Origin of the sequence: uncultured Microbacterium sp. (assembly GCF_964244775.1) — a bacterium.
GTDB lineage: Bacteria > Actinomycetota > Actinomycetes > Actinomycetales > Microbacteriaceae > Microbacterium.
In genome coordinates, this window is the sequence record NZ_CAXTJR010000001.1 from 686162 (window position 1) to 742315 (window position 56154).

The following is a 56154-nucleotide window of genomic DNA, read 5'->3' on the forward strand; positions in this document are numbered from 1 at the left end:
CGACGTGCTGCATCGTAGACGCGATCAGCTCAACGAATGGGGTGTGCGGGTCCGGTGGGCCGGTCGCAAGCCGCGGCTCTGGGGCTCGGTGATCAAAGAGCTCCAGCTCGCGGAGCGGATGACCGCCGACAACGACGTGCTGACCCTCACCATGTGCGTGAACTACGGCGGACGCATCGAACTCGTCGACGCGATGCGGTCGATCGGCGATGACATCGCCGCGGGGCGCCTGAAGCCCTCGGCCGTGAGCGAGAAGCTCATCCAGAAGCGCCTGTATCTGCCCGACATGCCCGACGTCGATCTGTTCGTGCGCTCCAGCGGCGAGCAGCGCACCTCGAACTTCCTGCTCTGGGAGTCGGCGTACGCGGAATTCGTCTTCCTCGACACGCTCTGGCCCGACTTCACGCGCGCGGACCTGTGGCACGCGATCGAGCTCTACCTCGACCGCGACCGGCGTTTCGGCGGCGCAGTGGACGCGCCCGCCGTCTGATCTGGAATATGCAGGCGCATACGCGCGGTTGCATCACACATGACGGATGCCATCAAGATCGACGTGTGGAGTGACATCGCCTGCCCCTGGTGCTACATCGGCAAGCGCAATCTCGAGAGCGGGCTGGCTGCAGCATCCGCCGACCAAGACGCACCCGTCGTGGAGGTGACCTTCCACTCGTTCGAGCTGTCGCCCGACACGCCCGTCGATTTCGACGGCGACGAACTCGACTTCCTCGCCACGCACAAGGGAATGGGTCGCGATGACGTCGCGGCGATGCTCGCCAATGTGACCGGCGTCGCGAGTAAGGCGGGCCTGGAGTACCGCTTCGATCTCCTCAAGCACACGAACACCGTGAAGGCGCACGAGCTCCTGCACTTCGCCCACGCGAACGGGCGGCAGGCCGAGCTCGCCGAACGACTGATGTCGGCCTATTTCACCGAGGGCCGCCACCTGGGCCGCGAAGACGAGCTGGTGGCTCTCGCGGCCGAGGTCGGGCTCGATGCGGATGCCGCACGCGACGCGCTCCGGACCGAGCGCTACCTGCCCGACGTCCGCGCCGACCAGGCACAGGCGGCCGCGTACGGGATCAACGGCGTACCGTTCTTCGTGATCGACGGCAAATACGGCGTCAGCGGCGCACAGCCAGCAGAGGCGTTCGCGCAGATCACCCGTCAGGTGTGGGCCGAGCGCAAGGGCGAAGGCGCCGTCGTCGACGCCTGAGCGTCTCGCATCAGCGCGGGAGGTTCGCCTCGATGAGCGACACGATGGCCGGGTCGTCGGGCAGCGTCCTCGGGCGGAACCGGCTGACCTCGCCGCTCGGCAGCACCACGAACTTCTCGAAGTTCCACGTGACCCGACCGGCCGAGCCGTCGGCATCCGCTGCCTTCTTCAACTCTTTGTAGATCGGGGCGGCGTTCTTGCCGTTGACGCGCACCTTGTCGGCGATGGGGAACGTGATGCCCCACGTCGTCGAGCAGTACTCGAGGATGTCATCCATCTTCGACAGCTCCTGCAGGAACTGGTTACTCGGGAAGCCGACGACGGTGAAGCCGCGGTCACCGTACTCCTTCTGCATCTTCTCGAGCGTCTCGTACTGCGGAGCGAGGCCGCAGCGCGACGCGACGTTCACGACGAGCACGACGTCGTCGCCGAAATCGGCGAGCGTGCCTTCACCCCCGTCTGCTTTCGTGAAGGGGATGTCGCGGATCGAAGTCTGCACCGGGCTCGTCATGGTCTGATTCTAGATCTCGCGCCGTGTGAAAGATCCGCACGCGCCTCCGCGGCCTACGCCCTGATGATCACGCCCAGAGCGCGAAGGGCGATTTCCGAATATTCGTCGGCGACGTCTTCCGCGCTCAACGGCCCGGTGGCATCGAACCACTGAGAGACGCCTGTGCACATCGTGATCAGCGCTCGGGCCGTTCCTTTCGCCGACCGAACGGAGAAGCTTCCCTGCTGAATTCCTCGCGAGATGATCTGCTCCAAGATCGCCTGCTGGCGATCGCGAGCCTCGATGTGTCGCGACCGCGCGGCCGGCTCGAGACTTCGGATCTCGCTGGATGCCAGAAATGCGAGGTCGCCACGGTGAGCGTGAAAGAGGACGAGGCACTCGATGTGGAGCGCGGCCTGCCGAAGGGCAGCGTCTCCCGCCTCCTTCATCGCCTGCACGCTGCGTTCATGCAACTCCTGCATCGCAGTCTGCATGATGGCGATCATGATGGTCTGTTTCGACGGGTAGTGGTGATAGAGCCCGGCCACCGACAGATCGGCCCTAGACGCGAGGGTCCGCATGGTTGTTCCGTGGTATCCCTCCAGGAGGAACGCCTCCGCCGCAGTGTGAAGAAGCGGGGTGAGCGCGGGCGCTGAGAAATCTCTCCATCCGCGATCGATCGGCGGACTCGTTGTCGTGGGCATGCATGACCTTTCTGCCATCCCCGGTCGGCGGAACGCACGGACGTCTTCTTGACATCAATGAATACACCGTCGACAATATAGTAATACCGACCGAACGTTCGGTCGGTATCTTTTATCGATGGGTGAACTATGACTGTCCAAGATTTCGACGCCCTCCGTACCCGTACGCGCGAATTCATAAGGCAGGTTGTCGTTCCTTCTGAACCCCGACCCGGGCAGCGCCTCGATTCAGATACGCGCCGGCAGCTTCAGACCGCGGCCAAGGAGGCACACGTCTTCGCGCCGCATGCAGCGGAAGAATTCGGCGGTCAGGGGGTGCCCATCTCGCACTGGTCGCCCGTGTTTCAAGAAGCAGGGTATTCCCCCATCGGGGCGAGCGCCCTGAACTGCATGGCACCCGACGAAGGCAATATGCATCTGCTGAATCTGATCGCCTCCGCCGCTCAGAAAGACAAGTACCTCGTCCCTCTCGTAGCCGGCGACATTCGCTCATGCTTCGCGATGACCGAACCTCATCCGGGAGCGGGATCCGACCCGGATGCGCTTCTGTCGTCAGCCGAGAAGGTTGCGGGAGGGTGGAGGATCAACGGTCACAAGCGCTTCATCAGTGGGGCGGACGGCGCTGCGTTCGTCATCGTAATCGTTCGGAATGCCGCGAGCCCCAATATTCCTGCCGGAGCGACCATGTTCCTCGTAGACATGATCAACCCGGGCGTAAGCCTCGGCGAGCACGTACACACGATCGATCGGGCGATCGAAGGCGGGCACCCGCATGTTCACTTCGAGGACTGTTTCGTGCCAGACGAGGCCGTGCTGGGCGAGCCGGGATCGGGCTTTCGGTACGCACAGGTCCGGCTGGGCCCCGCGAGACTGACGCATTGTATGCGGTGGTTGGGTCTAGCTCGTCGTTCGCTCGATCTGGCACTCGATCGGACTGAAAATCGACGTCTGTTCGGTGCATCGATGAAAGACCTCGGCATCGTCCAAGAGATGATCGCGCAGTCCGTCATCGACATCGAAACCTCTGATGCGATCATCACGAAGGTCGCTGAACAGTTGGAGTCTGATCCGAAAAGGGGATCGGCGCTGTCATCGGTTGCGAAGGTCCACTGCTCGGAGGCCATCTACCGGGTCATCGATCGATCTATGCAGATCTGCGGAGGCGACGGGGTTTCCGACGAGCTTCCGTTGGCTTCCTACCTCAACGAAGTGCGACCGTTTCGGATCTACGACGGTTCCAACGAGACGCATAAGTGGGCGATCTCTCGTCGGGCCTCCCGCGCCCGGAGGGTCGAGATCGAGGGTGGCGAGCAACGACTCGACAGGGTGCTGAGCTCGGTGGGGGAGGGATGATGCAGTCCGAACCCGATGGCGTCGAAGTGGTGGCGACCCGTGCGCACGCCGCTCGACTGCCGGCGCCGCCGCTTCTCGTGGTCGACGCGATAGAGACCTATCTGGACGAGTTGGAAATCGGTTCCGGGCACATGATGTGGTCTCGAATCGGAGACGGACAGTCGAACGTCACCTACTTGATCTCGCGCGGAGGCACCGAGGTCGTTCTGCGTCGAGGCCCGCGCCCGCCTCTGCCCCGATCCACCCATGACATGGTGCGGGAAGCGCGGATTCAACATCTTCTCCACGCAGAGGGAATCCCTGTTCCACAGGTCCTGGCGGTCTGCGAGGACGACGCCAGGCTGGGCGTGCCCTTCTACCTGATGGAGTACGTTCTGGGCGACGTCATCACGGATAGCATCCCGCCTCATCTGAACTCCCTCGAGCAGCGCCGCGCTACGGCGATCCAACTTGTCGACACACTCGTACAGTTGCACGACGTCGACATCGGGCGGGGGGAGTTGGCCGGATTCGGGCGGCCGGACGGCTATCTGAAGCGCCAGGTCGAGCGATTCTCGTCACTGTGGCTGCCTAATACCCAGCGCGCCTTGCCCCAAGTGGCGGCGATCGGCCATTGGTTGATCGAACACCTTCCGAAGACCCAAAAGTCTGCGATCGTGCACGGGGACTACCGTCTCGGGAACCTCATGTTCGGCGACGAGGCACCCGCCACCGTCCGGGCTGTTCTAGATTGGGAGATGGCCGCCCTGGGCGATCCTCTCGCGGATCTGGGCTACCTCACGGCGACGTACGCAGCGGACGATCATGTGCCGACACTGATGGAACTATCTCCTGTTACTCGAGAAGCCGGCTTCCTGACCAGTGCCGAGATCATCGAGCGATATCAGTCGCGTTCAGGCCTGGATGTCAGCGGTCTCGGCTGGTATCAGACCCTTGCGCTATGGAAATCGGCGATATTCTGCGAAGCCATCTACACGCGCTGGCTACAGCGTGAGCGGCCGGACGACGCAACCTTTGCGCCGACGCTGCTCGAAGGGGTTCCTGCCCTTTTGCGCCAGGCCGCGGTGTTCGCAGACATGCACTAGGCGGACCCTCCGGCGTTCAGCAGGCCGCCATCCAGAGTGAGGATCTGCCCCGTGACCCACGAGGCTGCGGGCGAGGCGAGGAATGCGACGGCCTCCGCGACATCGTGAGGAGTACCGAGTCTCTTCAGAGGGTAGGCCGCGGAGACATCCTCCTCGCGGCCCTCGTAGAGCGCGCGCGCGAATTCGGTCTTCACGACCGCGGGCGCCACCGCGTTCACCCGAATATCGGGCGCCAGCTCGACTGACAGCGTTCGCGTGAGATGCGCATTGGCGGCCTTGCTCACTCCATACCAACCGATGCCGGAACTCGGCACGATGCCCGCGGTGGACGACAGGATGACGATGTTGCCGCCGCGCTCGCGGAACTGGAGACGGGAATCGCGATGAACCGCCTGAACCCACGCCAGGGTGCTCAGAAGGTTCACTTCGAGAATCTTACGGGCGCTGTCCAACGTCAGATCCAAGAGCGACCCGAAGACGGGATTGATGCCAGCATTCGCCACCAGGATGTCGAGCCCTCCAAATTCCGAGACCACGGCATCGATAGTTTCGAGCAGATGGTGCTCATCGTCGGCCCGTCCGGCCACGAAGCTGGCTGTTCCGGGTGGGAAGGTAGCGACCGCAGCTTCCAGCGCGTCGACGCCTCGCGCGGTGAGAACAACACGCGCACCTCCCGCGACCAGGCGGCGAGCTATGGCCAGACCAATGCCGCGACTCGCTCCCGTGACGATGGCGACCTTGCCGGCGAAGGGAGCAGCATCCGAAGTCATAGAACATTCCTGACCAGTGTTCGTGTCCGTATTCGCCGACAGTCTGCGCGAAGTGAGGATCGTTCGATACGATGTGCCTACCGACCAGTCGGTCGGTATCCAAGAGGATTCTGACAGCTGCGCGGCTATTCGTCAAGCGGATCCGCGAGCGATAGCATCGATGTCTAGTCCGCCGTTGCGGTCCGACCGGTCGGTCATCAGGGTCGACCGGCGCACCGCATCGTGGCGCGGATTTCGGCGGGTAACAGCGAGGAGATCCATGCGGTCCACCAACCCTGGAGTGCGAGCGGCGCGCCGCTCGATGAGCTCTGACGAACGGCGAGCTCAGATTGTCTTGACGGCCGCGAACCTCTTCGACCAATCGACATACTCGGCAACGACGATGGATGACATCGCCGCCGAGATCGGGTTGGCGAAGACGACGTTGTACCACTACTTCTCGAGCAAAGAGGAGATACTCCGGGAGATCCACGAAGAGTTCATCAATCTCCTTCTGGCCGGCCACGCTGCTCGGGTCCACAGCGGACTTCGTCCCGAGCAAATGCTCCTGGAGGCCATGGCGGACATCCTCGAACTCATGCAGACGCATCGCGGGCATGTGCGAGTCTTCTTCGAAAGTCATCGCGAACTACTCGCTCCGGCTCGCGCGGCTGTCCGCGCGAGCCGGGATGAATACGAGGACATTATTCGGTCGCTCGTAGAGAGCTGCATCACCCTGGGGATCTTCCGTGCCGCCGACCCACGGCTGGTTACTCTCGGAATTTTCGGTATGTGCAATTGGGCCTATCAGTGGTATCCGCTGTCCTCAAACTCACGTGTGAATAGGCCCCGCGAAATCGCGTATTCGTTCTGGAATTACCTCGTCTTCGGATTGGCCTCCGAGGAGTTGCGCGCCGACTCGCGATCGTGGGCGGCGGACAGCCGGCGCGCACCCGCGCGAGTCGACGTGGAGGAATCGTGAGAAGCGGAGTCAGACGGCAGGCTTGACTTCCGCGGCGATCTCTACGAGTGAGCGATTGCGGGTGCGAGGTCCGAATCTGACGATGATCGCGCTCACAAGAAGTAGGCCGCTGATCGTCGCGCCGGCCGCAACGGGGCCGCCCGCAACGAGAACTGGCAGTATCACGTAGCCCGCCACAGCCCCGCCGAGGTGACCGACGCCGTCGCCGATAGATGCAGCGGTCCCGCGAACGGCGGTGGGAAACAATTCCGCGGTATACGCATATGCCGGTGTGATGAGCACGGCGATCCCTGCCTGAGCAATGAGCGTTCCCACGATAGCGAACGCGTCTCCGAGGCCGGAGATGATGCACAGCATCCCTACAGCGAATGTCACCGTTCCGACGATGACGAGAGTGCGCCTCTCGATCCGCTCGATGAGAAACACGACAGCAAGCGCTCCGAGGATGGGAAGCACGCGGCTGAACACTGTGATCGAGAGTGCGTTCGAGGTGTTGATCCCGATGGCTTCGAGGATCAGCGGGAGATAGCTGTTGAAGCCGTAAAACGCGATGTAGAAGATGAACCAGAAGCCCAGCACGACGAGAAGGCGTCCGATGAGCCCACGGCGAAGGAGGGTTCTCAGTGGATGCGGCTGTCCGGACTCAGCCGGTGTCGTAGCGGCTCTTTCGAAGCTCACGTCATCGAGCGTGGGTTCTCCGGCGTTAAGCAAAAGAATCCTCACGTTATCCGCGGCTTGGGGGGTTCTCCCCCTGATGACGAGCCAGCGAGGGGACTCGATGAGTGACCTCTTGTTGATGAAGAAGAGCAGAACGATCGCAAACGCACCGAACCCATAGAGGATTCGCCACCCGATTTCAGGTAACCCAGCCAGCACGGCCAGAGACGGGAATCCAAGCGCGGTGACGAGAACTGCGGCGACGAAGGTCATCTTGGACAGGTACTTGCCTCGCTGGTTACTCGGTGCCATCTCGCCGACATATCCTGCGCAGAGGGACAACACAGAACCCATCCCGGCGCCGGCGAGAAATCGGAAGATTCCGAGCGAGACGATGTCCCAGGCGAATGCAGAGAGAAACGCTCCGACAGCTAGCAACGCGAAGGTTAGGAAGAGACCGAGCTGTCGACCGCGTCGGTCGGATAACTGACCGAATATATACGCACCGACGGCGTAGCCAAGAAGGTTCAGCGCCACAGGCAGCGCGAGTTCGGTCGGAAGAATTCCGAATTGGCGAATGACTGACGGCACAGTGAGCGCGAACACGACGATGTCATAGCTCGCGAACATGAATGCCAGCATGAGAGCAACCCACGCGCCGCGCGTCAGGCCCACCCGCTTCATGTTGTCGATGGTTTCGTCGATCGTTCGATGAGTCTGAGGAGGCGGGCTCACGGCCGGCACATAGTGAGACATCTTTGTCCTATCCGTTTGATTGGTTGAAACACGATCGGTTCTCGTGGAGTGAAACCCGACCGACTAGTCAGTCGGTTGGGCGACCCGGTCAGTCTGCGCCGCAAAGGTCGCAGAAACAAGAGCGAACGTAGAATTGATCCCAGCTACCGACGCATCGGTCAAGCTCTCTCGCGGCAGACAGAGTCGCGTCGACAACTACCGGTCTGCCGTCTAGCGGGTATGCACCGAAGTTAGGAAGCGTAGGAGAAGGGCGGATAGCTCTGCTGGCTGCTCCTGTTGCAGCCAGTGTCCCGCGCCCTCGATGCCTTCCACGATTCGCAGGTCGAGGCACATTTCCTCGAGATCGGTGCTGGGCATGAAGGACGAAATGGAGTCGAGTTCTCCAGTCGCAAACATCGCCGGAGCGGGGATGGGGTCCAGGCTCTTCCAAAGCTCCCAGTTGCGGTCGATGTTCCGATACCAGTTGAGGCCACCGGTGAAGCCGCTGCGCTCGAACGCCTCAACTTCCGCATCGAATTGCTCCGAACTGAGCCAAGCGGGGGGCTGGTCAAACCCTGCGGCCAAGTCGATGCCACCCATGCCGTCCAGAGCGCCCGAGTATGAGGTCGCGAGGCTGACCCTGGGGTCGGCGTTAAGCACTCGATCTGGTTCACTGCTGTCCTGAATCCGCACCCAGTAGAAGTCATCGCCGAACCGGCGTCGCATGATCGATAGCGGAGCCACCGGAGCGGGTCTCATGACGGGAACGCTGAGACCCGCCACCGAATTCACTCGATCTCGATGGGCCGCAGCGACATACCAGACGACGGACGCTCCCCAGTCGTGTCCGACGAAACTCGCAGTGTCGATTCCCAGTGCGTCCAAGATCCCCAAGAGATCTTGGGCCAGAGTTTCCACGTCATAGTCGTCGACCGAATCTGGAGCGTCGCTGTTCCCGTAACCCCTCATGTCAGGCACGATCACGCGGTAGCCCGCATCGACGAGTCCCGGAACAACGTCTCGCCATGAGGAACCGAGTTCCGGAAATCCGTGCACGAGAACCACAGCCGGGCCATCTCCGGTCACTGTCACGCTGAGGGTGATGTCGTTCGCGTGAATCGAGTGGACGCCGTTTCCCAGCAGGCCGGGCGTAACTTCGTTGCTCATGAAATCCTCAATCGTGATGTCGGGTCCACCAAGGCGCGGAAGCGGAATGGCATATACCGACTGACTGGTCGGTATATGCCACATCATCGCAACGCCTTCGCGGGCTGTCAAGATCCCACGTTCCACTGGGATTGACAATGCCCCGATCGTCTGAGAACCTCAAGTAGTCATCTCGACCGTCCAGTCGGTCGGTAGCGAGACAAGTGAGCAACGGGGCACATCATGAACGAGCGCGTGGGCATCATCGGCGGTGGCGCGATGGGAGCCGGTATCGCGGAAGTATGCCTGCGAGGTGGAAGCCGTGTTCTCGTCACGGAGCCGAACGCCCCAGCTTGGGCGCGCCTCAAGGATCGGCTGGAACAGTCGCTTACCAAGCAGCCTGTGGCGGCAGGCCGGGATCAGGTGATGTCATCCCTCGAGCGGGTGGACGGACTGCAGGATCTTCGCGACTGCGGCCTGGTGATCGAGGCGCTTCCCGAAGACCGCGAACTCAAGCGACGCGTTCTGCACGAGGTCAGTTCGGTTATCGACCCATCCGCTGTTCTGGCTTCCAACACATCCTCGATCCCGCTTGCGGATCTCGCGGAATCGGTCGCGCGACCTGACCGGTTCCTGGGCATCCACTTCTTCAATCCAGCGCCCGTCATGGGGCTCGTTGAGTTGATTCCGACGCTGCTCACGGCGGCTAGCTGCGTGGAGGCTGTCGCGAAATTCGTCAGAGATACGCTCGGCAAAGAGCCCGTCACCGCACCGGACCAGTCCGGTTTCATCGTCAACGCACTTCTTGTGCCGTACCTTCTTTCCGCTGCGCGGATGCGCGACGCGGGCCTGGCCTCCGCCGCGGACATCGATTCAGCGATGGAGAAGGGGTGCAACCATCCCATGGGCCCCCTCCGTCTGATGGACATGATCGGGCTCGACGTCATCGTCGGAGTCGCTGATTCCCTTCACGCGGAGTTCGCGACCGCGTCCACCGTCGCGCCCCCTGCACTGCGGCGGATGGTGCAGGCCGGATTTCTCGGTCGAAAGTCTGGGCGCGGCTTTTACGACTACTAACTCGAGCGGGCCGCTCAGCGCGGCTCCGCGACCCCAAACCCGAGCAACATGACCCGTGAAGGATCGATGACGATGCCCATCACCCTGGCTGAGGCGCAATACAAGATCACCGGACCCGGCGGACTATTCGAGCTGACGGAACAGAACGTGCTCGGAACGACACTGAGGACCTACTCCGCACCTCCTCACACGTTGCGTGACGTTTTGCTCATGACTCGTGACCACGGCGCGAAGGACTATCTGATTTACGAGGATGAGCGTTACACGTTCGCCGAATTCTTTGAAGTGGTCGCTCAGCTGGCCGATTGGCTCGTAAGAGAGAACAACGTCTCGCAAGGGGAGCGCGTTGCAATCTCGATGCGCAACTATCCGGAGTTCGTCATCTTTTTCTGGGCGTGTCAGGCCATCGGAGCGATCGTCGTCCCCTTGAACGCTTGGTGGACAGCGAGTGAGCTGGCGTTCGCTCTGGAGGATTGCGGCGCGGTCGTCCTGGTGGCAGACGGAGAGAGAATCGAACGTCTAGAGGCTGCGATCGGCGAGTCCACGCAGTTGCGGACGGCGGTCTCGGTCAGAACAGATCGGCGATTCGACCGAGTGACACCATGGGAGACAGTGAAGGCCGCTCTCAAGACAGTGGTGGATCTTCCTGAGGTCGAACTGTCATCCGATGACCTTGCCACCATCGTCTACACCTCAGGTACCACGAGTCGTGCGAGAGGTGTCATGCATTCGCATCGCAACCATTGCACGAATGTGGTCAACGCCTTGGCGCTCACGGCAGTCACCCAATTGCTGGCCGAGGACTCCGAATCGTCGGAGAGCGGCGACAAACCCCAAGGGGGCGTTCTCGCCCAGATGCCGCTGTTTCATATCACTCAACTCGCCACGTTGTATATGAACGCCGTTGCCGGCGCGAAAGTCGCTTTGATGACCAAGTGGGATGTCGAGAAGGCACTCGATCTGATCGAACGAGAGCGACTCACCGCATTCGTCGGGGTTCCGCTCCAAGCCCAAGACATCTTCGACTCGCCGGGGCTGGTGAGGCGTGACTTGTCGAGTCTGGAGCGGTTCGCCCTCGCGGCGACAACCATTCCGCCCGAGCAGGTTCGTCGAGTCGAGCAAATCTTCCACGGTAAGGTCATCCCGATTTCCGCATACGGCATGACCGAGGCCACGACCGGCGTCACATTCATCGGTGGCGCTGAGTACTTGCTCCACCCCCACAGCGTCGGTCGCCCACTCGCGGTCGTCGATGTCAAGATCGTCGACGAACATGGCAACCGCGTGCGCATGGGAGATGCCGGCGAGTTGTGGGTGCGCGGCCCGAATGTATCCCGCGGGTACTGGAACCTCCCCGCCGAGACGGCAGCGGCATTCACTGACGGCTGGCACCATAGTGGGGATGTGGCTCATTTCGATGATGCCGGGCTCCTGTACATCGTGGATCGCATCAAAGACGTCGTCATCCGGGCTGGTGAGAACATTCACACCGGCGAAGTCGAGCATGTCCTCTACGAGGCTCCCTCTGTCCACACCGCCGTGGTGTTCGGGATCCCGCATCCGCGGTTCGATGAAGAGCTGGTCGCCGTGGTCCGGTTGAGTAAGGGATACGAGAGCACGAGTGCCGAGCAACTCCAGCAACACGTCGCTTGCCACCTCGCTCACTTCAAAGTACCGAGCCGCATCTTCTTCATCGACGGCGACATGCCTCGAACCGAAACCGGCAAGGTGGTCAAGCGGTTCGTCCGAAGGCAACTCTTGGAGGAGATCGACAATGGGTCGAGGTAATCCCATGTGGTCGAGCGAGCAGTTCAGGAAGGAGGGACGACGGTGAGCATAGACCCATATTCGAAAGCATACGATTTTCTCGTCCTCGACAGAGTCGGCACGAACGGGCGGATAGGTCGTGTCACTTTGAATCGTCCCGATAAGTTGAATGCGCTCAACTCCGAGATGCTGTATGAACTTAGCGATGCGCTGCATCGATTGGAAGCGGATTTCGATACGCGAGTGATAATTCTCCGAGGCGCGGGGAGAGCGTTCAGCGCCGGGTACGACCTCGCCCCGCCGCGTGATGAAGGCGCGGACGCGATTGTCACGGGGTACAAGGCGAACGACGATCAAGGGCGAAGGCTGGTGATGGGCGTCCGGACCGGGATGCAACAAGTAGTGGACATCCAGATGTACTTCTGGAACATGGCGAAAGTCACGATCGCGCAGGTTCATGGCTACGCTCTGGCCGGCGGCCTCGAACTGGCAATGATGGCTGATCTCGTCGTCGCGAGCACGGACGCGCAACTCGGCCACCCCGGCGTCCGGTTCGGAACTTCTCGCAACGGCGCGATCTGGCCGCTGGTGATCGGAATGAGAAAGGCCAAAGAGCTTTACTACACGGGCGCATCAGTCTCGGGGACCGAGGCTGCGGAGATGGGAATGATCAACCACGCCTGGGACCTCGCTGACCTGGAGGAGAGTGCCATCGCGTTCGCTGACAACATCGGAAATCTCACCTCTGATCACTTGGCGATGCTGAAGCAGAATATGAACCGGTTCTACGAGAACATGGGTATCTATTCCTCGATCCGAAGCTCGACCGACTTCGACGCCATGAGTCAGTTCACCGACCAGGCGTACAAGTTCCACGACAAGATCGACGAGGCCCGTGACAGCGGCGAAGGGATCGGCCCCGCTCTTGACTGGCGTGACGGCCCCTACTCGGATTATCGAGCTTCCCAGAAGCTGCCGGACAATCCTTGAACTCATCGGAGACGATTCCGGGCGGACCGATGACGGCCAGCAGTCTGATTCAGTTCGACGCAACGCGGCACGGACAGGTCCCCTCCATAGAACCGGTGAGAGACGGTATCTGGGCGCTCGGGAGTCACATGCCGGGCCACCCTGCCTATTCACTCGCCTACGTCATATGCGACGCAGACGACGGAATCCATCTCATTGATCCCGGGTGGGACTCGGAGCGAAACTGGACGCGATTGCTGAAAGTGCTCGGGGAGATCGGCTCACACCCGTCGGCGGTGCGTTCTGTAACTTCAACGCACCTCCATCCTGACCACATCGGCATGGCCCAGCGGTTGCGCGAGCACACGGGTGCTCAGTTGCAAGTACATCGACTCGAACGAGATGATGTCGAGTCGGCTGGCTACGGCAGACGGGAATCGGTAGCTCTCGAGACGCGGATTCAGAGCTGGAAGGTCCCGTCCGAACCGCAACGAGAGCTTTCGCGGTTGTTGAAGGACGTCCCTCCACAACCACGCACCGTCGTGGATCGAACACTCGAAGATGGCGAGCGTCTGGATGTGTCAGGACGCGATCTCATCGTCATGCTGACCCCGGGACATACCCGAGGCAGCATCTGCATCCGCGATGACGCGAACCAGGTGCTCTTCAGTGGGGACACGATACTCCCGGCGGTGCATCCGGCTTTGGGGCTAGGGCTGAAGGACCGAGTGGACCACAATCCCTTGACCGCATATCTGTCGTCTTTGGAGCGGTTATCGGCGTATCCGGAGTACGAAGTGCTTCCCGGGCACGGCTTCCGGTTCGAAGGACTCGTCGACCGGTCTAGGCAGCATGCGGGACGCCACCTGAGCCGGGCCCGTGAAGTCGAGCAGTCGCTTCTGCGAAGACCCTCCGATTCGGTCTGGGAGCTGGCCTCGAGGGTGACCTGGAGTGCCGGATGGGCGAACTTGAGTGGTGTGTTTCTGTACTCCGCCTTGGCGCAGACGGCGTTGTACAAGGATTTCCTTGAGTCGGGAGGCGCATCGACAGCTGAAGAGAAGGCCGACGAACGCTGACCCAACGGTCGCGAATGTCGCCCATTCACAACAAGTCGAGGAAGTACACCTAGGCGTCATGCCCTGTGGGATGCGGTCTCGCCGGTCGTCGGTCTGGGACAATGAAGGGGTGTCATCCGTCATCGCTCCCGCCCCCGCGCTGCGCATCGGGCCCATCGCCCTCGACGCGCCGGTCGTGCTCGCGCCGATGGCGGGCATCACCAACACCGCCTTCCGTCGGCTGTGCCGCGAGTACGGCGCCGGCCTCTACGTGAGCGAGATGATCACCTCACGCGCGCTCGTCGAGCGCAACGCGACCACGATGCGGCTCATCCGCCATCACGAGTCCGAGACTCCGCGCTCCATCCAGCTGTACGGCGTCGATCCGAAGACGGTGTCCGAAGCCGTCCGGATCCTGGTCGCCGAAGACCACGCCGATCACATCGACCTGAATTTCGGATGCCCCGTTCCCAAGGTCACTCGCAAAGGTGGCGGCGCCGCACTGCCGTGGAAGCTCGGGCTGTTCCGCGAGATCGTCGAGGGTGCCGTTCACGCTGCCGGAGACATTCCGCTCACCGTGAAGATGCGCAAGGGAATCGACGCCGACCATCTCACCTATCTCGATGCGGGCCGGATTGCAGAAGACGCCGGCGTCGCCTCGATCGCTCTGCATGCCCGCACCGCGTCGGAGTTCTATTCGGGCACGGCGGACTGGTCTGCGATCGCCGCGCTCAAGGACGCCGTGACGAGCGTGCCCGTGCTGGGCAACGGCGACATCTGGGGGGCCGACGACGCCGTCCGGATGATGGCGGAGACCGGCTGCGACGGTGTCGTGGTGGGAAGAGGATGCCTCGGGCGACCCTGGCTGTTCGGCGACCTCGCTCGCGCGCTCGGGGGCCCGAATGCGACGACCGCCGAGCCGGTCGATGCGACCCTCGGCTTCGTCGCCCGCGCGTTCCGCCGGCATGCCGAGCTGCTCGTCGAGTTCTTCGAAGATGAAGGACGCGGATGCCGCGACATCCGCAAGCACGTCGCCTGGTACTTCAAGGGCTATCCGGTGGGCGGCGACACGCGCGCAGCCCTCGCCACCGTCTCCACACTCGACGAGATCGACGTGCTCCTTGCGACGCTCGACCTGGACGCGCCCTACCCCGGCGCCGCCGCCGAGGGCCAGCGCGGGCGCGCGGGAACCCCCAAGCGCCCCGCCCTGCCGGACGGCTGGCTGGCGTCGCGCGACCTCGGGGCCGAGGCATCCGTCGCCCTTGCCGATGCCGAACTGGACCACAGTGGCGGTTGAGTCCTTCGCGGCGGTCGGCCTCTCACAGGGCCGGCCGTCCGGCTACGACGACCTCGACGCCGCCCGCTTCCACCCCGAACGCCACCGCTCCCAGCGCGACGACTTCGCGCGCGACCGCGCACGCGTGCTCCACTCCGCGGCCCTGCGCCGGCTCGCCGCCAAGACGCAGGTGCTGAGCCCGGCGAGCCCCGCCGACTTCGCGCGCAATCGTTTGACGCACTCGCTCGAGGTCGCCCAGGTCGGACGAGAGCTCGCGACCGCGCTGCACCTCTCGCCCGACGTCGTCGACACGGCCTGCCTCAGCCACGACCTCGGGCATCCTCCCTTCGGTCACAACGGCGAGCGGGCCATGAACGAATGGGCCGAAGACATCGGGGGATTCGAAGGCAACGCGCAGACGCTGCGGATCCTGACCCGCCTCGAACCCAAGGTGGTCGATGGCGACGGACGCACGTTCGGCCTGAATCTGACCAGGGCCAGCCTCGATGCCACGTGCAAGTATCCGTGGACGGCGGATCACCCGCTGCCGGATGCGAGCGGGCGGCTGAAGTTCGGTGTCTATCCCGACGACGAGCCGGTCTTCCTGTGGATGCGCGATGGGGCGCCGGGGCGAGTGCGCTGCATCGAGGCCGAGGTCATGGACCTCTCGGACGACATCGCCTATTCCGTTCACGACTTCGAGGATGCCGTGGTCAACGGCTATCTCGATCCGGCACGCCTCGCCGACGCGGCCGAACACCAGGCGCTGCTCACCGCGATCCAGGTGTGGGTCGGCTACGACTTCGCCCGTGACGAGCTCGCCGACGCACTGTTCCGCCTGATGCGGATGCCGGAATGGATCCGTTCGTTCGATGGCACCCGGGCCGCGCTGGCTCGACTGAAGAACCTCACGTCGGACCTGATCGGGCGCTTCGCGCGCGCGTCGACCACCGCGACCCGTGACGCGTACCCCGCGGCCGTGCTGACGCGCTACCGCGCCCACGTGGTCGTACCGCGTGTCATCGAGGCCGAGATGGCTGTGCTCAAGGGAATCATCGGGGCGTTCGTGGTCTCGATCGACGGGCGCAAGGCGCTCTACAAGGAGCAGCGGCACGTCCTCAAGCGCTTGGCCACCGCGCTGTGGGATGCTCCCGAGGCTCTGGACGCGCTGCACGGGGCGGATTTCGCCGCAGCAGCGACGGAGGCTGCTCGCCGCCGCGTGGTGGTCGACCAGGTCGCGAGCCTCACCGACCAGCACGCGATCGCCTGGCACGGGCGGCTGATCGCCGAAGTGGATGCCGCCTCCCTCGGCGTGTGGGCTCCCGGCTCGCGCCCGCCGCATCGCGGAGGGCAGACCTGATGCCGCGCATTCTGCAGGCCGACGTCGACGAAGTGAAGGCGCGAACGAACATCGCCGATGTCATCGGCGAGCGGGTCGCTCTCAAAGGTGCCGGCGTCGGCTCGCTCAAGGGATTGTGCCCCTTCCACGACGAGCGCAGCCCGAGTTTCACGGTCCGGCCGCAGGTCGGCTTCTATCACTGCTTCGGCTGCGGCGAATCGGGTGACGTCTACTCGTTCCTGCGGAATCTCGACCATCTCTCCTTCACCGAGGCAGTCGAGCGGCTTGCCGCACGCGCCGGGATCACCCTGCACTACGAAGACGGGGGGCCGGCGCCGGAGACGGCGGGACGCACGAGGCTCTACGCGGCCAACGCCGCAGCCGCAGAGCACTACCGCGCACAGCTGCTGACGCCCGAGGCCGAGACGGGACGCCGGTTCCTGGGGGAGCGGGGGTTCGATGCGGGCGCGGCGGCGCATTTCGGCGTCGGCTACGCGCCGAAAGGCTGGTCGGGGCTCATGGACGCACTGACCGCACAGGGCTTCACCCGTGAGGAGCTGATCGCCGCCGGTCTCGTCTCGCAGGGGCAGCGGGGCGTCTACGACCGATTCCGCGGACGGCTCGTGTGGCCGATCCGCGACGTCACGGGCCAGGTGTTGGGGTTCGGCGCGCGCCGGCTCTACGACGACGACAACGGTCCGAAGTATCTCAACACTCCCGAGACGCCCATCTACAAGAAGGCGCAGGTGCTCTACGGCCTCGACCTCGCCAAGCGCGAGATCTCACGCGAGCACCGGGTGGTCGTCGTCGAGGGCTACACCGACGTGATGGCCTGCCACCTCGCCGGCGTGACCACCGCGATCGCGACATGCGGCACGGCGTTCGGCTCCGACCACATCACGGTGCTGCGCCGGGTGATGGGGGATGACTCGGCGGCGGGCGAGGTCATCTTCACGTTCGACCCGGATGCCGCCGGGCAGAAGGCGGCGCTGCGCGCATTCGCCGACGAGAAGCGTTTCGCGGCCCAGACCTACGTCGCCGTCGCGCCGGGCGGGCTCGATCCGTGCGACCTGCGCCTCCACCGAGGCGACGGCGCTGTGCGCGCGCTGATGGACGCGAAAGCGCCCATGTTCGAATTCGTGATCGACCAGCGTCTCGGCGGCTTCGATCTGGCCACCGTGGAAGGGCGCGCGGGTGCGCTGCGCGCCGCCGCCCCGATCGTCGCCGAGATCCGCGATCCGGCGCTGCGCCCCGGGTACACGCGCGTGCTCGCCCGACGGCTGGGCCTGGAGCTCGCGGAGGTCGAGCGCGCCGTCGAGCGCGCCGCCCGGACCGGGTCGGCGACGACATCGCGCCCTCCGGCCGGCGCGCAGAGCGCTCCCGCGTCGCAGACGACCGCCGAGCCCGCGCTGCGCGTCACAATCGCATCGCTGCCGCGTTCGGCCGACATCGAGCGACAGGCGCTCATGGGCTTCCTGCAGTTCGGCCACCGGCTCGATGCCGAGCTCGTCGCACGAGCGGTATCGCTGCCGCTCCAGCATCCCGCGCTCGAGGCCGTCCGTCAGAGTCTGGTCGGAGCGGACATGTCGCGGTCGGGGTGGTCGGTGGAGGCCGTCGCCTCGGTGCGAGAGCCCTACCGGAGGCTCGCGGAAGAGCTCCTCACGGGAGATTTCCCCGCCCGCGACGACGCTCACGCCGTCGCCTCCACCACCGACCTCGCCCGACGGATCGTCGCGCGCGCGCTCGACCGCGAGAAGGTCGAGCTGCGCGGGGCGATCCAGCGCGTGTCGCCGAATTCCGAAGAGGGACGCGCGCTCAACGTCCGCCTGCGCGACCTCGAGACCGAGCGCCGGCGGTTCCTCGGCGACCAATAGGCGAGGTGGCGCCGGGCACTCGCAGACGGCAGGATGAGGGCATGCCGAACCGTCCGGACGCTGCCGTCGCCATCCACTGTGTGGATCTGTCCATCGCGCGTGCGTCCACGCGATCCGGCGGCAACGCCCGCGTCGTCGACGGAGTCTCGTTCGATCTTCCTCGCGCCGCGACCCTGACCGTCATGGGCGCCACCGGTGCGGGCAAATCGAGTCTCGCCGCAGTGCTGGCCGGCGCCGACGAACAAGGGCTCGCGGTGGTCGGCGGGAGCGCCGAGGTGGAGGGCATCCCCGTGCGCCGCCCTGGCCGGGCGCACCGGACTCTGACGTACGTGGTGGGCTATCTGCCGCAGGGGGCCGGCGCGCGGCTCCCCGCACGCCTCACCGTCTCGGAGGTGATCGCCGAGCCGATCACGAGCCGCGATCGGCGAGTCAATCCGCGGGCGCTCGCTGTCCGTGTCGCGACCCTCCTCGACGAACTGCAGCTGCCGCTCGGGGCGTCGGCGAAGTACCCCTACGAGCTCAGCGCCGGTATGCGCCAGCGGGTCGCGCTGGCCCGCGCGCTGGTGCTGCAGCCGCGCATCCTGATCGCCGACGAGCCGTTCGCGAACCTCGACGTCGAGGTGCGACAGGCGGCTCGGGGTGCGATCGTCCGGCGCCGCGATGCGCACGCGATGTCGTCTCTCGTGGTGACGAACGAGCCGGAGGTGGCGACCGATCTCGGCGCCGCCGTGCTCGTGCTGCGGAGCGGGCACGCGATCGCGTACGGTGCGCGGCCGGAGGATCTGCTGTGGACGCCGAGCGTCGCGCCGGAGCATCGCATGGTGGCGTCGTGATGGGCGCGCAATCGATGAGCACACCGGCGTCCTGATTCACGAGCACGCCCACCGGTTTGCTAAGCTATTCGAGTTGCCCGCGCAGGCGGGCATATTCCTCGGTAGCTCAATTGGCAGAGCAGCCGGCTGTTAACCGGCAGGTTCTTGGTTCGAGTCCAAGCCGGGGAGCGAACGGCCCCGGACTCCACTCCGGGGCCGTTCTTCGTTCCCAGGCGCACCCGGCGATCTCAGGCGTCGATGTCGTCGACGCCCGGCGTCCAGGATGAGCCCGGCCGACCCCAGCCGCGCTTGCGGGCGATCTTCTGCACGGTCTTCCAGTCGCCGTCGCCGAGGCGGTCGATGTAGATCACGCCGTCGAGGTGATCGAACTCGTGCTGGACGATCCGTGCGCGCCAGCCGTCGACCTCGATGCGGACGGCCGCACCGTCCAGATCCGTTCCTGTGACGACCGCGCGCTCCGAACGGCGCAGCGGAAAGCGTTCGCCGGGAAACGACAGGCATCCTTCGGACTCGTCGTCCGGGTCGGGGGCGCCGGGGACGAGCGGGTGGATCCAGAGCTCGGGGTTGATGACGACGCCGCGCCAGGGCAGTCCTTCGTCGTCGGCGTAGTTGTACGTGAAGATGCGCAGGCCCACTCCCACCTGCGGGGCGGCGAGCCCCACGCCGGGCGCAGCATCCATCGTCTCGAACATGTCGGCGACAAGCTGACGGATCTCGTCCGTCACTTCACCGACCGCCGCGGCGGGGGCATGCAGGACGGGGTCACCAACGATGCGAATCGACAGAACGGCCACGCCTTGAGCCTACCGAGGCACCCGTGCGATTAGTGTCGAGGGGTGCCCCTTGCCGGAGCTTCACTGAACGACGTCACCGACCACCTGGTGGGTGTGTTCCGCGACCCTGCGATCCTCATCGGCATCCCGCTCGCCCTTCTGGGCGCGGTTTTCATGTCGTTCGGGGCGCAGTACCAGCATCGCGGCGTGACGAAGGTCGAGCGACTGTCGAAGCAGGCGGGCACCTCCGGTCTCACCGGTGGGCAGCTCCTCGCGCTGCTCAAACGTCCGTCCTGGGTGATCGGGACGGTGCTGCTGGGGCTCGCGATCCTCTGCCAGCTCGGCGCGCTCGCCTTCGCCCCGCTCATCTTGGTGCAGCCCCTGGGAGCGATCGCGCTGGTCATCACCACGCTGCTGAACGCCCGCGTCTCGGGCGTCAAGCCGACGCGACAGTCGATCATGGCGATCGCAGCGTGTGTCGGCGGCATCTTCATCTTCGTCACGATCGCCGCGTTCTTCGCTGAGGAACACCCGATAACCCAGCAGCAGCTGATCCTCATCCTGGTGATCCTGGCTGTCGTCATCGTCGTCTTCGCCGTCCTGTGGATCTGGCTCCGCAAGCGCATGCAGGCGCTTTTCTACATCATGGCCGCCGGCGTGATCTACGGCTTCGTCGCCACCCTCGCCAAGGTCGTCATCAAGCGCATCCAGGACGCCGACTTCGAGTGGCTCACCCTCACGTGTCTCATCGCGCTGCTCGCGGCGGTCGCGGTGGGGGCCTACTTCGTGCAGACCGCCTACTCGGTCGGCCCCCCCGACCTCGTGATCGCCGGACTCACCGTCGTCGATCCGATGGTGGCGGTACTTATCGGTCTGATCGTGCTGGGCGAGGCATCGGGCGCCCCGCTGTGGGCGTATATCGGGTTCCTGGCCGCAGGCGCGCTGGCGGTCTGGGGCGTCGTGCAGCTCGCCCGGTTCCACCCTCAGGTCGTGATCAGTCACAGCCAGGAGGTGCCGATCGCGCGCGGCAGCGACGCGGAGCCCGGGCCGAAGGCCGCGGCGATCCGGGTCAACGAGGTCGTCACCAAGGTCTGGCGGGGCCCGGAAGCCGACGACGTCGAGCGCAAGCCCTGAATCAGCCGACGGGACGGATGCTGATCCGTCCGTGATCGATGTCACCACCGTTGCGTGCATCGTCGCGGGGTGATGGCGCCGGTGCGGCGGCCACGCACGGGAGGGATGCTGTGACCACGGTCGTCTCGTGTGTCATATCTCCTCCCCGAATCGTCGAGCGGTGGCGCGTGCCCCCGCGTTTGCGCGCAGCCCTCGTCGCTTCGTGCTGGTCGAGGCGGAGTTGTGGCACACCCCACGCGCCGGCGCATCCATCGACCGAGTGTCCCGTCGCCCGATACGGGTGATCTGAGCCAGTAGGCTCGAGAGTCGAGGGGCGGTGGCCAAGCTGGTTAAGGCAGCGGGCTCATAACCCGACGATCGTGGGTTCAAGTCCCACCCGCCCTACGAGAACTCTGCTCTTCAAACGGGCGGGCAATCTGGCTCGTGCGGTTCGTTCCGAGAAACGACCTCTGCTTTGCGGCGGAGGTCGTTTCGCGTTGCGTCACCGGCAAGGAGCGGCTCAACGGTTTGGCGAGAGCACCCGGTCCATCACCCGCGTCGGGAGGATGCGGTTGAGCGGGATGACCCAAGCGGCATCCATCCCGAGGGTGTAGCGGGGGCGAGGTCGTGCCGTCGTGGCCACCTTTGCGATCTTGATGGCCGCCTTCTCCGCGGAAAGGGCACGTGTGAGGAACGCCGTCTGTGACGCGACTGCTGATGAGATCAGGTCGCCGTAGAGCCGAGTGTGTTCGGGACTCATCTTCTCCGCGAGCTCGAGCGAGAGCGGTCCACTGCGGTCGGCCATGACGGTCTTCACGCCGCCGACCTGGACGACGACGACCTGTATCCCTTGTGCGGAGACCTCTCTTCGCAATGCGTCACTGGCTGCTTCGAAAGCGAATTTCGTCCCGGCATAGGCGCCGTAGTTGGGGAGTGCGACTTCGCCGCCGACGGAGCTGATATTGACGATCCGGCCACGGCTTTTCCTGAGGATGGGCAGGAGCGCTTGGATGACAGCGACGTGACCGAACAAGTTGACCTCGAATTGTGAACGCCATAGGTCGAGCGGCAGCACCTCGACGGGGAGGTTGACTTCGATGCCGGCGTTGTTTATCAGAGCGCGCAACGGGCGTTTCTCAGGGTCGGCGGCGATACGAGCAGCAAGGTCGTCGATGTGTTGCGAGATGGTGATGTCCAGCATTATCGGTTCGATGCCGCCGGCGCGGATCGCGTCGGCATCACGGGATGTGCGCACACCGGCGAGGACATGGAAGCCCATCGAGGCAAGCTGGCGCGCTGTCGCGGCACCGATACCGGTGGAGGCACCGGAGACGACTACCAGTTCATGCTCGGAGTGGTTCGCGGTCTCATGTGTCAGTGTCATATGAACAACTGTGCGGTGTTCATATGACATTGTCAATTAGAATTGCCTGTATGGGAACGCGCACTGAAGCCGCGGCAGAGACTCGGAGCGCCCTCGTGCGTGCCGCGTCCGAACTCATCGACGAGGGGGGGCCCGACGCGGTGACGCTTCGCGCCGTCGGCGCCCGTGCCGGGGTGTCCCGTGGCGCGCCGTACGGTCACTTCCAGAGCAAGGAGCACCTACTGACCCAACTCGCGATCAACGCCTGGAACGCATTGGCCGACGACGTAGACGCGTTGCGGGCTGATCCCGGCGCCAGCCCGAGCGTGCGACTCGAGCAAGCCCTCCTCACGCTCATCGAGCTCGGCCGCCGGCAACCGCATCGATACGCTCTGATGTTCAGCACACCAGTAGGCGACCCGGAAGCGGCGGCGGCGGCGAGCCGCCTGCAGGACGCGTTCCTCGCCATTGTCGCCGACCTGGTCGGCGAAGAAGACGTCCTGCGCTATGGAGCACTTCTCATGTCGAGCGCACACGGAATCGCGGGACTCGAGGTCAGCGGCCAGCTGGGCAAAGAGAAGTGGGGCGTGAGCGGAGAACAAGTGGTGCGGACGCTGGTCGACGCAATTCGATCCAATCTCCAAAACCCTGGCGATGCGAGTGAATGACCAGGTGTTCGCGCAGCGCACCTACCGCGCGATCACATCGCGGCGCCGATATACGAATACTTGACGAACACCTCCGGCGCGATGCCGGCTTCGTCGAGCACCCCCTGCACGGCGGTCAGCATGTACTTCGAGTCCCAGCCCATGTAGAGGAAGTGCTGGTCGTCGATCACGTCCCACTGGCCGCCCCACGCCTGCGCGGGGAAGATGGGTCCGCCGTGCCGCGCACTGAAGGAGACCACGGCGCCGCGCGAATCGGCCCAGAGCCGCTTGAAGATGCGGTTGAAAAGGTACCTGACGTCGTGCACCTCCCAGTGCTCGCCGCGATATTCGACGTACTCCCACTCGCGTTCCCACCCGGGCGGCCACCCCCGGCGCCGCTTGGCGTCGAGCACCGGCGTCAGGCCGTCGTCGTCGATCAGGATGGTCGCGGGGCGACGCCAGATCTCCAGCATCCGGCCGGTGAGTTCCGCGGTCCGCGCGGTGATCGCGGCAGTACCCCAGACGGATGCTGCGCCCGCGGTTCGCGTCAGCTCAATGCCGCTGCGGGCATATGCCTGGCGCTTCTCAGGGAACGACGCACCGAAGACCTGTTCCGCGAGGTGTTCCTCGAGCAGCGTCAGGTTGCCGAGCGAGGGGGCGAGCGCGCGATGGCTGTTCTGCTCGTCGTCGCTGAACTCGGCCCAGGTTCGCCTGCCGTCGCCGGTCCAGTCGTCGCCCGGTGCGAGCGGGAAGATGTACTCGACCTCGAGACCGGCGAGCGACTCGGCTCCCGCGAGCCTGCCGAGAACATACGACGCGTACGGCAGATCCCCGTATTTCAGCGCCACCCGCACCCGCTCGTCAGAGGGCATGATCCGCGAGATGGCGTGCGTGAGACTCTCCGGGCCCGCATCGCGGGCACGACAGAGCCGGGCCACCAGCAGATCGTTGCTGATCCCCACGATCGTGCGGCGCAGCAGAAGCGCCTGCACGTTCTCGAGCAACTCGACGGTGGCGGGGCGGTCGCTCGACCCGGCGAGGAAGTCGCCGTAGGCGCGCATGATGAGCGGATACATGCCGCGCCCGAACGTGTTGGCGTACGCGAGCTGACGCGAGACCTCGTCATCGATCGCCTCCTCCGGATGGAGGAGGACCCGATAGACCTCGGCGTAGGCGCGCCATTCACCCGCCCGTTCGCGCAGGCTCGCGATGTCCAGCCGCGGGAAGCGGTGACGGAACGCGTCGTAGACCCCGCGCTCACCTGCGACGGTGACCTCCCGCCCCGTGGTCATGATGAGGAAGTGGCGCCAGAAGCTGCCGATCTGCTCGCCGGTGGCACGCTCGATCGGCAGCCAGTAGTCCTCCTCGATCTCGCTCTGCTCGGCGTGCGACAGACCCATGAGGATGTAGTTGTGGATCAGCTCGTGATCCCGCAGCGGTTCACCCGTCGAATTCAGGCTCTCGAAGATCTGCTGCGCGTTCGCACCTGCTCCGAGGGTGATCGACACGTGCTCGAGTTTCTGGATGCCGCGCCAGATCGCCGCCGCCTCCTCTGGGGCGACCTGACTGCGGAAGAACGCGTAATTGTCGTCGAAGCGCGACTCGCGCTCAGCGTCGGCGGGGGCGCGGCGGTCGAGCACGACGCTCTCGAAGACGTCCGCCCACTCTGGATGCGGCCGCAGCTTCGTGCTACCCGGATCGGACCCGGAGACGAGCACCCGATGCAGCTGCTCCGCCAATTCGGGATCCGACCTGCCGATCGAGTGATGCAGGGCGGCGATCAGGAGCATGAGCGTCGTGATGCGCTGCTGTCCGTCGATCAGCACGAGCTCGGCGACGTCTGCGCTCGTGCTGCTCGTGGAGAGGATCGAACCGAGGAAGTGCATGTGGCGCTCATCTGCGTCGGCGACCGCCCGGATGTCGGCGAGGAGCTGTTCGCAGCCGCCGATGTCCCAGCGGTACTGGCGCTGGTACACGGGAACCATGATGGTGGTCTCGGCGGATGACAGCCACGCGATGGTATTCACCGCGACGGCATCCACGTTGGTCGCGCTTCCCATGGTCACTCACCCACCCTATGCGGGCGCCCGGGTATTCACGGCGGAGCCCCGGGGGGCGGATGAGCCCCCGATGTAGGCTTGCCTAAGTTGGGCCTGTTAAAACGTGCTGGCCCCTGACGAAAGGCTGATCCACCTCATGGGTTACATCAAGTCCGCCGCTCTCGAAGAGACCGGCTACGTCGTCCTCGATCGCTACAACCAGCAACTCGATCCCACAGAATGGCTCGACATCGAGTACAACGACTGGAAGTCGTCCGGTGACACGCGCTTCGCGCCGCTGGCCAGCGCCTTCGGAGAGATCGAGTGCAACGGATTCTGGAACCACAAGCCGCCGCGCACCGACAAGGACGGCGTCTGGATCGATTCGCAGACCGAGAAGGCGCCGAATCTGACGCGACGCGCCCAGGAGCCGGGCGCGAACGTCGGTCGCTGCCGCGTCATCGAGCTGCAGCCGACCCCGTACGGCGAGTGCCTCTACAACCTGCACCAGGATGACAACAACCGCCTGAACCCCGACGGCACCGGGTGGGTGGTGCGCGGCTTCTTCAACCTCACCGACGACACCGACAGCTACTTCGTGCTCCGCGAGAATCGCACCGACCCCCAGGGCGAGACGCGCATCGCGCTGCCCGCCGGGGCACAGCTCATCATCGACACCCAGCGCCTCTGGCACGCGGCGACGCACAACGGCACCGACCCGCGCTACTGCCTCATCACGTCGTGGACGTCGGGGCCCGAGCTCGACGCCTACATCGAGAAGTGCCACGGCGTGAACCGCGTCGAGAGTGTCGAGGTTTCACAGGACGTGCTGGACGCCGGCTACGCAGAACAGGCTCGGAGGGATGCTGCGCGCGCGGCGTACTACGCAGCCAAGGGGCAGGCCGAGGTGCTCGCCATGAGCGAGGCGTGATCGTCTGACCCGAGGAATGCACGAAGGCCGCGGTCGGTTGACCGCGGCCTTCGTGCGTTCGGCGGTTACTCGTATCGCAGCGACTCGACCGGATCGGCGCGCGCGGCACGAGCGGCGGGCAGGGTGCCGGCCAGGAAAGCGATCGCCATCACGATCAGGATGATCGTCGCGATCGACACCGGATCGAAGGCGACGAGTGTCAGGCCGGGAAGGTTCGCCAGCAGTGTCTTGGACAGTGCCGAACTGAGCGCCGTGCCGGCGATGATTCCGATCCCCGCCCCGATCGCGCTGCCCAAGAAGCCGATGAAGATCGCCTCCAGACTGAACAGGGTGAAGACGCGGCCGCTGCCCATTCCCATCGCCTTCATCAGACCGATCTCACGAGTGCGCTCCTGGACAGACATGAACAGGGTGTTCACGATGCCGAAGCTCGCCGCCAGGAGCGCGATGATCGCGAAAGCATTGAGGACGAGCACGATGCCGTCGATCACGGTCTTGAACGCACCGAGCTGATCGGCGACGGTGGTGCCCGTGTATCCGGCGTCGGCGAGACTGGTCTTCAGATCCGAGATCTGCTGCGTCGTGGCATCCGGGCTGAACCACACGCTCGCCTGCGCGAACCGATCCTGCTGATCCGCGGGGACGCCGATATTCTTCGCCGCGAAGAGCTCGTCGGTCAGCGCCTGGTTCGGGACGATGCTCGACCCCGTTCCGGCGAGACCCTGCTCGGCGACGCCCACGACGGTGGCCTCGATGAGGTGCTGCGCGCGCTGGGCGTCCGTCACCGCGATCTTCACGGTGCTCCCGACCGCAGCATCCGCGTCGGCGAAACCCAGCGGCTCGACGAGAGCCTCGGGCAACGCGAGCTGGAGGGTGCTCGAAGCATTGTCGGGCTCCGCTCCCGCTGACAGACTCACCGTCTGGCCCGCGACCAGAGATCCGACGCTCACGATGTACCGAGTGCCGTCGTCGTACTGGATGTACTCGGCCGATACCGCCTTGGTCGCCTGGACGCGCTCGACGCCGTCGATGCCCGAGAGGGTATCGAGATCTGCCGGGGTCATCGCGACGACGGTAGACCCGGGAGGGCCGGGCTGTGTGCTTGCTATCGCGTCGGGGTCGTACTCGGTGGGGCCGCTTGCTGCGACGCCGCTCGATACCGACGCCTTCGCGACGGTCATCACGTCGGACGCCCCGATCGAGGTGACGGTGTCGTCGATGTAGCGGTTGATCCCGGTACCCAGCCCGCTGGTGACGGTGAGGGTGAACGCGCCGACGAAGATGGCGAGGATCGTGAGGATGGTGCGGGTCTTCGACCGGAAGGTGTTGCCGACGGCGGAAGAGATCAGATCGAGAGTTCTCATGCGGCCACCGCCTCGTTCGAGATGATCAACCCATCGCGGATATGCACGCGCCGGTCGCAGCGAGCGGCGAGATCTTCGTCGTGGGTGACGATGATCAGCGTGATGCCGTGCTCGCGGTTCAGGTCGAAGAGGATGTCTTCGACCACGGCGCCTGTGGCCGAGTCGAGGTTTCCGGTGGGTTCGTCCGCGAAGATGACCCGCGGGTTGTTGACCAGCGCCCTCGCGATGACGGTGCGCTGTTTCTGTCCGCCCGAGAGATTGAGCGCCTTGCTGCGCGCCTTGTCGGCGAGTTCGAGCTGCTCGAGTGCTGCCAGAGCGCGCTGCCTGCGCTGACTACGGCCGACGCCGGCGATCTTCATGGGGAGCACGACGTTCTCGAGCACCGAGGTGTTCGCGGTGAGGAAGAACTGCTGGAAGACGAACCCGAACGTCTTGTTGCGGGTGCGGTTGAGGGCGCGGCCGCGCAGCGAATGCGTGTCGACGCCTTCGAGGGCGATCGTGCCGCTGGTGGGCTGATCCAGCAGAGCGAGCAAGTGCATCAGCGTGGACTTGCCGGAGCCGCTCTTGCCGATGATCGCCACGCTTTCGCCCTGATGGATGTCGAGGCTCACCCCCCGGAGGGCATCGAACCTGTTCGAGCCGCGGCCGTACGATTTGCGCACGTCCGTGACCGTGAGAAGCGGGGCAGTCATGTGAACTCCTTGATTCGGGATGCTTCCAGCCTCGTCATCCGCTCTCAGACGCGCATCGTCCCGTCGTCGTCATCTGCGTACCGCGTCCGTGGTATCTCCGATGCCGCATTCAGGTGACGACGCCGCCGTCCGGTCGCGGCAGACTGGGTCAATGACCTCGGCCGGCGCGCGCGCACTCGCCTCTGTGCCGCCACGCGCGCCGTCGTGGGTCAAGCCGTGGATGGGCGACATCCTCGCTGCGGCGCTCATCATCCTCACCGCATCGGCTCCGCTCTTCATTCCGCGGATGCACGCCGCCGTCACGCCGCTGGTCGTCGTCGTCTCGCTCGTTCCCGCCGCGCTGCTGCCCTTGCGCCGGAGGTGGCCGGTGCCGGTGCTCGCCGCCTGCGCCGGATGCTTCGGCATCGCCACGCTGAGCGGCGCCGAAGCGATCGCACCGACTCTTGCGACGGCGATCGCTCTCTTCGGCGTCGCCAATCGTTCGCCGCGCCGAAAGACGATCCTCATCGCGCTGATCACGATTGCCGCGATGACCGGACTCAGCCTGCTCACCGCGATCGACGGCGTCTTCGATCCGAGCGTGTTCCCGGCCGCCGTGACACTCGCCTTCGCCGCCGCCAGTGGCGACGCCACTCGCTCGCGGCGCGAATACATCGTCGCCGTGCAGGAGCGCGCGCTCCGCGCGGAAGAGACCCACGAGGCCGAAGCACAGCGGCGGATCACCCTCGAACGACTGCGGATCGCGCGCGATCTGCACGACGCGGTCGCGCATCAGATCGCGGTGATCAGCCTCAACGCCGGTGTCGCGTCATCGTCGCTGGATGCCCGGCCCGACAAGACGCGCGAGGCGCTTGCGACCATCAGGGAAGCCTCGCGAGCGGTGCTGGCGGAGATCGGTGAACTGCTCGCGATGCTCCGCATCGATGAATCGGATGCTTCCACCACCACCGCCGCTGCGCCGCCGCAGCCGGGTCTGGGCGAGCTCGACGACATGCTGAGGCAGTTTCGTGAGGGGGGCCTCGAGATCACGCTGAGGGTGGAGGGCGACGGCGATCCTCTGCCGCAGGCGACCGACCGGGTCGCCTATCGGGTCATCCAGGAGGCATTGACGAACGCACTCAAGCACGGCGACGATCATCGGGCGAACGTGCTGATCTCTCGCGCCCCCGACACGCTCCGCATCGTCGTGACCAATCCGGTCATCGCCTTCGATACCACCTCGGGGACGGCGGGCGCCGCCCGGAGCGGCCACGGGCTGATCGGTCTGCGTGAGCGCGTGGGCTCGGTGCGCGGTACGGTCGAGACCGGCATGAGCGTGGGCGGGTATCGCGTGGACGCGTCGCTGCCGCTCGGCCGGGAGAACGCATCGTGATCGCCGTCGTCGTGGTCGATGACCAATCGCTCATCCGCACCGCGGTGCGTGACATCCTCGACGCCGAGCGCGACATCACCGTGGTCGGAGAGGCTCGCAACGGCTCCGAGGCCGTGGTGCTGGCAGCATCCCTCCGGCCCGATGTCGTAGTGATGGACATCCGGATGCCGGAGCTCGACGGAATCGCGGCGACCGCGCTGATCTGCGCGGACGTCGATCTCGCCATGACCCGAGTGCTGATCCTGACGACGTTCGAAGAGGACGAGTATCTCGTGGCGGCGTTGCGCGCCGGGGCGAGCGGATTCATCGGGAAGGGCGCCGAGCCCGATGAGATCGCCCGGGCGGTACGCGCGGTGCACGCGGGTGAGGCACTGCTCTCGCCGACGGCCACGCGAACCCTGATCACCCGGTACGTGCTCCCAGGAGGCACGGCGGGGCCGGCGGCGTCTGCGGCATTCGCACACTTGACCGAGCGCGAGCGAGAAGTGCTGCTGCTGGTGGCCCGCGGTCTGTCCAATACCGAGATCGCCGACCAGCTCGTCATCTCGCCGCACACCGCGAAGACCCATGTGAACCGGGTGATGACAAAGCTGCACGCGCACGATCGCGCGCAACTGGTGATCCTCGCGTACGAGAACGGCCTGCTCGCACCCGGAGCGTGAGTGCCCCCTCGGCACCGCGGGGTCGCGCCGGACACGCCGCGGAATCACACGCTTGTGATTCCGGGCGCCTCTGAGCGATAATTGCCACAGCAAACCGAATACACGCCGCACATTCCGGTTCAGGTCGTTGGGGAAGACGCACCTGATGAACGGAGAGATGATGGCGACACCACAGGCGCGTGGAGTGATCTACATTCACTCCGCGCCACGGGCATTGTGCCCCCACCTCGAGTGGGCCGTCGGTCGTACTCTCGGCCGACCGGTCAACTTCGACTGGATCGACCAGCCGGTGATGGCCGGGAGCCGACGGACCGAGTTCTACTGGGAAGGCCCCGCTGGCACGGGCGCCTCGCTCGCAACTGCGATCCGCGGATGGGAGCACCTCCGCTTCGAAGTGACGGAGGATCCGTCTGCGCGCAGCGACGGAGGGCGCTGGCTGCACACGCCCGGCCTCGGCATCCACTATGCCCAGACGGATGCTGCAGGCAACGTCGTCATCGGCGAGGACCGCCTGCGTTACGCGATCGAGGTGGCCGCGGGTGACGCATTCGAGTTGCAGCGCGAGCTGAACATCGCACTCGGGGCGTCGTGGGACGAAGAGCTCGAGCCCTTCCGGCACGCCGGCGACGACGCCTCCGTCGTCTGGCTGCACAAAGTGGGCTGACCGCCCGCTGGGTGCCTCCGACCGCTCAGACCGACGCGAACGCCGCCACGGCGTTGTGACCGCCGAATCCGAACGAGTTGCTGATCGCGAGCTGCTCGTCGGTGCCCAGTGGCACCGGCTCGGCGGAGATCCGGAGGGGGATCTCCGGGTCTTGCGTGGTCAGGTTGATCGTCGGGGGAGCGAGGCGATTCTGAATCGCGAGAACCGTGAAGATCGCCTCCAGCGCACCCGTCCCGCCCAGCAGATGGCCCGTGGAGCCCTTCGTGGCCGAGACCGGCAGATCGTGCAGCCGATCGCCGAACACGCTCAGCAGGGCCTTGTACTCCGCGATGTCGCCCGTCGGCGTCGAGGTCGCGTGCGCGTTGATGTGGGTGACGTCCTGGACACCCGCACCGGCCGACTCCAGCGCGAGTCGCACGGCGCGAGAGGCGCCGAGGCCCTCGGGCTCCGGTGCGGTGATGTGGTACGAATCGGCGGTGACGCCGCCGCCGACCACGACGGCGTAGATCCGGGCGCCGCGGGCGCGGGCGTGGTCTTCGCGCTCGAGCACGAGCGCGGCGGCTCCTTCGCCCATGACGAAACCGTCGCGGTCCACGCTGTAGGGGCGCGAGGCGTGCTCGGGGTCGTCATTGCGTTTGGAGAGCGCCTGCATCGAAGAGAACGCGGCGACGGTGATCGGGTGGATCGCCGACTCGGCGCCTCCCGCGATCACGACGTCCGCGAGCCCATCGCGGATGTGCGCCATCGCGTTCACGACCGATTCCGTGCTGGATGCGCAGGCCGATGCGACGGTGCGGGCGTACGCCCTTGCGCCCAGGTGCATCGAGATCGCGGCAGCGGCGGCGTTGGGCATCAGCATCGGGACGGTCATCGGCATGACTCGCCGCGGACCCTTCTCCTTCAGCGTGTCCCACGCGTCCAGCAGCGTCCACAGTCCGCCGATGCCGGTCGCGAAATCGACGCCGAGCCGTTCGGGCTCCACATCGGGGCTGCCGGCATCCGCCCACGCCTCGCGAGCCGCGACCAGCGCGAACTGCGAAGACGGGTCGAGGCGCTTCGCTTCGGGGCGTTCCAGCACGGTGTCCGGCCGTACGACCGCCTGCGCGGCGAAGGTCACGGGCAGCTGGAACTCTTCCACCCAGTCGTAGTCGAGGGTGTGTGCGCCGGAGGCGCCGCTGAGCAGGGCCGCCCAGGTCTCGGGTGCGGTCCCGCCGATCGGGCTGGATGCGCCGATGCCGGTGACGACGATGCGTGGGGTACTCATGTGTGGATCCTCAGGTGGGGTCCGGTGGGGACTGTGCGTCCCCACCGGGCGGACTACGCCTGGTTCGACGTGATGAAGGTGACGGCGTCGCCGACGGTCTTGAGGTTCTTGACCTCGTCGTCGGGGATCGTCACGCCGAACTTCTCCTCGGCGTTGACGACGATCGTCATCATCGAGATGGAGTCGATGTCGAGGTCGTCGGTGAACGACTTCTCGAGGGCGACCTCGTCGGCCGAGATCCCCGTCTCGTCGGTGATGAGCTCGGCAAGTCCTGCCAGCACCTCGTCGTTGGTGAATGCCATGGTGTCTCCTGTTCTTCGGGGGTCGCGGGCCCGGGCGGGGCCGAGAGTCAGTCTATGGTTCGCGGGGTTCCGGTCACGGGAGCACGACGACCTGTGCACCGAAGACGAGGCCGGCGCCGAAGCCGATCTGCAGTGCGAGCCCGCCGCTGAGCTCGGGGTGCTCTTCCAGCAGGCGGTGCGTCGCCAGGGGGATCGAGGCAGCCGACGTGTTGCCGGTGGTCTCGATGTCGCGCCCGATCACGACGGTCTCGGGGAGTCCGAGCTGCTTGGCGAACTCGTCGATGATGCGCATGTTGGCCTGGTGCGGCACGAACGCAGCGAGATCGGATGCTTGCACGCCCGCGGCCTCGAGAGCCTGACGTGCGACCTTCACCATCTCCCAGACCGCCCAGCGGAAAACCGTGGGCCCCTCCTGTCGCAGGGTCGGCCACGGAACCTCTCCGTCGCGGAACTGCGTGAGGGTTCCGTTCATGCCGACCGCGTCGGCCTTGGAGCCGTCCGAGCCCCAGATGGTCGGTCCGATCCCGGGCGTGTCGCTCGGGCCGATCACGACGGCGCCTGCGCCGTCTCCGAGTAGGAACGAGATGCTGCGGTCTGTGGGGTCGACGATATCGCTGAGCTTCTCCGTGCCGATGACCAGGGCATAGTGCGCCGACCCGGCTCGGATCAGTGCATCGGCCTGCGCCACGCCGTAGGCGAACCCGGCGCACGCGGCATTGAGGTCGTAGGCGGCGGCGGGATTCGACCCCACGCGGTCCGCGACGATCGCCGAGACCGACGGCGACTGCTTCGGGTTGCTGATCGTCGCGACGATGACGGCGTCGATCTGATCGGCGGGTACGCCTGAGCGGGCGATCGCCTCGGTCGCAGCATCCGTCGCCATATCGATGGCATCCGTGTCGTGCAGCGCGCGAGTGCGCGTCACGATGCCCGTGCGCTGCCGGATCCACTCGTCGCTGGAGTCGATCGGACCGATCAGATCGTCGTTGGGAACGACGACCTCACCGCGCGCGGCGCCGTAGGAGTAGATGCGGGTGTAGTCCGGGCCGGTGGTCTGGCGGAGGATCATGCGGGGTCTCCCTGAAGCAGGGCCGAGGCCGCTGCGAGATCGTCGGGTGTCTTCACCGCGACTGAGGGCGTGCCGCGCAGCGCGCGCTTGGCCAATCCCACGAGCGTACCCGCGGGGGCGAGCTCGATGATGCCTGTCACGCCTGCGTCGGCGAACGACGACATCGACAGATCCCAGCGCACCGGCGAGGCCACCTGCTCGACGAGCGACTCGCGGAATGCCGCGCCCGACTCCACGCGCGCACCGTCTCGATTCGACCACACCGCCACGCGGGGGTCGGCGACCGCGACGTCTGCCGCAGCGGCGCGCAGCGCGTCGACGGCGGGGGCCATGTAACGCGTGTGGAATGCGCCCGCGACCTGCAGCGCGATGACACGGGTGCCCTTCGGCGGATCGGCCGCGAGAGCCTGCAGCGCATCCAGCGAACCCGCGGCGACGAGCTGCCCGCCCCCGTTGTAGTTCGCGGGAGTGAGGTCGAGTTGCCGGAGACGGGCGACGACGGACGCCTCGTCTCCGCCGATCACGGCACTCATCCCGGTGGCCTCGGCGGCGGCCGCCTGCGCCATCGCCCGCCCCCGGATGCCGACCAGACGCAGCGCGTCTTCTTCGGAGAGGATGCCGGACGCCGCCGCCGCCGCGAATTCGCCCACGGAGTGACCGGCGACACCATCGATCCGGTCTCTGTCGGAAAGTGCGTTCCAGGAGAGGATGCTGGCCGCCACGATGAGCGGCTGCGCCACCGCAGTGTCGCGGATGGCATCGGCGTCCCACGTCGTGCCCGCGGCGATCAGGTCGACGCCTGACCATTCGGAGAAGGCCTCGACCCGCGCGCGAGCGCCGGGTCGTTCCAACCACGGGGCGAGGAAGCCGGGGGTCTGGGATCCCTGTCCGGGGAAGACGGCGATGATCACCATTTCATCCTGCCAATGATGCGAGGGGCGGTTATGGCGATCTTGTCACAAGAATGTCCCAGACCTTTGTCTGGGCCGCACAGACGCGAGGGGGGCATCACGCATTCCCGCGACGTGCGGCGGGCGGTCGCCGACGCGTGTCCGATCCGATCGAGCCGAGGATGAGGGCGGTCTGCAGAATGAGTGCCTCACGCGGTCCGGTGGCATCCCACCCGATGACATCCGATACGCGTTTCAGGCGATAGCGGACGGTGTTGGGGTGCACGAACAGCTCACGGGCGGTCGCCTCGAGCGACCGGCCGTTGTCGAGGTAGCTCCACAAGGTCGTGACGAGATCAGCGCTGTGGGCCTGCAGAGGCCGGAAGATCCGCTCGACGATCGTCTGCTTCGCGAGCGGATCGCCCGCGAGGGCGCGTTCGGGGAGCAGGTCGTCGGCCTCGACCGGTCGCGGCGCGCCCCGCCAGGCTCGGGCGACGGCGAAGCCCGCGAGAGCGGCGCGCGCGCTCTGCCCGGCGTCGACGAGCGCGGGCACAGCCGGCCCCAGCACGAGATAGCCGGTGCCGAATCCCGGCTCGAGCCTGCGCGCGATTTCGGGGAAGGCGAGTTCGGGCTCACCCTCGTCGCGACCGGGCAGTTCGGCTCTGCCGATGACGAGCACGAGCCTGGACCCCTGGACGCCGATCAGCACGTCCACGCCGAGCTTGCGCGCAGTGCGCCGCAGTTGGTCCACGTCGAACAGCGGGGGAGTCGTGCCGACCAGGACCGACACCTCACCGTGGCCGTGCCAGCCGAGCGCCGCGATACGACTCGGGAGCTCCTCATCGGCCTCTCCGGTCAGGATCGAGTCGACGACCAGCGCTTCGAGCCGAGCATCCCAGAGTCCGCGTGCTTCCGCGGCGCGGGCGTACACGTCGGCGGCTGCGAAAGCGACCTCACGGGAGTACAGCAGGATGGCTTCGCGCAGGTGCTCGCCCTTGCCGTGCAGGCGCTCCTCGGTGACCTCGACGGTGACCCGGATCAGCTGCAGTGTCTGCGTGAGGCTCACGCTGCGCAGCAGCTCGCGAGGTGCCGCGAGGAACACGTCCGCCGCGATCCACGGTGTGGAGTCGGGGTCGTCGTACCACTGGATGAACGACGTGATGCCGGCCTGCGCGACCAGCCCGACGGCCGATCGCCGCGCGGGGGGCATCTCGGCGTACCAAGGGAGCGAGTCCTCGAGCCGCTTCGTGGTGGCCGTCGCGAGATCGCCCGAGATGCGCCGCAGCCACGCGAGCGTCTCCGGCTTGTCCATCGTCGCCGGGCCGTCCGTCACGTGGGCGATCAGCTCTCGCCGCCCGCGTTGCCGCTGGTCCCGGCCGTCACGTCGTGCAGACGGTAGCGGTCGATCGCCTGGGCAGCGAGGCTGCGATCCACCGCACCCTCGGACGCGAGCGCCTGCAGGGTGCGCACGACCAGCGAGGGTCCGTCGATCTTGAAGAATCGACGGGCCGCGGGCCGCGTGTCCGAGAACCCGAAGCCGTCGGCGCCGAGCGACCAGAAGTTGTTCGGCACCCACTGGCGGATCTGGTCCTGCACGGCGTGCATGTAGTCGCTCACCGCGACGACCGGGCCCGGCACGTCCCGGAGCTTCTCGGTGAGATACGCGGTGCGGGGCTCTTCGTGCGGGTACAGGAAATTGTGCTCGTCGGCGGCGAGTCCGTCGCGACGCAGCTCGGTCCACGAAGTGACCGACCAGACGTCGGCCTGGACACCCCAGTCGTCGCGAAGCAGCTGCTGCGCCTCCAGCGCCCACGGCACGCCCACGCCCGATGCGAACAGCTGTGCGCGCGGCCCGTCGCCCTCGGCGACGGAGATGCGGTGGATGCCGCGCACGATGCCGTCGACATCCACGTTCTCAGGCTCTTTCGGCTGCACGTACGGCTCGTTGTACACCGTCAGGTAGTACATGACGTTCGGGTCGGTGTGCTCGCCGCCGTACATCCGCTCGATGCCGGAGCGCACGATGTGCGCGATCTCGTACCCGCACGCGGGGTCGTACGACACCGTCGCGGGGTTCGTCGAGGCCAGGAGGTGCGAGTGACCGTCGGCGTGCTGGAGGCCCTCGCCCGTCAGCGTCGTGCGGCCGGCGGTCGCGCCGATGATGAAGCCGCGCGCCATCTGGTCGCCCGCTGCCCACTGCGCGTCACCGGTGCGCTGGAATCCGAACATCGAGTAGAAGACATACACGGGGATGAGCGGCTCGCCGTGGGTCGAATACGACGTGCCCACACCGGTGAAGGCCGCGAGGGCTCCCGCCTCGTTGATACCCACATGCACGATCTGGCCCTGCGGGCTCTCCTTGTACGCGAGCAGCAGCTCGCGGTCGACGGAGGTGTAGTGCTGCCCGTTCGGGTTGTAGATCTTGGCCGTCGGGAAGAACGCGTCCATGCCGAACGTGCGGGCCTCGTCGGGGATGATCGGCACGATGCGGTGACCGAAGTCTTTCGCCCGCAGCAGGTCTTTCAGAAGTCGTACGAACGCCATCGTGGTGGCGATCTCCTGGGTGCCCGAGCCCTTCTTCGGCAGCGCGTACGCGGCGTCGTCAGGCAGGGTGAGAGGCACGTGGGTCGCCGTGCGCGCCGGCAGGAATCCGCCGAGCGCCTGACGGCGCTCGAGCAGGTACTGGATCGTCTCGTCCTGCGGTCCGGGGTTGTAGTACGGCGGCTGATACGGATTCTCTTCGAGCTGAGCATCCGTGATGGGGATGTGCATCGAGTCGCGGAACTGCTTCAGGTCTTCGAGCGTCATCTTCTTCATCTGATGGGTCGCGTTACGACCCTCGAAGTGGGGGCCGAGGCCGTAGCCCTTGATCGTCTTGGCGATGATGACCGTCGGCTGGCCCTTGTGCTCGGTGGCGGCCTTGTACGCCGCGTACACCTTGCGGTAGTCGTGCCCACCGCGCTTGAGGCTCCAGATCTGGTCGTCGGTGTAGTCCTTGACGAGGGCCAGCGCGCGCTCGTCGCGACCGAAGAAGTTGTTGCGCACGTAGGCGCCGTTCTCGGTCTTGAAGGTCTGGTAGTCGCCGTCCGGCGTCACGTTCATGAGGTTGCGCAGCGCTCCGTCCGCGTCGCGGGCGAGCAGATCGTCCCACTCGCGCCCCCACACGACCTTGATCACGTTCCATCCGGCGCCACGGAAGAAGCTCTCCAGCTCCTGGATGATCTTCCCGTTGCCGCGGACGGGGCCGTCGAGGCGCTGCAGGTTGGCGTTGATGACGAAGGTCAGGTTGTCCAGGCCCTCGTTCGCTGCGACCTGGAGCTGGCCGCGGCTTTCGACCTCGTCCATCTCACCGTCGCCGAGGAACGCCCACACGTGCGAGTCGGCGACGTCTTTGATGCCCCGGTTCGCGAGGTACTTATTGGTCATCGCCTGGTAGATCGCGTTGATCGGCCCGAGACCCATCGACACGGTCGGGAACTGCCAGAACTCCGGCATCAGGCGCGGGTGGGGATAGGACGGGATGCCGTTGGGCGACGCCGACTTCTCCTGGCGGAAGCCGTCGAGCTGGGCCTCGGTGAGACGGCCTTCGAGGAAAGCGCGGGCGTAGGTGCCGGGCGACGCGTGGCCCTGCACGAAGATCTGGTCGCCGCCGGACGGGTGGTCGGCGCCGCGGAAGAAGTGGTTGAACCCGACTTCGTAGAGCGCGGCCGACGACGCGTAGGTGGAGATGTGGCCACCCACACCGATGCCGGGGCGCTGCGCGCGGTGCACGGTGATGGCCGCGTTCCACCGGATCCAGGCGCGGTAGCGGCGCTCGATCTCTTCGTCGCCGGGGAATTCGGGCTCGTTCTCGGGAGAGATCGTGTTGAGGTAGTCGGTGGTCGGCACCATGGGCACGCCCAGGTGGAGATCGTGAGAGGTCTTCAGCAGACTCAGCATCACCTCGCGCCCACGACCGTGGCCCTTCGCTGCGACCAGCTGCTGCAGGGATTCCTGCCACTCGCTCGTCTCTTCTGGATCGCTGTCGAGGGAGCCCTGGGAGTACGGATCCTGATCGTGGACAGTCACGGGAGACCTTTCGTCGTCTGGCAGATCGTGCCAGGAATTCACAATCGTCTGCGTGCGGGCATTGTTCGCCGCGCACAAAGCACCGTGTCTCAGCCTAGCGAGTCGGATGCACCGGAGACTCTCGTCGGAGGCCATGCAAAACCACTATCGGCGTCACCCTCCGTAGACTGGGGGCGAGGGGCCTGTAGCTCAGTTGGTAGAGCGCCACGTTTACACCGTGGATGTCGTCGGTTCGAGCCCGGCCGGGCCCACGTGAACGCCAGCCCCGCAGACCAGCGCCGCCTGCTCGACCTCGCCGAGCTCGACGCACGCATCAGCCAGTCCGACCACGCCCGCAAGAATCCGCCGCAGGCCACCCGGGTCCATGATCTGATGGCGCTCCGGCTGGAGCTCTCGCAAGAGCTCTCACGCCGCCTCGGCGCGCGCGACGATCTGCGCACCGAACTCGCTCGGATCGAATCCGACGTCGCCGTCGTCGACGCCCGAGCCGTGCGCGACGCGGGTCGACTCGCGACCTCGAGCAATATGAAGGAAGCGCAGGGGCTCGAGAGCGAGATCGCGTCGCTCGCACGTCGCAAGAGCGACCTCGAGGATGCCGAGCTCGACGTGATGGATCGACTCGAGCAGGCCGATGCCACCGTGGCCGAGCAGGAGGCGCTGATCGCCGAGACCAACGCGGAGGGCGCGCTCCTGAGCGCCGAGGCCAAGCGGGTCATCGCCGAAGCGACCGCGGCGTACGACGCGGCATCCCGTGATCGTGCCGCGATCGCCGCCACGGTTCCTGCTGACCTCGTCGCGCTGTACGACAAGGCCGCCATCCGCAGTTCCGGGGCGGCGCTGCTTCGACGCGGAACGTGCGAGGGATGCCGGATGGTGCTGGCCGGCACCGATATGCAGGCCATCCGCGGTGCGGCGGAAGACGCCGTGGTCATGTGTCCGGAATGCGGCACGATCCTCGTCCGCACCGAGGAGTCTGGTCTGGTCGGCTCCGCGAGGCCGGACGCGTGAGTCGACGGCTGATCGTCGAGGCCGACGGCGGCTCGCGGGGCAATCCGGGCACCGCCGCGGGCGGCGCCGTCGTCATCGATCCGGACTCCGGTGCGGTGCTCAGCGAACTCGGCGTCTACGTGGGAATCGCGACGAACAACGTCGCCGAATACCGCGGCATGATCGCGGGGCTCGAGGCGGCGTTCGCACGCGACGCCGAGGCATCCGTGCATGTGCGGATGGACTCGAAGCTCGTCGTCGAGCAGATGACGGGGCGCTGGAAGGTGAAGCATCCCGCCATGAAGGTGCTGGCCGCGACGGCGGGCACACTGATCGCCGGCCGCGATGTCACGTTCGAATGGATTCCACGCCTGTCCAACAGCAGAGCGGATGCTGCGGCCAACGAATCGATGGATACGCATGCGAGCTTCCGCCGGGACCTCGACGATGGACTCGGCTGAGCCCATCGCGTGGATCGTGCTCGGTCGCGCCGGCGATCGCGTCGACGCGGTCCTCATCGGCGCGGAGGGCGGCGAGATCGAGCGCGTCGCACTGAGCGCCGCCGACCTGTCGTCACGGGTCGGCGACTGGGAGGACAGAGCCGCGCCACGGTGGGTGTGGCACGACACCCCGTCGTGGTACGCCGCGCTGCTCGGCGACGGGGTGCGCGTCGCCCGCTGCCACGACCTGCGTCTGTCGCACGCGATCATCCGTGATTCCGCGTCCGTCGGCGACGCGGCCGCGCTGCGCGCGGCGGTCGAATGGGACGGCGGATCGGTCGAACCTGCGACGCCGGATGCAGCGCAGGTGCTCTTCTCACTCGACGAGGCCACCCCGCCTGCCGGTCCACCGGATGGGATCGACGCGGCGTTGCGCGAATTCGCGCGTCAGCGGTCGGCCATCGCCTCCAGCGACGACCCGGCCCGACTCCGGCTTCTCGTAGCTGCGGAGTCGGCCGGTGCCCTCATCGCGGTCGAGATGCGCGCGGCGGGACTGCCTTGGGATGCTGCGGCCCACGACCGTCTCCTGACCGACGAACTCGGACCACGTCCTGCCCCGGGCGCTGCGCCGCTCCGGATGCAGGAGGTGGCGGCGATCGTCCGCGACGCGCTCGGTGATCCCGCGGCGAACCTCGATTCGCAGCCGAAGCTACTGAGATCGCTGCACCGCGTCGGGATCCCCGTCGAATCGACGAGCAAATGGGCCCTCGCCGAATACGAGCATCCCGTGATCGCACCCCTTCTGGAGTACCGGCGGCTGGCGCGGCTGTACACGGCCAACGGCTGGGCATGGCTGGACGAGTGGGTGAAGGAGGACAGGTTCCGCCCGGTGTACGTGCCGGGCGGGGTCGTCACGGGCCGGTGGGCATCGTCCGGCGGGGGAGCCCTGCAGCTGCCGCGCCAGCTGCGCGCAGCGGTGCGGGCCGATCCGGGCTGGAAACTCGTGGTCGCCGACGTCGCGCAACTCGAACCCCGGGTCTTGGCCGCGATGGCCAGTGACACCGCCCTGGCGGGCGCAGCGCGCGGCCGCGACCTGTATGCCGGGATCGTCGACAGCGGCGTGGTCGCCGCTCGCGCCGAGGCGAAGATCGCGCTACTCGGGGCCATGTACGGCGCGACGACGGGCGACAGTGCGCGACTGCTGCCGCGGCTGCGGTCCGCCTACCCGCGAGCGATGGCGCTCGTCGACGAAGCCGCACGCGTCGGTGACGAGGGCGGCGTCGTCTCGACGTGGCTGGGTCGTTCATCGCCGCCACCGTCGGCGACCTGGCACGAGGTGCAGGCTCGAGCGGGCGACGTCGATTCCTCGAGCGGCGATGAGGCCCGAGCGCGCCGGTGGGCACGCGATCGGGGGCGATTCACCCGCAACTTCGTCGTACAGGGCACCGCGGCGGAGTGGGCGCTGGCCTGGCTCGCCGATCTGCGCGGTCGCCTCGCGGCGATGCCGTCGGTAGGCGACGGAGATGCCACCGCGAGGTCCGGTCCGGTGTTCGACCGGCGGCCGCATCTCGCGCTGTTCCTGCACGACGAGGTCATCGTGCACGTCCCCGAAGCGGTCGCCCCCGCCGTCGCCGATGCGGTCCGCGCCGCCGCGGCAGGGGCAGCACGATTGCTGTTCGGCGCCTTCCCGATCGACTTCCCGCTGGATGTCCGTATCTCCGACACCGCGGAGAAGAGCTAGCGCGCTGTCGCCCGAAGGCGACGGAGGAGGGTGGGGCGCCGAGGCGACCCACCCTCCTCCGATTGGCCTCAGGCGCGTGCGCGCCGGCGTGCGAGCAGCAGGACGATTCCGGCAAGCACGATACCGCCGCCGGCGATGCCCAGCGGCAGAACCATGGCGCTCATGCCGGTCGCCGGAAGCGATCCGGTCGTCGCCGGGATGGCGCCGGCGGGATCCGTGAGGCATGCCGCCGTCGACGGCGGATACGCGAGCGGAACGGTGAGCTGCGGGTTGACGCGGATCTCGGCCGTGATAGCACCCCTCGTCCAGGCGAAGTTGCCCGACGTCTGCACCCACTGGCCGTTCTCGAACGACCAGCCGGGCCAGCCGTTTCCGCGACCGTCGGCGCCGACGGTCGCTCCGGGCCACAGGACTCGTCCTTCGAGGTGGTCGGCCTGCAGCTCGCCGAGCGGGATCTGCGTGCTGTTGGCTCCATCCGTCATGAAGAGCACCGCGGTGTCGCCCGTCGTGACGTTCGCAGGATCCGTGAGCGTGACCGAGTACTCGATCCACGGTGTATCCGCCTCGCACGCCGCCATCGCCGTCGAACCCGCAAGGGTCGGAGTGGTGGGAGGCTGCGGCGGATAGCCGTCGTCCGCTGCGTGGGCAACGGACGGAACGGCCAATACTGCCAGAAGTGAAATCCCCAGAATTGCAAAAAATTTACGCATGATAAGTGCTGCCTCCCCAGGCATGCCGCTATCTCCCCAGAAGACAGGTCGGCAATCCCCAGAGTAGCCCATGCCCGCGAATCCGCGCCTGGGAAACTCCCTGACTCGTGCTATCGCGCAGAAAGCGGCGTAAACCGCCTGCGCAGCCCGCGACGATAGACTCGGCGACGCGAATGGGTCGGCTGGACGGTCGCGTCGCTCGCGGTTCGCCGCAGCGCCGAGGAACGTCCGGGCTCCACAGGGCAGGGCGGTGGGTAACACCCACCCGGAGTGATCCGCGAGACAGTGCCACAGAAAACAGACCGCCGCACGGTCCCTGAGTGTGTCGAGGGGTCGTGCGGTAAGGGTGAAACGGCGGTGTAAGAGACCACCGGGGTCGCCGTGAGGCGACCCGCAAGGTAAACCTCGCCCGGAGCAAGGCCATACAGGGGATGTTGACGCGGCTCGCCGAGTCCTCGGGTAGGCCGCTGGAGCGGCACGGCAACGTGTCGCCGAGAGAGATGACCGTCCACGGGGCTCACGCCCCCGGACAGAACCCGGCGTACAGGCCGGCCCATTCGCACTCTCAGCCGACGGCGCTGTCCGGCTTCGGCTCGAGCGGCGTCTCGGCCCGGGCGACGTCGGGCGCATCGGTGACGAGCGCCAGTGCTGCCGCGCCGATGATTCCGGCGTTGTTACGGTGCACGGCGGGTACGATGGGCGCGCGCAGATCCAGCAGGCTCAAGAACTTGTCCGCGTGCTTCGAGACGCCCCCGCCGACCACGAACAGGTCGGGACTGAAGAGGAACTCGATGTACGAGTAATACCACTGCAGTCTCTCTGCCCACTCCTCCCAGGTCAGCTCGTCACGCTCCATCGCCGAGTACGCGGCGAATGCCTCGGCGTCCTTGCCGTGCTTGGCGCGCTGCACGTGGCCGAGTTCGGAGTTGGGCACGAGCACGCCGTCATAGATGAGCGCGGACCCGATTCCGGTTCCGAGCGTCGTCAGGATCGTGAGACCCGCCTGACCCTTCGCCGCGCCGAATCGCACTTCGGCGATACCCGCGACATCCGCGTCGTTGGCGAAGTGGATGTCGCGGCCCAATCCATCCTCGAAGAACTTCTCGGCTTCGAACCCGATCCACTTGGGCGACACGTTTGCCGCAGAGAGCGTGCGACCGTTCTTGACGATCGCGGGGAAGGCGACTCCGAGCGGCACGTCGGGGTCGGTCACACCGAGAGTCCCGAGCACCTCTTTCACAGCGGCGAGCACGTCCGGCGGCTCGGCCCCCTCGGGAGTGGAGACCTTGATGCGGTCGCTGAGCAGCACCCCGCGCTCCAGATCGACGAGCCCCGCCTTGATTCCCGTTCCGCCGATGTCGACGCCGACCGCAGTCTTGGATGCCATGCGTTCAGCCTAGCCAGGACAAGGGGGCCGATCAGTAGGATCAGAACTGCGGATCCTGACGGGTGCGGGCTACGAAGGAGTCATCGTGTCGAGCGACACCGGAAGTTACAACACCGAGAAGTACTGGTACAACCTGACCACCGGCGAGGTCGAGAAGGGCTTCGAGTCGCCGGCGATCGATCGTGCCGGCCCGTTCGACACGCGCGAAGAGGCCGCCGCAGCGCCGCAGCTCTTCCGCGAGCGTTCACGCGCGTGGGCCGAGGACGAAGCCCGCGAAGACGGCTGAGATCGATCGTCGTCGGGGCCGATCGTCGTCGGACTGCTCCGACGCCGACCAGTAGGCTGAATTCCGGCGATGCCGGCCACCCGAGAGGATGCGATGGACAAGCAGCGTGACTTCGTTCTGCGGACGATCGAGGAGCGGGGCGTCAAGTTCGTCCGGCTGTGGTTCACAGACGTCGTGGGAACGCTGAAGTCGGTCGCCATCGCACCGGCCGAGGTGGAGGGCGCGTTCACCGAGGGGCTCGGGTTCGACGGGTCGGCCATCGAGGGGCTCACCCGCTCGTACGAGTCCGACCTGCTGGCCCACCCTGACCCGACCACGTTCCAGATCCTGCCGTGGCGCGGCGAGGTCGATCCCACCGCGCGCATGTTCTGCGACATCTCCACGCCGGACGGCCAACCCGCGGTCGCCGACCCGCGTCATGTCCTCAAGCGGACGCTCGCGAAGGCCGCCGACGCAGGGTTCACGTTCTACACGCACCCCGAGATCGAGTTCTACCTGCTCAAGTCGTCGGCATTCGGCGCCGACGGCCCCGAGCCGGTCGACTCCGCGGGCTACTTCGACAACGTCCCCGGCGGCACGGCGCACGACTTCCGTCGACGCTCGGTGCGGATGCTGGAAGACCTGGGCATCTCCGTCGAGTACAGCCACCACGAGGGCGGACCGGGTCAGAACGAGATCGACCTGCGCTACGCCGACGCCCTGGCCACGGCCGACAACATCATGACGTTCCGCACCGTGATCAAAGAAGTCGCGATCGAGCAGGGCGTGTACGCCACCTTCATGCCGAAGCCGCTCAGCGGCAAGCCCGGCAGCGGCATGCACACCCACATGTCGCTGTTCGAAGGCGATGTCAACGCGTTCTACGAAGAGGGCGCGCAGTATCAGCTCTCGAAGGTCGGGCGGCAGTTCATCGCCGGGCTCCTGCGGCACGCGAACGAGATCGCCGCGGTCACCAACCAGTTCGTCAACTCGTACAAGCGGCTGTGGGGCGGCGACGAGGCCCCGAGCTTCATCTGCTGGGGCCACAACAACCGTTCCGCGCTGGTGCGCGTGCCGCTGTACAAGCCGAACAAGGGCCAGTCCTCGCGCGTCGAGTACCGCGCGCTCGACTCGGCCGCCAACCCGTACCTCGCCTACGCCCTCATGCTCGCGGCCGGTCTCAAAGGCATCGAGGAAGGCTATGAGCTTCCCGCCGAAGCCGAAGACAACGTGTGGTCGCTCACCGACGCGGAACGCCGCGCGCTGGGCTATGCGCCGCTGCCTGCGAGCCTCGACCACGCCCTGGAGTACATGCAGGAGTCTGAGCTGGTCGCCGAGACCCTGGGCGAGCAGGTCTTCAACTACGTGCTGCTGAACAAGCGCCAGGAGTGGCAGGAGTACCGCTCCCAGGTCACGCCCTTCGAGCTGAAGAGCAACCTCGAGATGCTCTGATCCCGCTCCGCTCCATGTCTTCCGGAGATCGGTCGTCGGCACTCACCGAGCTCGCCAGACTCGGATTCAGCGAGCTGGGCGCCGCCGATGCGCTTCTGGACGAGCTCGAGTCGGCGGTGGGCGTCGCGCGCAGCGATCTCGCGGTCGCGGCGGCGGGCGCCGCTGACGCCGACGCCGCGCTGGCCGGGCTCGTCCGGGTGGCCCGGCGGTCGGCTGAACCCGTGCGCGAGATACTGGCGACCGAAGCCGGCTCACGCGCGGTGTGGGCGCTGCTCGGAGCCTCCGAGGGTTTCGCCGACTTCTACCTCCGGCATCCCGATGAACTCCTCCAGCTGCGTGACGCCGGAGAGCGGCTGCCCACCCCCGAGGAACTCACCGAGCAGCTGCTGGGCGCGGTCGGCGCGGTGGACGGTTTCGCCGCCGGCGGGACTGAGGCGCAGTGGGTCGCCCTGCGCGTGCGGTACCGGCGGCTCCTCGCCCAGATCGCGATCTACGATGTGCTCCACCCCGACCCGGTCGGTGCCGTCAAAGAGGTCGCAGCGCGATTGGCGGATGCTGCGGGCGCCGCGCTGGAGGCTTCGCTCGCGGTCGCCCGCACCAGGGTGTCGGCCGGGGGTGCGGCGGCCGGCGGGCTCTTTCCCCGCGAACAGGTCGCGGCGACCAAACTCGCGATCATCGGAATGGGCAAGTCGGGCGCGCGCGAGCTGAACTACGTGAGCGACGTGGACGTCATCTTCGTCGGGGGAGCAGAGCCGGACACGCTGGAGGACAGTCGGGCGATCGACATCGCAACCCGGCTGGCGGTGCAGACGATGCGCGGCATCACGAGCGTCGAGGTCGAGCCCCCGCTGTGGGAGGTCGATGCAAATCTCCGCCCGGAGGGCAAGCAAGGGGCCCTGGTGCGGACGCTCGACTCGCACCTGTCGTACTACGACCGGTGGGCCAAGAGCTGGGAATTCCAGGCGCTCCTGAAGGCGCGGCCGCTCGCGGGCGACGCTGTGCTCGGTGAGCAGTACGTCACCGCCGTGCAGCCGAAGATCTGGACCAGCGCTGCCCGCGAGAACTTCGTCGACAGCGTGCAGCGCATGCGCGAGCGGGTGACCGAGCACATCCCGCCCGACGAGGTCGCCTACCAGCTGAAGCTCGGCCCCGGCGGCATCCGAGACATCGAGTTCACCGTCCAGCTGCTCCAGCTCGTGCACGGCCTCACCGACAATCGCATTCGCCAGCGGGGGACTCTCGACGCGATCGAGGTGCTCGTGGCCGGCGGATACATCGGGCGCCCCGAGGCCGGCGCCTTCGCGCACGACTACCGCACGCTGCGGGTGCTCGAGCATCGGATGCAGCTGCGGGCGCTGCGCCGCACCCACCTGATGCCCTCCACCCCTGAGGGCCTGCGCGTGCTGGCGCGCGCCAGTGGGCTCGCCGAGGGCGGCCAGAAGCTGTGGGAGCTGTGGGAGGCGATCAAGCGCGAGGTCCGCGACATCCACGTCCGGCTCTTCTACCGGCCGCTCCTGAGTGCGGTGGCGGCTCTCCCCGAGGAGGGGCGCTCGCTCTCCACCGAGCAGGCGCACGATCGGCTCGCCGCGATCGGATTCCGCAACCCCGCGGGCGCGCTGCGCCACATCGGGGCCCTCACCTCGGGGCTCTCGCGGAAAGCCACGATCCAGCGCCACCTCATGCCGGTCATGATCCAGTGGTTCGCCGAGGGGGCCGATCCCGATTACGGTCTGCTCGCGTTCCGCCGGATCAGTGAACGGCTGGGCGATTCGCCGTGGTTCCTCCGCATGCTCCGAGACTCGTCGGCCGCCGCGCAGAGCCTGACACGGGTACTGGCCGGCTCACGCTATATCGGCGAGCTGATGGAGTGGATCCCCGACGCCTCGGCGTGGCTCGACGACGAGGAGGAGCAGCTGCATCCGCGACGCGGCGTGCTGCTGCAGGATGAGGCACGCGCGATCCAGGCTCGGCACGTCGACGTCGAAGACGCGGTGCGCGCCGTCCGGTCGATCCGGCGTCGCGAGATCCTCCGCACGGCGATGGGCGGGCTGCTGGCGGTGCAGAGCATCGAGGATGTCGCAGCATCCCTCACCACGATCACCGAGGTCTCGATCCAGGCGACGCTGCGCGCGGTACGCCGCGAACTCGTTCCGCCCGACGCCGGGGACTTCGACTTCGCGATCATCGCGATGGGCAGATTCGGGGGCCGGGAACTGGGATTCGGGTCGGATGCCGACATCCTGTATGTCTATCGGGCACCCGACATGGATCCCGACCGCGGGCAGCGCCTCGCCCTGGACATCGTGGCGGAGCTGCGACGCCGGTCGGAGGATCTCCGGCTGCCCCTGGACCTGGACGCCGATCTGCGACCGGAGGGCCGGAACGGGCCGCTCGCCCGTTCGCTGGACGCCTACGCCGAGTACTACCGCCGATGGAGCATGTCATGGGAAGCCCAGGCGCTGCTTCGCGCCAGGGGGTTCGCGGGCAGCGTCAACCTGATCCGCGACTTCACCGCCCTGGCCGACTCGGTGCGCTATCCCGCCACCGTCGACCCCCACGGGATCCGCGAGATCAAGCGGATCAAGGCGCGCGTCGAGAACGAGCGGCTCCCGCAGGGCATCGACCGCGCCCGTCACCTCAAGCTCGGTCCCGGGACGCTCAGCGACGTCGAGTGGCTCATGCAGCTCCTTCAGCTCGAGCACGGCGCACGCATCCCCGGGCTGCGCACCACCTCTACGATGGGTGCCCTGCACGCGGCGGAGGCCGCCGGACTCATCTCGACGGTCGCGGCGGCACGACTGGCCGAGGCATGGCGGCTGGCCAGCCGGCTCCGCTCCGCGAACACCCTGTGGTCGGGGCAGACCAGCGACGTCCTGCCCACCGACCGGCAGCAGCTGGATGGGATCGCCCGCATCCTCGGATATCCGCCTCGCTCGGCGACGGCGATCGAGGAGCTGTATTTCGCCACCACCCGGCGCGCCCGGAGCATCTTCGAGAAGCTCTTCTACGGCTGAAGCGGGAGCCGGGCCGCCATGATCCAAAGCGGTTCCCTCGCCCGCGCGGACTGGGGGACCGCGGGGCGAGGGAACCTAACCGGCCGGTCTAGGCCTGAGGGTAGCGCTAAGTCCAGGCGAACGCACGAAAGAGCCCTCCGAGTGCGGACTCGGAGGGCTCTTTCGTCGGGGGATACGGCTAGACGCCGAAGTACAGTTCGTACTCGAACGGGTGCGGGCGCGCCGCGATCGGCTTGATCTCGTTCTCGATCTTGTACTCGATCCAGGTCTCGATCAGTTCGGGCGTGAACACGCCGCCCGCGAGCAGGAACTCGTGGTCGGCGGCCAGGGCGTCGAGCGAGTCCAACAGCGAGTTCGGCACCTGCGGGATGTTCTTAGCCTCCTCGGGCGGAAGCTCGTAGAGGTCCTTGTCGACCGGCTCGTGGGGCTCGATGCGGTTCTTGATGCCGTCCAGGCCCGCCATGAGCTGCGCCGCGAAGGCGAGATACGGGTTGCCCGAGGCATCCGGTGCACGGAACTCGATCCGCTTGGCCTTCGGGTTGGTGCCCGTGATGGGGATGCGGATGGCCGCCGAGCGGTTTCCGGCCGAGTACACCAGGTTGACCGGCGCTTCGTAGCCCTTGACCAGGCGCTTGTACGAGTTGATGGTCGGGTTGGTGAAGGCGAGCACCGAGGGGGCGTGCGCCAGCAGGCCGCCGATGTACCAGCGCGCGATGTCAGACAGACCGCCGTAGCCGGCCTCGTCATAGAACAGCGGCTTGCCTTCGCTCCAGAGCGACTGGTGCACGTGCATGCCCGAGCCGTTGTCGCCGAACAGGGGCTTGGGCATGAAGGTCGCGACCTTGCCCCACTGCTCCGACGTGTTCTTGACGATGTACTTGAACTTCAGGATGTCGTCGGCTGCGTGCACCATCGTGCCGAAGCGGTAGTTGATCTCCTGCTGGCCGCCCGTGCCCACCTCGTGGTGGGAGCGCTCGAGGGTGAATCCGGCGTCGATCAGCTTGAGCGTGATGTCATCGCGCAGGTCGGCCGTCTTGTCGACGGGGCTGACCGGGAAGTAGCCGCCCTTGTACGCGGTCTTGTTGGCGAGGTTTCCGCCCTCCTCCTCGCGGCCCGTGTTCCACGCGCCCTCTTCGGAGTCGACGTGGTAGAAGCTCGAATTCTGCTTCACCTCGAAGCGGACGTCGTCGAAGATGTAGAACTCCGCCTCCGGGGCGAAGAACGCCGTGTCGGCGATGCCCGTCGAGGCGAGGTACTTCTCGGCCTTCTTGGCCACCTGGCGCGGGTCCTTGTGGTAGATCTCGCCGTTGCGGGGGTTGTAGATGTCGAAGATCATGATGAGCGTCTTCGCCTCGCGGAACTGGTCGACGTAGGCCGTCGACACGTCTGGGATGAGCTGCATGTCGGACTCGTGGATGTTCGCGAAGCCGCGGATCGAAGAGCCGTCGAACAGCTGACCGACGGTGAAGAACTCTTCGTCGACTGTCGAGGCGGGAATGTTGAAGTGCTGCTGTACACCAGGAAGGTCCGTGAAACGGATATCGAGGAACTTGACGTCCTCGTCCTTGATGAACTTCAGCACCTCGGATGAATCACTGAACATGAACTCTCCAGAGGTAGGGCATTCGGGATCACCGCCCGCTTACACGAGCTCTCCCCGACGCTATCGAAGCGGCATTGCCCCTCAGTATCCCTCATGTTTCGGGGAGGTTACGCGTCGCCGGGTAGGCTCGATGAATGAGCGATCGTCCATCGGAATCTTCGTATCCGGGCGAACGCGTCGGGCTCCCGCAGGCCGGTCGCGGCAGCGTCGGGCGACTCGGACGCCGTGCAGGAGCGTTGGTCATCGACTGGGCGTGCGCCGTCGTGATCTCGATCGCGTTCTTCTCGTACGACCCGCTCGCCACCACGGTCGTGTTCGCGATCGTCCAGGTGGTATTCATCCCCACGATCGGCGGCAGCCCGGGGCACCGCCTGGTCGGTTTGAGGCTGATGCAGGTGAACGGATCGTGGACGGGGCTCTGGCGTCCGATCGTGCGCACCGTGCTGCTCGTGCTCGTGATTCCTGCGGTCATCTGGGATGCCGACCAGCGCGGCCTGCACGACAAAGCGGCCGGCACCGTACTCGTGCGGGCCTGAGCAGATCAGCCCTGACGCGGATCAGCGCGGTCGCGGAGCGCGGGCTTTGGTCGGGTCGACGCCCTTCGGGATCGGCAGCGAGGCCAGCGACTGCGATACCGAGTCGACTCGCTTGATCACGGCTGCCATCGTGGACCGGTCGATCTTTCTGGGCAGCGCCTTGATCGCGCCGCCGAGCTTGGCGATCGTCACGTCGTCGTCGCCGTGACCCACGTAGAACACCGTCACGGGAACGCCCTGCGCGACGCGCTGGACCTTCGAGCGCTCCTCGTTGATGAGCCGGGTGAGGCGGCCGCGTGATCCTTCGCCGACGAGCACGACTCCGCCCCGCCCGATGGCGCGGTAGACGGCTTCCTGCGTCTTGGGGTTGATTCCGACGGGTGTCTCGCTGCTCTGCCAGTTGCGCCCGAGCGACGTGGACAGCACATGACCGACCGCGCCCGGCATCCCGTCGATCTTCTTGTACATGGCAGTCGTCGACAGGCGGGTCATCGTCATGAGCGATGCCAGGATGCCCAGCAGCAGCCCCGTCACACCCCAGAGCACGACCGACCAGATCGCCACGGGCGGGATCAGTAACCCGACGCCCACACCGATGCCGATGCCGACGAGCAGGATGCCGACGAGCAGCCAGGGAAGCCACCGGTAGGCCTGACGGGTGAATGTGAAGAGGGTGCGGAGCTGCGAGAAGAAGCCGGGGCGCTTCTCGGGCGCGGCGGTGCGTGCTGCCATGCCTTCCAGCGTACCTTTTCCGGCCGCCGCAACCGTCTGCTCCTGCACAGGCGGATGCGCGTGCGGCGCCATCCACATCCTGATCATCGGGTGACGCCACGCCGGTCCCGGAGCGCCATGCTCGGGGGATGCACGCGGGGGATCGATCGGCAACGGAAGAGACGCTGCGCGCGGGTTACCGGCCGATCCGGCATATGACCGCGGCGGAGTCGCCGTGGCCCGGCACGCTCACGAGGACGCCTGATGGCCAATCCTCTGTGCTCGTGGATGCTGTCGAGCTGGGCGATGACTGGGGTGGATGGCATGCAGAGGAGGGTGGCCACGTGCTCGCCCCACTCGATGTGGTGCGCCGCCTGGATGGGCACGACGTCGCCCTCCCCGTGTGCAGCGAGCGTGTCGACGCGTTCCTCGCCCGTCGTGGGTCCGGCCGCGACGCTCTGGACGGCGGCGAGGCCGTCACGCTCGCGGTCAGCCTGCTGCGGGGTGCGGCAGAGGTCGCCCGCCACGCCGGCGACGATCCGTCGATCGGCGAATGGTGGCTGACCGACGAAGGGCGTCCGGTGCTGGCGACGGACATCGCCGGCCGGCCCACGTCCGAGGTCCTCGAGTCGCTCGCGACATCGGTCGACGCATGGCTCGGACGCGTGATCGCGGATGCCGCGGCCACCGCAACCGATCCGCGCGTGCTTTTGCGCGACATCGACGAGTGCGAGGCGGCCCTCTTCGCCGTCGCCGCACCGCTTCCCCTCGCGATGAACGCATTCACACCGCTGCACGGACGCGACGCCGCCCCCGGCCCTGCCGCGGACGAGGCGGAGGACGTCCCTCCGCCTCGTTGGGTCGACTCGCTCGCCCGGCACATCGACGCCGATCTCACCGAACTGGTCTCCGACACCTTCACCCGGGTATGGCGGGGCGTGCGGCGCCCGCGTGCGGCGAACCACCGGCGTCCGTGGATCATCGCAGCGGGGCTCGCCGGCGGGATTCTCGGGCTGGGCCTGCTCTGGCCGAGCGGCGGCGGACCGGCCACCGCCGAAGGATCGGTCCCCACTCCGACCTCGACGTCGACGGAGGCAGGGCCGTCCGGTTCAGCGGTGTCCGACGCGCCGGATCAGGAGCAGCACCCGGCGGCCGTCGACCCGGTGCCGGCGAGCGGCGATGTCGACTGGGCGGTCGCTGCGGCGGGTCTGCTGACGCGACGGGCGGCGTGCGCAGGCGAGCTCGGGTGCCTCGCCGACATCGTGGAGGATCCGACCCGCGCGTTTCCGGCCGGCGTGGCGGACCGCAGCGGCGCCGATGTGCGCATCACGCTGCTGGACGAATTCGGCGGTGCCGCCGTTCTCCGGGTCGAAGATCCTGCGGACGCGGCGACGACGCCTCAGCTCGTGGTCGTGGTCCGGGCACAGGAACGCCTTCTTCTCCGCGACATCCATGATGTCGCGGAGAAGAAGGCGTGACTGGTCAGATGCCGAGCTGGCTTTCGAACTGCGCGGCCTCGAGACGAGCCTTGACAGCGCCGAGGAACCTCGCGGCATCCGAGCCGTCGATGATGCGGTGGTCGTACGACAGCGCGAGGTAGACGTAGGAGCGGACCGAGATCGCATCCTTGCCGTCGACCGACACGACGCCGGGGCGCTTGACGACGATGCCCGTACCGAGGATCGCCGACTGCGGGAGGAAGACCACCGGGGTGTCGAACAGCGCACCGCGCGAGCCCGTGTTCGTCAGCGTGAACGTGCCGCCACCGAGCTCGTCGGGCTTGAGCTTGTTGTCGCGCGTGCGCGCGGCGAGGTCGGCGATCTCGTGCGCGATCTCGGCGAGGTTCTTGGAGGCGGCATCACGCAGAACCGGTGTCAGCAGGCCACGCTCGGTGTCGACCGCGATCGAGAGGTTCTCCGTCGCGGGGTAGACGATGGACGTACCGTCCACCGTCGCGTTGACCACGGGATACGTCCGGAGCGCCTCGGCAGCGGCCAGCGCGAAGAACGGCAGGAACGAGAGCTTGTCGCCCGTCTTGGCCTGGAACTCGCCCTTCACCCGGTCGCGGAGGTTCGCGAGCTTCGTGACGTCCACCTCGACGACGGTGGTCAGCTGCGCCGTCGCCTGCATCGACGCGACGGCACGCTCGGCGAGCACCTTGCGCAGGCGCGACATCGGCTGCGTCGTGCCACGCAGCGGCGAGACCTCGACCGCTGCCGGCGCTGCTGGCACCGGCGCTGCAGCGGCGGGTGCCGGTGCGGCCGCGGCCTCTGCCGCCTTCAGGACGTCTTCCTTGCGGATCCGACCGCCGACTCCGGTGCCGGCGACCTTGGCGAGGTCGACGCCCTGCTGCTGGGCGAGCCGGCGCACGAGCGGGGTCACGTAGGTGATCGCGTCGTCGTCGGCCGACGCCGACACGGGGGACGCCTGCGGGGCGGGGGCCGGTGCGGCGGGCGCAGGCGCGGCAGGTGCGGGGGCGGGGGCCGCAGGGGCGGGGGCCGCGGGCTGCTCGGCCTCGACCGGCTTCTCGGTCGAGGGGGCTGCCGGCGCGGGCTCGGCGGCAGGTGCGGGCTCCGCAGGGGCGGGGGCTGCGGCACCGTCGCCGATCCGCGCGAGTGCTGCTCCGACGGCGACGGTCTCGTCCTCTTTCACGAGGATCTCCTGCAGCGTGCCCGCGATGGGTGACGGGATCTCGGTGTCGACCTTGTCGGTCGAGATCTCCAGGAGCGGCTCGTCGACCGCGACGCTGTCGCCGACCTGCTTGAGCCAGCGGGTGACAGTACCCTCGGTGACGCTCTCCCCGAGTTCGGGGAGGACGACGTCGGTGCCGCCCTGCGCAGCGGGAGATGATTCTGCCGGCGCTGCGGCGGCGGTGGCAGGCTCGGCCGGCGCTTCCTCCTGCGCGGGGGCTACCGGCTCCTCGGTCTGCGCGGGGGCTGCGGGCTGGTCTTCCTGCGCGGGGGCTGCGGGCTCCTCGGTCTGCGCGGCAGCGGGCGCGGGCGCCTCTGCCGGAGCGGCGGAGCCGTCGCCCACGATGGCGAGGACGGCGCCGACTTCGACGATCTCGTCTTCCTGAACGAGGATCTCTTCGATGACGCCGCTGATGGGCGAGGGGATCTCGGTGTCGACCTTGTCGGTCGAGATCTCCAGCAGGCCTTCGTCCGCCTGGACGGTGTCGCCGACCTTCTTGAGCCAGCGGGTGACCGTACCCTCGGTGACGCTCTCTCCGAGCGCGGGGAGGACGACGGAAGTGCTCATGACGGTGTCTCCTTCAGGGATGCCGATGTCGGTTCTAGCTTAGTGATGCGGGGGAGCGGTGATGCCGCCGCGCCCTACAGTGCATGCAGCGGCTTGCCCGCAAGGGCGAGGAAGGCCTCGCCCAGCGCCTCGCTCTGCGTGGGGTGGGCGTGGATGAACGGCGCGATGTCTTCGGGGTGCGCCTCCCAGCCGACGGCGAGCTGCGCCTCGGCGATCAGCTCGCCCACGCGATCGCCGACCAGGTGCACGCCGAGCACCGGACCGTCCTTGGCTCTGACGACCTTCACGATCCCGCCGGTGCCGATGATCTCGCTCTTTCCGTTCCCCGCCAGGTTGTACTCGTAAGAAGCGACCGCGTCCGCGCCGTGCGCGGCGACGGCCTGAGCCTCGGAGAGACCTACGGAGGCCACTTCGGGGTGCGAGTAGGTCACCTTGGGGATCTGCGCGTCGGGGATCAGCACAGGATGAAGCCCCGCGATCTCCTCCGCGACGAAGATGCCCTGCTGGAACCCGCGGTGCGCGAGCTGCAGCCCCGGCACGATGTCACCGACCGCCCAGACGTGGTCGGCGCCCGTGCGCAGCCGCTCGTCGGTGGTGACGAACCCGCGGTCCAGGGCGACGCCGGCCTCCTCGTATCCGAGTCCGGCCGTCGCGGGGCCACGCCCCACCGCGACCAGCAGGTAGTCGGCCGTGAATTCGGCGTCGTTTTGAAGCGTCACCGTCACGGACGCGTCGTTCTGCACCGCTCGCGCGAACCGGACACCCAGCGAGAACGTGATCCCTCGCTTGCGGAAGGCCCGCTCCAGCGCCTTGCTCGAGGTGAGGTCTTCGTTGGGCACGAGGTGCTCGAGCGCCTCGACGATCGTGACGTCCACGCCGAACGAGCGCCAGAGGCTCGCGAACTCCACGCCGATCACCCCGCCGCCGAGGATGACGACGCGCTGCGGGATCTCGTCGAGCTCCAGCGCATGCTCGCTCGTGAGGATGCGTCCGCCGATCTCCAGCCCCGGCAGCGTGCGGCTGTACGACCCGGTGGCGAGGATGACGTCCGCGCCACGGTACAGGTCGTCGCCGACGCGGACGGCCGGTCCGGCTTCGAGGTGGCCTTCACCATGGACGACGGTGATCCCACGCGCCCTCACGAGACCCTCAAGGCCCTTGTACTTCTTGGCGACGATGCCTTCGCGGTAGGAGCGCAAGCCGGCCGGCTCGATGCCGTCAAGCTGGGCGCGAATGCCGATGGTCGCCGCATCCCTGGTGACATCGGCGACCTCGGCCGCGTGCAGCAGGGCCTTGGTCGGAATGCAGCCGCGGTGCAGGCAGGTTCCGCCGACCTTGTCCTTCTCCACGAGCGCCACCGAGCGCCCCAGCTCGGCCGCCCGGAGCGCGGCCGCGTATCCGCCGCTCCCGCCGCCGAGGACCACAAGGTCGAATGCGTGCTCGGTCATCGCGACCCTCCCTGCACATCGGTTCCGACGAAATCGATCAGCGCGCGCACAGTCGCGCCGGTCGGCCCCTTGTCCGTGAAGCCGT

51 protein-coding genes, 3 tRNA genes and 1 other RNA gene (2 of these 55 only partly in view) are annotated in these 56154 nt (G+C 66.8%); 31 read left to right on the forward strand and 24 right to left on the reverse strand.

Annotated features, from left to right (window positions below; translation table 11 throughout):
- Positions 1–490 carry the 3' portion of an isoprenyl transferase gene (locus ACFE6Z_RS03285; RefSeq protein ID WP_375384244.1) on the forward strand. 314 nt of this gene lie to the left of the window's left edge, so the window shows 490 of its 804 coding nt (coding positions 315–804); its start codon lies off the left edge, out of view; the stop codon is at positions 488–490.
- Positions 491–529: 39 nt separating this feature from the next.
- Complete coding sequence (locus tag ACFE6Z_RS03290; protein WP_375384245.1) at positions 530–1213, forward strand: DsbA family protein; 684 nt, start codon at positions 530–532, stop codon at positions 1211–1213.
- A gap of 10 nt (positions 1214–1223) precedes the next feature.
- Here the strand turns inward: ACFE6Z_RS03290 and ACFE6Z_RS03295 are convergent, their stop codons facing one another.
- Both ACFE6Z_RS03295 and ACFE6Z_RS03300 read right to left on the reverse strand, forming a co-directional pair.
- Positions 1224–1724, reverse strand: coding sequence for a glutathione peroxidase (locus ACFE6Z_RS03295; RefSeq protein ID WP_375384246.1), 501 nt, complete (start codon positions 1722–1724; stop codon positions 1224–1226).
- Positions 1725–1777: 53 nt separating this feature from the next.
- A complete protein-coding gene (locus tag ACFE6Z_RS03300) occupies positions 1778–2407 on the reverse strand; it encodes a TetR/AcrR family transcriptional regulator (protein WP_375384247.1) in 630 nt (209 codons plus the stop codon).
- 129 nt (positions 2408–2536) lie between these two features.
- On the opposite strand from ACFE6Z_RS03300, the gene ACFE6Z_RS03305 reads away from it, so the two are divergent.
- Both ACFE6Z_RS03305 and ACFE6Z_RS03310 read left to right on the forward strand, forming a co-directional pair.
- A complete protein-coding gene (locus tag ACFE6Z_RS03305; protein WP_375384248.1) occupies positions 2537–3760 on the forward strand; it encodes an acyl-CoA dehydrogenase family protein in 1224 nt (407 codons plus the stop codon).
- The gene (locus ACFE6Z_RS03310; protein ID WP_375384249.1) at positions 3757–4845 is read left to right on the forward strand and encodes a phosphotransferase family protein; all 1089 of its coding nucleotides are present in this window, start codon (positions 3757–3759) and stop codon (positions 4843–4845) included. Before ACFE6Z_RS03305 ends, ACFE6Z_RS03310 begins: the two co-directional genes overlap by 4 nt.
- Here ACFE6Z_RS03310 and ACFE6Z_RS03315 read toward each other — a convergent pair.
- Positions 4842–5615, reverse strand: coding sequence for an SDR family oxidoreductase (locus tag ACFE6Z_RS03315; RefSeq protein WP_375384250.1), 774 nt, complete (start codon positions 5613–5615; stop codon positions 4842–4844). The two genes, ACFE6Z_RS03310 and ACFE6Z_RS03315, sit on opposite strands and share 4 nt — an antisense overlap.
- 259 nt (positions 5616–5874) lie before the next feature.
- Between ACFE6Z_RS03315 and ACFE6Z_RS03320 the strand changes: the two genes are divergently transcribed.
- Complete coding sequence (locus ACFE6Z_RS03320; protein ID WP_375384251.1) at positions 5875–6576, forward strand: TetR/AcrR family transcriptional regulator; 702 nt, start codon at positions 5875–5877, stop codon at positions 6574–6576.
- Between the two features lie 9 nt (positions 6577–6585).
- Here the strand turns inward: ACFE6Z_RS03320 and ACFE6Z_RS03325 are convergent, their stop codons facing one another.
- Both ACFE6Z_RS03325 and ACFE6Z_RS03330 read right to left on the reverse strand, forming a co-directional pair.
- A complete protein-coding gene (locus ACFE6Z_RS03325; RefSeq protein ID WP_375384252.1) occupies positions 6586–7989 on the reverse strand; it encodes an MFS transporter in 1404 nt (467 codons plus the stop codon).
- A 210-nt stretch (positions 7990–8199) separates the two neighbouring features.
- Positions 8200–9246 (reverse strand): alpha/beta fold hydrolase, encoded by a 1047-nt coding sequence (locus ACFE6Z_RS03330; protein WP_375384253.1) that lies wholly within the window; start codon positions 9244–9246, stop codon positions 8200–8202.
- A gap of 111 nt (positions 9247–9357) precedes the next feature.
- On the opposite strand from ACFE6Z_RS03330, the gene ACFE6Z_RS03335 reads away from it, so the two are divergent.
- The 9 genes from ACFE6Z_RS03335 (at position 9358) to ACFE6Z_RS03375 (ending at position 19472) form a co-directional block, all read left to right on the forward strand.
- The gene (locus ACFE6Z_RS03335; RefSeq protein WP_375384254.1) at positions 9358–10191 is read left to right on the forward strand and encodes a 3-hydroxybutyryl-CoA dehydrogenase; all 834 of its coding nucleotides are present in this window, start codon (positions 9358–9360) and stop codon (positions 10189–10191) included.
- Positions 10192–10263: 72 nt separating this feature from the next.
- Complete coding sequence (locus ACFE6Z_RS03340) at positions 10264–11979, forward strand: class I adenylate-forming enzyme family protein (protein WP_375384255.1); 1716 nt, start codon at positions 10264–10266, stop codon at positions 11977–11979.
- 42 nt (positions 11980–12021) lie between these two features.
- A complete protein-coding gene (locus ACFE6Z_RS03345; RefSeq protein WP_375384256.1) occupies positions 12022–12948 on the forward strand; it encodes an enoyl-CoA hydratase-related protein in 927 nt (308 codons plus the stop codon).
- 29 nt (positions 12949–12977) lie between these two features.
- Positions 12978–14003 carry an MBL fold metallo-hydrolase gene (locus tag ACFE6Z_RS03350; RefSeq protein WP_375384257.1) on the forward strand — a complete coding sequence of 342 codons (1026 nt, stop codon included), beginning with the start codon at positions 12978–12980 and terminating at the stop codon, positions 14001–14003.
- Positions 14004–14073: 70 nt separating this feature from the next.
- A complete protein-coding gene (dusB, locus tag ACFE6Z_RS03355; protein ID WP_375384258.1) occupies positions 14074–15279 on the forward strand; it encodes a tRNA dihydrouridine synthase DusB in 1206 nt (401 codons plus the stop codon).
- A complete protein-coding gene (locus ACFE6Z_RS03360; RefSeq protein ID WP_375384259.1) occupies positions 15251–16618 on the forward strand; it encodes a deoxyguanosinetriphosphate triphosphohydrolase in 1368 nt (455 codons plus the stop codon). The genes dusB and ACFE6Z_RS03360 overlap by 29 nt, the downstream gene beginning before the upstream one ends.
- On the forward strand, positions 16618–18471 hold the full coding sequence (gene dnaG, locus ACFE6Z_RS03365) for a DNA primase (protein ID WP_375384260.1): 1854 nt from the start codon (positions 16618–16620) through the stop codon (positions 18469–18471). Before ACFE6Z_RS03360 ends, dnaG begins: the two co-directional genes overlap by 1 nt.
- A gap of 41 nt (positions 18472–18512) precedes the next feature.
- A complete protein-coding gene (locus ACFE6Z_RS03370; RefSeq protein ID WP_375384261.1) occupies positions 18513–19304 on the forward strand; it encodes an ATP-binding cassette domain-containing protein in 792 nt (263 codons plus the stop codon).
- A gap of 95 nt (positions 19305–19399) precedes the next feature.
- Positions 19400–19472, forward strand: a tRNA-Asn gene (locus tag ACFE6Z_RS03375).
- A 59-nt stretch (positions 19473–19531) separates the two neighbouring features.
- On the opposite strand, the gene def is transcribed toward ACFE6Z_RS03375, so the two are convergent.
- On the reverse strand, positions 19532–20098 hold the full coding sequence (gene def, locus ACFE6Z_RS03380; protein ID WP_375384262.1) for a peptide deformylase: 567 nt from the start codon (positions 20096–20098) through the stop codon (positions 19532–19534).
- Between the two features lie 42 nt (positions 20099–20140).
- Here def and ACFE6Z_RS03385 point away from each other — a divergent pair, with 42 nt between their 5' ends.
- Positions 20141–21211 (forward strand): DMT family transporter, encoded by a 1071-nt coding sequence (locus tag ACFE6Z_RS03385; RefSeq protein WP_375384263.1) that lies wholly within the window; start codon positions 20141–20143, stop codon positions 21209–21211.
- 1 nt (position 21212) lies between these two features.
- Here the strand turns inward: ACFE6Z_RS03385 and ACFE6Z_RS03390 are convergent, their stop codons facing one another.
- Complete coding sequence (locus tag ACFE6Z_RS03390) at positions 21213–21347, reverse strand: hypothetical protein (RefSeq protein WP_375384264.1); 135 nt, start codon at positions 21345–21347, stop codon at positions 21213–21215.
- Between the two features lie 174 nt (positions 21348–21521).
- Here ACFE6Z_RS03390 and ACFE6Z_RS03395 point away from each other — a divergent pair.
- Positions 21522–21595, forward strand: a tRNA-Ile gene (locus tag ACFE6Z_RS03395).
- Positions 21596–21710: 115 nt separating this feature from the next.
- Here ACFE6Z_RS03395 and ACFE6Z_RS03400 read toward each other — a convergent pair.
- Positions 21711–22604, reverse strand: a complete 894-nt coding sequence (locus ACFE6Z_RS03400; protein WP_375384265.1) for an SDR family NAD(P)-dependent oxidoreductase — start codon at positions 22602–22604, stop codon at positions 21711–21713.
- Between the two features lie 20 nt (positions 22605–22624).
- Between ACFE6Z_RS03400 and ACFE6Z_RS03405 the strand changes: the two genes are divergently transcribed.
- On the forward strand, positions 22625–23221 hold the full coding sequence (locus tag ACFE6Z_RS03405; RefSeq protein ID WP_375384266.1) for a TetR/AcrR family transcriptional regulator: 597 nt from the start codon (positions 22625–22627) through the stop codon (positions 23219–23221).
- Between the two features lie 32 nt (positions 23222–23253).
- Here the strand turns inward: ACFE6Z_RS03405 and ACFE6Z_RS03410 are convergent, their stop codons facing one another.
- Positions 23254–25260, reverse strand: coding sequence for a DUF262 domain-containing protein (locus tag ACFE6Z_RS03410; protein WP_375384647.1), 2007 nt, complete (start codon positions 25258–25260; stop codon positions 23254–23256).
- 136 nt (positions 25261–25396) lie between these two features.
- Between ACFE6Z_RS03410 and ACFE6Z_RS03415 the strand changes: the two genes are divergently transcribed.
- Positions 25397–26170: a hypothetical protein gene (locus ACFE6Z_RS03415; protein WP_375384267.1), complete on the forward strand. Its 774-nt coding sequence runs from the start codon at positions 25397–25399 to the stop codon at positions 26168–26170.
- A 65-nt stretch (positions 26171–26235) separates the two neighbouring features.
- Here ACFE6Z_RS03415 and ACFE6Z_RS03420 read toward each other — a convergent pair whose 3' ends face one another.
- Entirely contained in the window at positions 26236–27534 is a 1299-nt protein-coding gene (locus tag ACFE6Z_RS03420) for an ABC transporter permease (RefSeq protein WP_375384268.1), read from the reverse strand.
- Entirely contained in the window at positions 27531–28226 is a 696-nt protein-coding gene (locus tag ACFE6Z_RS03425) for an ABC transporter ATP-binding protein (RefSeq protein WP_375384269.1), read from the reverse strand. The genes ACFE6Z_RS03420 and ACFE6Z_RS03425 overlap by 4 nt, the downstream gene beginning before the upstream one ends.
- 151 nt (positions 28227–28377) lie before the next feature.
- On the opposite strand from ACFE6Z_RS03425, the gene ACFE6Z_RS03430 reads away from it, so the two are divergent.
- The 3 genes from ACFE6Z_RS03430 to ACFE6Z_RS03440 all read left to right on the forward strand — a co-directional run bounded on the left by ACFE6Z_RS03430 (position 28378) and on the right by ACFE6Z_RS03440 (position 30924).
- Positions 28378–29598 carry a sensor histidine kinase gene (locus ACFE6Z_RS03430; protein WP_375384270.1) on the forward strand — a complete coding sequence of 407 codons (1221 nt, stop codon included), beginning with the start codon at positions 28378–28380 and terminating at the stop codon, positions 29596–29598.
- Entirely contained in the window at positions 29595–30260 is a 666-nt protein-coding gene (locus tag ACFE6Z_RS03435) for a response regulator (protein WP_375384271.1), read from the forward strand. The genes ACFE6Z_RS03430 and ACFE6Z_RS03435 overlap by 4 nt, the downstream gene beginning before the upstream one ends.
- Before the next feature lie 160 nt (positions 30261–30420).
- Positions 30421–30924 (forward strand): DUF3145 domain-containing protein, encoded by a 504-nt coding sequence (locus ACFE6Z_RS03440; RefSeq protein WP_375384648.1) that lies wholly within the window; start codon positions 30421–30423, stop codon positions 30922–30924.
- Positions 30925–30949: 25 nt separating this feature from the next.
- On the opposite strand, the gene ACFE6Z_RS03445 is transcribed toward ACFE6Z_RS03440, so the two are convergent.
- From ACFE6Z_RS03445 to aceE, 6 genes are all read right to left on the reverse strand, one after another.
- The gene (locus ACFE6Z_RS03445) at positions 30950–32188 is read right to left on the reverse strand and encodes a beta-ketoacyl-[acyl-carrier-protein] synthase family protein (protein ID WP_375384272.1); all 1239 of its coding nucleotides are present in this window, start codon (positions 32186–32188) and stop codon (positions 30950–30952) included.
- 53 nt (positions 32189–32241) lie between these two features.
- Positions 32242–32490 carry an acyl carrier protein gene (locus tag ACFE6Z_RS03450; RefSeq protein WP_013586517.1) on the reverse strand — a complete coding sequence of 83 codons (249 nt, stop codon included), beginning with the start codon at positions 32488–32490 and terminating at the stop codon, positions 32242–32244.
- Between the two features lie 73 nt (positions 32491–32563).
- Positions 32564–33559, reverse strand: coding sequence for a beta-ketoacyl-ACP synthase III (locus tag ACFE6Z_RS03455; RefSeq protein WP_375384273.1), 996 nt, complete (start codon positions 33557–33559; stop codon positions 32564–32566).
- Entirely contained in the window at positions 33556–34470 is a 915-nt protein-coding gene (locus ACFE6Z_RS03460; protein ID WP_375384274.1) for an ACP S-malonyltransferase, read from the reverse strand. Before ACFE6Z_RS03460 ends, ACFE6Z_RS03455 begins: the two co-directional genes overlap by 4 nt.
- 97 nt (positions 34471–34567) lie before the next feature.
- A complete protein-coding gene (locus tag ACFE6Z_RS03465) occupies positions 34568–35761 on the reverse strand; it encodes a PucR family transcriptional regulator (protein ID WP_375384649.1) in 1194 nt (397 codons plus the stop codon).
- A 29-nt stretch (positions 35762–35790) separates the two neighbouring features.
- Positions 35791–38517, reverse strand: coding sequence for a pyruvate dehydrogenase (acetyl-transferring), homodimeric type (gene aceE / locus ACFE6Z_RS03470; protein WP_375384275.1), 2727 nt, complete (start codon positions 38515–38517; stop codon positions 35791–35793).
- Positions 38518–38695: 178 nt separating this feature from the next.
- Here aceE and ACFE6Z_RS03475 point away from each other — a divergent pair.
- The 4 genes from ACFE6Z_RS03475 (at position 38696) to ACFE6Z_RS03490 (ending at position 41685) form a co-directional block, all read left to right on the forward strand.
- Positions 38696–38768 (forward strand) — tRNA-Val (locus tag ACFE6Z_RS03475).
- Position 38769: 1 nt separating this feature from the next.
- Complete coding sequence (locus ACFE6Z_RS03480; RefSeq protein WP_375384276.1) at positions 38770–39525, forward strand: zinc ribbon domain-containing protein; 756 nt, start codon at positions 38770–38772, stop codon at positions 39523–39525.
- The gene (locus tag ACFE6Z_RS03485) at positions 39522–39965 is read left to right on the forward strand and encodes a reverse transcriptase-like protein (RefSeq protein ID WP_375384277.1); all 444 of its coding nucleotides are present in this window, start codon (positions 39522–39524) and stop codon (positions 39963–39965) included. Before ACFE6Z_RS03480 ends, ACFE6Z_RS03485 begins: the two co-directional genes overlap by 4 nt.
- Positions 39925–41685, forward strand: a complete 1761-nt coding sequence (locus ACFE6Z_RS03490; protein WP_375384278.1) for a bifunctional 3'-5' exonuclease/DNA polymerase — start codon at positions 39925–39927, stop codon at positions 41683–41685. Before ACFE6Z_RS03485 ends, ACFE6Z_RS03490 begins: the two co-directional genes overlap by 41 nt.
- A 68-nt stretch (positions 41686–41753) precedes the next feature.
- Here the strand turns inward: ACFE6Z_RS03490 and ACFE6Z_RS03495 are convergent, their stop codons facing one another.
- Positions 41754–42350, reverse strand: a complete 597-nt coding sequence (locus ACFE6Z_RS03495) for an LPXTG cell wall anchor domain-containing protein (protein ID WP_375384279.1) — start codon at positions 42348–42350, stop codon at positions 41754–41756.
- Between the two features lie 219 nt (positions 42351–42569).
- On the opposite strand from ACFE6Z_RS03495, the gene rnpB reads away from it, so the two are divergent.
- Positions 42570–42955: RNase P RNA component class A (gene rnpB, locus ACFE6Z_RS03500), an RNA gene on the forward strand.
- Positions 42956–42960: 5 nt separating this feature from the next.
- Here rnpB and ppgK read toward each other — a convergent pair.
- Entirely contained in the window at positions 42961–43782 is an 822-nt protein-coding gene (gene ppgK, locus ACFE6Z_RS03505; protein WP_375384280.1) for a polyphosphate--glucose phosphotransferase, read from the reverse strand.
- Between the two features lie 85 nt (positions 43783–43867).
- On the opposite strand from ppgK, the gene ACFE6Z_RS03510 reads away from it, so the two are divergent.
- From ACFE6Z_RS03510 to ACFE6Z_RS03520, 3 genes are all read left to right on the forward strand, one after another.
- Positions 43868–44068 carry an SPOR domain-containing protein gene (locus ACFE6Z_RS03510; protein WP_375384281.1) on the forward strand — a complete coding sequence of 67 codons (201 nt, stop codon included), beginning with the start codon at positions 43868–43870 and terminating at the stop codon, positions 44066–44068.
- Between the two features lie 93 nt (positions 44069–44161).
- Complete coding sequence (gene glnA, locus ACFE6Z_RS03515; protein WP_375384650.1) at positions 44162–45499, forward strand: type I glutamate--ammonia ligase; 1338 nt, start codon at positions 44162–44164, stop codon at positions 45497–45499.
- A gap of 14 nt (positions 45500–45513) precedes the next feature.
- Positions 45514–48513 (forward strand): bifunctional [glutamine synthetase] adenylyltransferase/[glutamine synthetase]-adenylyl-L-tyrosine phosphorylase, encoded by a 3000-nt coding sequence (locus ACFE6Z_RS03520; RefSeq protein ID WP_375384282.1) that lies wholly within the window; start codon positions 45514–45516, stop codon positions 48511–48513.
- 178 nt (positions 48514–48691) lie between these two features.
- On the opposite strand, the gene glnA (ACFE6Z_RS03525) is transcribed toward ACFE6Z_RS03520, so the two are convergent.
- Entirely contained in the window at positions 48692–50116 is a 1425-nt protein-coding gene (gene glnA / locus ACFE6Z_RS03525) for a type I glutamate--ammonia ligase (RefSeq protein WP_375384283.1), read from the reverse strand.
- A 134-nt stretch (positions 50117–50250) separates the two neighbouring features.
- Between glnA (ACFE6Z_RS03525) and ACFE6Z_RS03530 the strand changes: the two genes are divergently transcribed.
- Positions 50251–50652: an RDD family protein gene (locus ACFE6Z_RS03530; protein ID WP_375384284.1), complete on the forward strand. Its 402-nt coding sequence runs from the start codon at positions 50251–50253 to the stop codon at positions 50650–50652.
- 21 nt (positions 50653–50673) lie between these two features.
- On the opposite strand, the gene ACFE6Z_RS03535 is transcribed toward ACFE6Z_RS03530, so the two are convergent.
- Positions 50674–51384 (reverse strand): DUF4191 family protein, encoded by a 711-nt coding sequence (locus ACFE6Z_RS03535; protein ID WP_375384285.1) that lies wholly within the window; start codon positions 51382–51384, stop codon positions 50674–50676.
- A 128-nt stretch (positions 51385–51512) separates the two neighbouring features.
- Between ACFE6Z_RS03535 and ACFE6Z_RS03540 the strand changes: the two genes are divergently transcribed.
- The gene (locus ACFE6Z_RS03540) at positions 51513–52841 is read left to right on the forward strand and encodes a hypothetical protein (protein ID WP_375384286.1); all 1329 of its coding nucleotides are present in this window, start codon (positions 51513–51515) and stop codon (positions 52839–52841) included.
- A gap of 4 nt (positions 52842–52845) precedes the next feature.
- Here the strand turns inward: ACFE6Z_RS03540 and sucB are convergent, their stop codons facing one another.
- The 3 genes from sucB to ACFE6Z_RS03555 form a co-directional block, all read right to left on the reverse strand.
- Positions 52846–54621 carry a 2-oxoglutarate dehydrogenase, E2 component, dihydrolipoamide succinyltransferase gene (gene sucB, locus ACFE6Z_RS03545; RefSeq protein WP_375384287.1) on the reverse strand — a complete coding sequence of 592 codons (1776 nt, stop codon included), beginning with the start codon at positions 54619–54621 and terminating at the stop codon, positions 52846–52848.
- 74 nt (positions 54622–54695) lie between these two features.
- Positions 54696–56069 (reverse strand): dihydrolipoyl dehydrogenase, encoded by a 1374-nt coding sequence (lpdA, locus tag ACFE6Z_RS03550; RefSeq protein WP_375384288.1) that lies wholly within the window; start codon positions 56067–56069, stop codon positions 54696–54698.
- A protein-coding gene (locus ACFE6Z_RS03555) for a leucyl aminopeptidase (RefSeq protein ID WP_375384289.1) crosses the window boundary here: on the reverse strand, positions 56066–56154 show its 3' end. 1402 nt of this gene lie beyond the right edge of the window; 89 of the gene's 1491 nt are visible here — the last part of the coding sequence; its start codon lies off the right edge, out of view; it ends in the stop codon at positions 56066–56068. The genes lpdA and ACFE6Z_RS03555 overlap by 4 nt, the downstream gene beginning before the upstream one ends.

Bases quoted from the DNA above. Each gene is read 5' to 3' on its own strand.
- ACFE6Z_RS03290 (WP_375384245.1), top strand. From the start codon at position 530: ATGACGGATGCCATCAAGATCGACGTGTGGAGTGACATCGCCTGCCCC.
- ACFE6Z_RS03295 (WP_375384246.1), bottom strand. From the start codon at position 1,724: ATGACGAGCCCGGTGCAGACTTCGATCCGCGACATCCCCTTCACGAAA.
- ACFE6Z_RS03300 (WP_375384247.1), bottom strand. From the start codon at position 2,407: ATGCCCACGACAACGAGTCCGCCGATCGATCGCGGATGGAGAGATTTC.
- ACFE6Z_RS03305 (WP_375384248.1), top strand. From the start codon at position 2,537: ATGACTGTCCAAGATTTCGACGCCCTCCGTACCCGTACGCGCGAATTC.
- ACFE6Z_RS03310 (WP_375384249.1), top strand. From the start codon at position 3,757: ATGATGCAGTCCGAACCCGATGGCGTCGAAGTGGTGGCGACCCGTGCG.
- ACFE6Z_RS03315 (WP_375384250.1), bottom strand. From the start codon at position 5,615: ATGACTTCGGATGCTGCTCCCTTCGCCGGCAAGGTCGCCATCGTCACG.
- ACFE6Z_RS03320 (WP_375384251.1), top strand. From the start codon at position 5,875: ATGCGGTCCACCAACCCTGGAGTGCGAGCGGCGCGCCGCTCGATGAGC.
- ACFE6Z_RS03325 (WP_375384252.1), bottom strand. From the start codon at position 7,989: ATGTCTCACTATGTGCCGGCCGTGAGCCCGCCTCCTCAGACTCATCGA.
- ACFE6Z_RS03335 (WP_375384254.1), top strand. From the start codon at position 9,358: ATGAACGAGCGCGTGGGCATCATCGGCGGTGGCGCGATGGGAGCCGGT.
- ACFE6Z_RS03340 (WP_375384255.1), top strand. From the start codon at position 10,264: ATGCCCATCACCCTGGCTGAGGCGCAATACAAGATCACCGGACCCGGC.
- ACFE6Z_RS03350 (WP_375384257.1), top strand. From the start codon at position 12,978: ATGACGGCCAGCAGTCTGATTCAGTTCGACGCAACGCGGCACGGACAG.
- dusB (WP_375384258.1), top strand. From the start codon at position 14,074: ATGCGGTCTCGCCGGTCGTCGGTCTGGGACAATGAAGGGGTGTCATCC.
- ACFE6Z_RS03360 (WP_375384259.1), top strand. From the start codon at position 15,251: ATGCCGAACTGGACCACAGTGGCGGTTGAGTCCTTCGCGGCGGTCGGC.
- dnaG (WP_375384260.1), top strand. From the start codon at position 16,618: ATGCCGCGCATTCTGCAGGCCGACGTCGACGAAGTGAAGGCGCGAACG.
- ACFE6Z_RS03370 (WP_375384261.1), top strand. From the start codon at position 18,513: ATGCCGAACCGTCCGGACGCTGCCGTCGCCATCCACTGTGTGGATCTG.
- ACFE6Z_RS03390 (WP_375384264.1), bottom strand. From the start codon at position 21,347: ATGACACACGAGACGACCGTGGTCACAGCATCCCTCCCGTGCGTGGCC.
- ACFE6Z_RS03400 (WP_375384265.1), bottom strand. From the start codon at position 22,604: ATGTCATATGAACACCGCACAGTTGTTCATATGACACTGACACATGAG.
- ACFE6Z_RS03405 (WP_375384266.1), top strand. From the start codon at position 22,625: ATGGGAACGCGCACTGAAGCCGCGGCAGAGACTCGGAGCGCCCTCGTG.
- ACFE6Z_RS03410 (WP_375384647.1), bottom strand. From the start codon at position 25,260: ATGGGAAGCGCGACCAACGTGGATGCCGTCGCGGTGAATACCATCGCG.
- ACFE6Z_RS03415 (WP_375384267.1), top strand. From the start codon at position 25,397: ATGGGTTACATCAAGTCCGCCGCTCTCGAAGAGACCGGCTACGTCGTC.
- ACFE6Z_RS03420 (WP_375384268.1), bottom strand. From the start codon at position 27,534: ATGAGAACTCTCGATCTGATCTCTTCCGCCGTCGGCAACACCTTCCGG.
- ACFE6Z_RS03425 (WP_375384269.1), bottom strand. From the start codon at position 28,226: ATGACTGCCCCGCTTCTCACGGTCACGGACGTGCGCAAATCGTACGGC.
- ACFE6Z_RS03430 (WP_375384270.1), top strand. From the start codon at position 28,378: ATGACCTCGGCCGGCGCGCGCGCACTCGCCTCTGTGCCGCCACGCGCG.
- ACFE6Z_RS03440 (WP_375384648.1), top strand. From the start codon at position 30,421: ATGGCGACACCACAGGCGCGTGGAGTGATCTACATTCACTCCGCGCCA.
- ACFE6Z_RS03445 (WP_375384272.1), bottom strand. From the start codon at position 32,188: ATGAGTACCCCACGCATCGTCGTCACCGGCATCGGCGCATCCAGCCCG.
- ACFE6Z_RS03450 (WP_013586517.1), bottom strand. From the start codon at position 32,490: ATGGCATTCACCAACGACGAGGTGCTGGCAGGACTTGCCGAGCTCATC.
- ACFE6Z_RS03455 (WP_375384273.1), bottom strand. From the start codon at position 33,559: ATGATCCTCCGCCAGACCACCGGCCCGGACTACACCCGCATCTACTCC.
- ACFE6Z_RS03465 (WP_375384649.1), bottom strand. From the start codon at position 35,761: ATGGACAAGCCGGAGACGCTCGCGTGGCTGCGGCGCATCTCGGGCGAT.
- ACFE6Z_RS03490 (WP_375384278.1), top strand. From the start codon at position 39,925: ATGCGAGCTTCCGCCGGGACCTCGACGATGGACTCGGCTGAGCCCATC.
- ppgK (WP_375384280.1), bottom strand. From the start codon at position 43,782: ATGGCATCCAAGACTGCGGTCGGCGTCGACATCGGCGGAACGGGAATC.
- glnA (WP_375384650.1), top strand. From the start codon at position 44,162: ATGGACAAGCAGCGTGACTTCGTTCTGCGGACGATCGAGGAGCGGGGC.
- ACFE6Z_RS03520 (WP_375384282.1), top strand. From the start codon at position 45,514: ATGTCTTCCGGAGATCGGTCGTCGGCACTCACCGAGCTCGCCAGACTC.
- glnA (WP_375384283.1), bottom strand. From the start codon at position 50,116: ATGTTCAGTGATTCATCCGAGGTGCTGAAGTTCATCAAGGACGAGGAC.
- ACFE6Z_RS03530 (WP_375384284.1), top strand. From the start codon at position 50,251: ATGAGCGATCGTCCATCGGAATCTTCGTATCCGGGCGAACGCGTCGGG.
- ACFE6Z_RS03535 (WP_375384285.1), bottom strand. From the start codon at position 51,384: ATGGCAGCACGCACCGCCGCGCCCGAGAAGCGCCCCGGCTTCTTCTCG.
- ACFE6Z_RS03540 (WP_375384286.1), top strand. From the start codon at position 51,513: ATGCACGCGGGGGATCGATCGGCAACGGAAGAGACGCTGCGCGCGGGT.
- sucB (WP_375384287.1), bottom strand. From the start codon at position 54,621: ATGAGCACTTCCGTCGTCCTCCCCGCGCTCGGAGAGAGCGTCACCGAG.
- lpdA (WP_375384288.1), bottom strand. From the start codon at position 56,069: ATGACCGAGCACGCATTCGACCTTGTGGTCCTCGGCGGCGGGAGCGGC.